This is a genomic window from Kibdelosporangium aridum (assembly GCF_900176515.1).
Taxonomy (GTDB): Bacteria; Actinomycetota; Actinomycetes; order Mycobacteriales; family Pseudonocardiaceae; genus Kibdelosporangium; species Kibdelosporangium aridum.
On record NZ_FWXV01000022.1, the window covers coordinates 1 to 57,671 of the forward strand.

General features: G+C 65.8%; 56 protein-coding genes (1 of these 56 running past the window's edge). 35 read left to right on the plus strand and 21 right to left on the minus strand.

Annotated features, from left to right (window positions below; genetic code table 11):
• The first annotated feature begins 253 nt into the window (after positions 1–253).
• From B9C43_RS53215 to B9C43_RS59330, 4 genes are all read left to right on the plus strand, one after another.
• Positions 254–1,912, plus strand: a complete 1,659-nt coding sequence (locus B9C43_RS53215; protein WP_084434817.1) for a hypothetical protein — start codon at positions 254–256, stop codon at positions 1,910–1,912.
• 496 nt (positions 1,913–2,408) lie between these two features.
• Positions 2,409–2,588 (plus strand): hypothetical protein, encoded by a 180-nt coding sequence (locus B9C43_RS53225; protein ID WP_084434819.1) that lies wholly within the window; start codon positions 2,409–2,411, stop codon positions 2,586–2,588.
• 16 nt (positions 2,589–2,604) lie between these two features.
• Complete coding sequence (locus tag B9C43_RS53230) at positions 2,605–4,080, plus strand: alkaline phosphatase D family protein (RefSeq protein ID WP_084434820.1); 1,476 nt, start codon at positions 2,605–2,607, stop codon at positions 4,078–4,080.
• Positions 4,081–4,346: 266 nt separating this feature from the next.
• Positions 4,347–4,568 carry a hypothetical protein gene (locus tag B9C43_RS59330; protein WP_456077604.1) on the plus strand — a complete coding sequence of 74 codons (222 nt, stop codon included), beginning with the start codon at positions 4,347–4,349 and terminating at the stop codon, positions 4,566–4,568.
• Between the two features lie 37 nt (positions 4,569–4,605).
• Here B9C43_RS59330 and B9C43_RS59335 read toward each other — a convergent pair whose 3' ends face one another.
• Positions 4,606–5,643, minus strand: a complete 1,038-nt coding sequence (locus B9C43_RS59335) for an integrase core domain-containing protein (protein ID WP_235039389.1) — start codon at positions 5,641–5,643, stop codon at positions 4,606–4,608.
• Between the two features lie 766 nt (positions 5,644–6,409).
• On the opposite strand from B9C43_RS59335, the gene B9C43_RS53250 reads away from it, so the two are divergent.
• Positions 6,410–7,381: an ABC transporter substrate-binding protein gene (locus B9C43_RS53250; RefSeq protein WP_084434823.1), complete on the plus strand. Its 972-nt coding sequence runs from the start codon at positions 6,410–6,412 to the stop codon at positions 7,379–7,381.
• Between the two features lie 439 nt (positions 7,382–7,820).
• Positions 7,821–8,417, plus strand: a complete 597-nt coding sequence (locus B9C43_RS53255) for an ATP-dependent DNA ligase (protein ID WP_235039390.1) — start codon at positions 7,821–7,823, stop codon at positions 8,415–8,417.
• Between the two features lie 131 nt (positions 8,418–8,548).
• Here the strand turns inward: B9C43_RS53255 and B9C43_RS59340 are convergent, their stop codons facing one another.
• The 3 genes from B9C43_RS59340 to B9C43_RS56385 form a co-directional block, all read right to left on the minus strand.
• Positions 8,549–9,619 (minus strand): integrase core domain-containing protein, encoded by a 1,071-nt coding sequence (locus tag B9C43_RS59340; protein ID WP_084434824.1) that lies wholly within the window; start codon positions 9,617–9,619, stop codon positions 8,549–8,551.
• Between the two features lie 76 nt (positions 9,620–9,695).
• On the minus strand, positions 9,696–9,899 hold the full coding sequence (locus B9C43_RS56380; protein ID WP_143447250.1) for a hypothetical protein: 204 nt from the start codon (positions 9,897–9,899) through the stop codon (positions 9,696–9,698).
• Between the two features lie 496 nt (positions 9,900–10,395).
• Positions 10,396–11,478, minus strand: coding sequence for a hypothetical protein (locus B9C43_RS56385; protein ID WP_143447251.1), 1,083 nt, complete (start codon positions 11,476–11,478; stop codon positions 10,396–10,398).
• 261 nt (positions 11,479–11,739) lie between these two features.
• Between B9C43_RS56385 and B9C43_RS53275 the strand changes: the two genes are divergently transcribed.
• The 3 genes from B9C43_RS53275 (at position 11,740) to B9C43_RS58100 (ending at position 13,167) form a co-directional block, all read left to right on the plus strand.
• Positions 11,740–12,588 (plus strand): SAM-dependent methyltransferase, encoded by an 849-nt coding sequence (locus tag B9C43_RS53275; RefSeq protein ID WP_084434827.1) that lies wholly within the window; start codon positions 11,740–11,742, stop codon positions 12,586–12,588.
• Between the two features lie 166 nt (positions 12,589–12,754).
• On the plus strand, positions 12,755–12,904 hold the full coding sequence (locus B9C43_RS58095) for a hypothetical protein (protein ID WP_200826122.1): 150 nt from the start codon (positions 12,755–12,757) through the stop codon (positions 12,902–12,904).
• Positions 12,905–12,909: 5 nt separating this feature from the next.
• Positions 12,910–13,167 (plus strand): AMP-binding protein, encoded by a 258-nt coding sequence (locus B9C43_RS58100; RefSeq protein ID WP_200826123.1) that lies wholly within the window; start codon positions 12,910–12,912, stop codon positions 13,165–13,167.
• A gap of 262 nt (positions 13,168–13,429) precedes the next feature.
• Here the strand turns inward: B9C43_RS58100 and B9C43_RS60375 are convergent, their stop codons facing one another.
• A complete protein-coding gene (locus B9C43_RS60375; RefSeq protein ID WP_407657194.1) occupies positions 13,430–13,642 on the minus strand; it encodes a hypothetical protein in 213 nt (70 codons plus the stop codon).
• 45 nt (positions 13,643–13,687) lie between these two features.
• On the opposite strand from B9C43_RS60375, the gene B9C43_RS58105 reads away from it, so the two are divergent.
• The 4 genes from B9C43_RS58105 to B9C43_RS53310 all read left to right on the plus strand — a co-directional run bounded on the left by B9C43_RS58105 (position 13,688) and on the right by B9C43_RS53310 (position 17,535).
• On the plus strand, positions 13,688–13,945 hold the full coding sequence (locus B9C43_RS58105) for a hypothetical protein (protein ID WP_200826124.1): 258 nt from the start codon (positions 13,688–13,690) through the stop codon (positions 13,943–13,945).
• Between the two features lie 1,261 nt (positions 13,946–15,206).
• Positions 15,207–15,578 (plus strand): hypothetical protein, encoded by a 372-nt coding sequence (locus B9C43_RS53295; protein WP_084434828.1) that lies wholly within the window; start codon positions 15,207–15,209, stop codon positions 15,576–15,578.
• On the plus strand, positions 15,575–16,207 hold the full coding sequence (locus B9C43_RS53300; protein ID WP_084434829.1) for a roadblock/LC7 domain-containing protein: 633 nt from the start codon (positions 15,575–15,577) through the stop codon (positions 16,205–16,207). The genes B9C43_RS53295 and B9C43_RS53300 overlap by 4 nt, the downstream gene beginning before the upstream one ends.
• A 1,109-nt stretch (positions 16,208–17,316) precedes the next feature.
• Entirely contained in the window at positions 17,317–17,535 is a 219-nt protein-coding gene (locus B9C43_RS53310) for a hypothetical protein (RefSeq protein WP_084434831.1), read from the plus strand.
• Between the two features lie 213 nt (positions 17,536–17,748).
• Here B9C43_RS53310 and B9C43_RS60025 read toward each other — a convergent pair whose 3' ends face one another.
• Both B9C43_RS60025 and B9C43_RS53320 read right to left on the minus strand, forming a co-directional pair.
• Entirely contained in the window at positions 17,749–18,357 is a 609-nt protein-coding gene (locus tag B9C43_RS60025) for an integrase core domain-containing protein (RefSeq protein WP_084434832.1), read from the minus strand.
• Between the two features lie 399 nt (positions 18,358–18,756).
• On the minus strand, positions 18,757–19,743 hold the full coding sequence (locus B9C43_RS53320) for a glycoside hydrolase family 5 protein (protein WP_084434833.1): 987 nt from the start codon (positions 19,741–19,743) through the stop codon (positions 18,757–18,759).
• A 534-nt stretch (positions 19,744–20,277) separates the two neighbouring features.
• Between B9C43_RS53320 and B9C43_RS53325 the strand changes: the two genes are divergently transcribed.
• A complete protein-coding gene (locus tag B9C43_RS53325) occupies positions 20,278–21,159 on the plus strand; it encodes an alpha/beta hydrolase family protein (protein WP_200826126.1) in 882 nt (293 codons plus the stop codon).
• A gap of 39 nt (positions 21,160–21,198) precedes the next feature.
• On the opposite strand, the gene B9C43_RS53330 is transcribed toward B9C43_RS53325, so the two are convergent.
• Positions 21,199–23,934 carry a helix-turn-helix transcriptional regulator gene (locus B9C43_RS53330; protein ID WP_143447252.1) on the minus strand — a complete coding sequence of 912 codons (2,736 nt, stop codon included), beginning with the start codon at positions 23,932–23,934 and terminating at the stop codon, positions 21,199–21,201.
• Positions 23,935–23,977: 43 nt separating this feature from the next.
• Positions 23,978–24,430, minus strand: a complete 453-nt coding sequence (locus B9C43_RS60380; RefSeq protein ID WP_407657195.1) for a DJ-1/PfpI family protein — start codon at positions 24,428–24,430, stop codon at positions 23,978–23,980.
• On the opposite strand from B9C43_RS60380, the gene B9C43_RS59350 reads away from it, so the two are divergent.
• Positions 24,317–24,616, plus strand: a complete 300-nt coding sequence (locus B9C43_RS59350; RefSeq protein ID WP_235039372.1) for a hypothetical protein — start codon at positions 24,317–24,319, stop codon at positions 24,614–24,616. The genes B9C43_RS60380 and B9C43_RS59350 overlap by 114 nt on opposite strands.
• Before the next feature lie 382 nt (positions 24,617–24,998).
• Here the strand turns inward: B9C43_RS59350 and B9C43_RS53340 are convergent, their stop codons facing one another.
• From B9C43_RS53340 to B9C43_RS53355, 4 genes are all read right to left on the minus strand, one after another.
• Positions 24,999–25,724, minus strand: a complete 726-nt coding sequence (locus B9C43_RS53340) for a hypothetical protein (protein WP_200826128.1) — start codon at positions 25,722–25,724, stop codon at positions 24,999–25,001.
• On the minus strand, positions 25,684–25,977 hold the full coding sequence (locus B9C43_RS59355; RefSeq protein WP_235039373.1) for a P27 family phage terminase small subunit: 294 nt from the start codon (positions 25,975–25,977) through the stop codon (positions 25,684–25,686). Before B9C43_RS59355 ends, B9C43_RS53340 begins: the two co-directional genes overlap by 41 nt.
• Complete coding sequence (locus tag B9C43_RS59360; RefSeq protein ID WP_235039374.1) at positions 25,974–26,126, minus strand: hypothetical protein; 153 nt, start codon at positions 26,124–26,126, stop codon at positions 25,974–25,976. Before B9C43_RS59360 ends, B9C43_RS59355 begins: the two co-directional genes overlap by 4 nt.
• Before the next feature lie 631 nt (positions 26,127–26,757).
• Positions 26,758–27,561: an alpha/beta hydrolase gene (locus B9C43_RS53355; RefSeq protein ID WP_235039375.1), complete on the minus strand. Its 804-nt coding sequence runs from the start codon at positions 27,559–27,561 to the stop codon at positions 26,758–26,760.
• Between the two features lie 638 nt (positions 27,562–28,199).
• On the opposite strand from B9C43_RS53355, the gene B9C43_RS53365 reads away from it, so the two are divergent.
• Entirely contained in the window at positions 28,200–28,382 is a 183-nt protein-coding gene (locus B9C43_RS53365; RefSeq protein ID WP_084434838.1) for a hypothetical protein, read from the plus strand.
• Positions 28,383–28,574: 192 nt separating this feature from the next.
• Here the strand turns inward: B9C43_RS53365 and B9C43_RS53370 are convergent, their stop codons facing one another.
• The 6 genes from B9C43_RS53370 to B9C43_RS53395 are packed head-to-tail and all read right to left on the minus strand — an operon-like array spanning position 28,575 to position 40,745.
• On the minus strand, positions 28,575–31,208 hold the full coding sequence (locus B9C43_RS53370; RefSeq protein ID WP_084434839.1) for a family 78 glycoside hydrolase catalytic domain: 2,634 nt from the start codon (positions 31,206–31,208) through the stop codon (positions 28,575–28,577).
• The gene (locus B9C43_RS53375) at positions 31,180–33,630 is read right to left on the minus strand and encodes a glycoside hydrolase family 2 TIM barrel-domain containing protein (protein WP_084434840.1); all 2,451 of its coding nucleotides are present in this window, start codon (positions 33,628–33,630) and stop codon (positions 31,180–31,182) included. The genes B9C43_RS53370 and B9C43_RS53375 overlap by 29 nt, the downstream gene beginning before the upstream one ends.
• Positions 33,627–35,951, minus strand: coding sequence for a glycoside hydrolase family 3 N-terminal domain-containing protein (locus tag B9C43_RS53380; RefSeq protein WP_084434841.1), 2,325 nt, complete (start codon positions 35,949–35,951; stop codon positions 33,627–33,629). Before B9C43_RS53380 ends, B9C43_RS53375 begins: the two co-directional genes overlap by 4 nt.
• Positions 35,948–38,176, minus strand: coding sequence for a beta-glucosidase (locus B9C43_RS53385; RefSeq protein WP_235039376.1), 2,229 nt, complete (start codon positions 38,174–38,176; stop codon positions 35,948–35,950). The genes B9C43_RS53380 and B9C43_RS53385 overlap by 4 nt, the downstream gene beginning before the upstream one ends.
• A 41-nt stretch (positions 38,177–38,217) precedes the next feature.
• Positions 38,218–39,384: a glycoside hydrolase family 1 protein gene (locus tag B9C43_RS53390; protein ID WP_235039377.1), complete on the minus strand. Its 1,167-nt coding sequence runs from the start codon at positions 39,382–39,384 to the stop codon at positions 38,218–38,220.
• A gap of 47 nt (positions 39,385–39,431) precedes the next feature.
• Positions 39,432–40,745 (minus strand): MFS transporter, encoded by a 1,314-nt coding sequence (locus tag B9C43_RS53395; RefSeq protein ID WP_084434843.1) that lies wholly within the window; start codon positions 40,743–40,745, stop codon positions 39,432–39,434.
• Positions 40,746–40,942: 197 nt separating this feature from the next.
• Here B9C43_RS53395 and B9C43_RS53400 point away from each other — a divergent pair, with 197 nt between their 5' ends.
• The 8 genes from B9C43_RS53400 (at position 40,943) to B9C43_RS53425 (ending at position 46,165) form a co-directional block, all read left to right on the plus strand.
• Entirely contained in the window at positions 40,943–41,335 is a 393-nt protein-coding gene (locus tag B9C43_RS53400; protein WP_235039378.1) for a VOC family protein, read from the plus strand.
• On the plus strand, positions 41,328–42,074 hold the full coding sequence (locus B9C43_RS53405) for an SDR family NAD(P)-dependent oxidoreductase (RefSeq protein ID WP_084434844.1): 747 nt from the start codon (positions 41,328–41,330) through the stop codon (positions 42,072–42,074). The genes B9C43_RS53400 and B9C43_RS53405 overlap by 8 nt, the downstream gene beginning before the upstream one ends.
• Before the next feature lie 9 nt (positions 42,075–42,083).
• Complete coding sequence (locus tag B9C43_RS53410) at positions 42,084–42,773, plus strand: GntR family transcriptional regulator (protein WP_084434845.1); 690 nt, start codon at positions 42,084–42,086, stop codon at positions 42,771–42,773.
• A gap of 85 nt (positions 42,774–42,858) precedes the next feature.
• Positions 42,859–43,791 carry an acyl-CoA dehydrogenase family protein gene (locus tag B9C43_RS53415; protein WP_235039379.1) on the plus strand — a complete coding sequence of 311 codons (933 nt, stop codon included), beginning with the start codon at positions 42,859–42,861 and terminating at the stop codon, positions 43,789–43,791.
• The gene (locus B9C43_RS59365; RefSeq protein ID WP_327225517.1) at positions 43,788–43,988 is read left to right on the plus strand and encodes a hypothetical protein; all 201 of its coding nucleotides are present in this window, start codon (positions 43,788–43,790) and stop codon (positions 43,986–43,988) included. Before B9C43_RS53415 ends, B9C43_RS59365 begins: the two co-directional genes overlap by 4 nt.
• Positions 43,985–44,977, plus strand: a complete 993-nt coding sequence (locus B9C43_RS53420) for an acyl-CoA dehydrogenase family protein (RefSeq protein ID WP_084434846.1) — start codon at positions 43,985–43,987, stop codon at positions 44,975–44,977. Before B9C43_RS59365 ends, B9C43_RS53420 begins: the two co-directional genes overlap by 4 nt.
• Complete coding sequence (locus B9C43_RS59865; protein WP_268811643.1) at positions 44,974–45,399, plus strand: CoA transferase; 426 nt, start codon at positions 44,974–44,976, stop codon at positions 45,397–45,399. The genes B9C43_RS53420 and B9C43_RS59865 overlap by 4 nt, the downstream gene beginning before the upstream one ends.
• The gene (locus tag B9C43_RS53425) at positions 45,386–46,165 is read left to right on the plus strand and encodes a CaiB/BaiF CoA transferase family protein (protein WP_268811644.1); all 780 of its coding nucleotides are present in this window, start codon (positions 45,386–45,388) and stop codon (positions 46,163–46,165) included. The genes B9C43_RS59865 and B9C43_RS53425 overlap by 14 nt, the downstream gene beginning before the upstream one ends.
• Here the strand turns inward: B9C43_RS53425 and B9C43_RS53430 are convergent.
• On the minus strand, positions 46,162–46,788 hold the full coding sequence (locus B9C43_RS53430) for a TetR/AcrR family transcriptional regulator (protein ID WP_235039381.1): 627 nt from the start codon (positions 46,786–46,788) through the stop codon (positions 46,162–46,164). The two genes, B9C43_RS53425 and B9C43_RS53430, sit on opposite strands and share 4 nt — an antisense overlap.
• Positions 46,789–46,935: 147 nt before the next feature.
• Here B9C43_RS53430 and B9C43_RS53435 point away from each other — a divergent pair, with 147 nt between their 5' ends.
• Together B9C43_RS53435 and B9C43_RS53440 are read left to right on the plus strand one after the other, a co-directional pair.
• Positions 46,936–47,745 carry an IclR family transcriptional regulator gene (locus tag B9C43_RS53435; protein WP_235039382.1) on the plus strand — a complete coding sequence of 270 codons (810 nt, stop codon included), beginning with the start codon at positions 46,936–46,938 and terminating at the stop codon, positions 47,743–47,745.
• A 3-nt stretch (positions 47,746–47,748) separates the two neighbouring features.
• Positions 47,749–49,692 (plus strand): flavin-containing monooxygenase, encoded by a 1,944-nt coding sequence (locus B9C43_RS53440; protein WP_084434848.1) that lies wholly within the window; start codon positions 47,749–47,751, stop codon positions 49,690–49,692.
• 47 nt (positions 49,693–49,739) lie between these two features.
• Here B9C43_RS53440 and B9C43_RS53445 read toward each other — a convergent pair whose 3' ends face one another.
• The gene (locus tag B9C43_RS53445) at positions 49,740–50,504 is read right to left on the minus strand and encodes an enoyl-CoA hydratase/isomerase family protein (protein WP_084434879.1); all 765 of its coding nucleotides are present in this window, start codon (positions 50,502–50,504) and stop codon (positions 49,740–49,742) included.
• Positions 50,505–50,604: 100 nt separating this feature from the next.
• On the opposite strand from B9C43_RS53445, the gene B9C43_RS53450 reads away from it, so the two are divergent.
• From B9C43_RS53450 to B9C43_RS53490, 9 genes are all read left to right on the plus strand, one after another.
• Complete coding sequence (locus B9C43_RS53450) at positions 50,605–50,976, plus strand: nuclear transport factor 2 family protein (RefSeq protein ID WP_084434849.1); 372 nt, start codon at positions 50,605–50,607, stop codon at positions 50,974–50,976.
• Positions 50,977–51,071: 95 nt separating this feature from the next.
• The gene (locus B9C43_RS53455) at positions 51,072–52,217 is read left to right on the plus strand and encodes a serine hydrolase domain-containing protein (protein WP_084434850.1); all 1,146 of its coding nucleotides are present in this window, start codon (positions 51,072–51,074) and stop codon (positions 52,215–52,217) included.
• Positions 52,214–53,077 (plus strand): SDR family NAD(P)-dependent oxidoreductase, encoded by an 864-nt coding sequence (locus B9C43_RS53460; protein ID WP_084434851.1) that lies wholly within the window; start codon positions 52,214–52,216, stop codon positions 53,075–53,077. Before B9C43_RS53455 ends, B9C43_RS53460 begins: the two co-directional genes overlap by 4 nt.
• A 15-nt stretch (positions 53,078–53,092) precedes the next feature.
• The gene (locus B9C43_RS53465) at positions 53,093–54,043 is read left to right on the plus strand and encodes an alpha/beta hydrolase (protein ID WP_084434880.1); all 951 of its coding nucleotides are present in this window, start codon (positions 53,093–53,095) and stop codon (positions 54,041–54,043) included.
• Positions 54,040–54,960 carry an SMP-30/gluconolactonase/LRE family protein gene (locus tag B9C43_RS53470; RefSeq protein ID WP_084434852.1) on the plus strand — a complete coding sequence of 307 codons (921 nt, stop codon included), beginning with the start codon at positions 54,040–54,042 and terminating at the stop codon, positions 54,958–54,960. The genes B9C43_RS53465 and B9C43_RS53470 overlap by 4 nt, the downstream gene beginning before the upstream one ends.
• Before the next feature lie 15 nt (positions 54,961–54,975).
• Positions 54,976–55,881: an SDR family NAD(P)-dependent oxidoreductase gene (locus tag B9C43_RS53475; RefSeq protein ID WP_200826129.1), complete on the plus strand. Its 906-nt coding sequence runs from the start codon at positions 54,976–54,978 to the stop codon at positions 55,879–55,881.
• Between the two features lie 13 nt (positions 55,882–55,894).
• The gene (locus tag B9C43_RS53480) at positions 55,895–57,115 is read left to right on the plus strand and encodes a cytochrome P450 (protein ID WP_084434854.1); all 1,221 of its coding nucleotides are present in this window, start codon (positions 55,895–55,897) and stop codon (positions 57,113–57,115) included.
• A gap of 5 nt (positions 57,116–57,120) precedes the next feature.
• The gene (locus B9C43_RS53485) at positions 57,121–57,435 is read left to right on the plus strand and encodes a 2Fe-2S iron-sulfur cluster-binding protein (RefSeq protein ID WP_084434881.1); all 315 of its coding nucleotides are present in this window, start codon (positions 57,121–57,123) and stop codon (positions 57,433–57,435) included.
• A protein-coding gene (locus tag B9C43_RS53490; RefSeq protein WP_084434855.1) for an NAD(P)/FAD-dependent oxidoreductase crosses the window boundary here: on the plus strand, positions 57,432–57,671 show its 5' portion. 1,020 nt of this gene lie beyond the right edge of the window; 240 of the gene's 1,260 nt are visible here — the first part of the coding sequence; its start codon is at positions 57,432–57,434; its stop codon lies beyond the right edge, outside the window. The genes B9C43_RS53485 and B9C43_RS53490 overlap by 4 nt, the downstream gene beginning before the upstream one ends.

A 57,671-nucleotide genomic window follows, 5' to 3' on the forward strand; every position in this document is an offset into this window, starting at 1 on the left:
GGTCTCAAATCTGGTGTCGTAGTCTCATGGCCAATGTCGTATGGATGTCCTATACGACATCGCCGTGAGATTGCTCCTCGGCGTCTGGCCGATTCTCGCCATGCTTTGTCGTTCGCTGCCCATCGTCGGTTTAGCTAGGGGCCCCGACAATGGCCCTTTGCGTTCGTCGGGGTTGTCAGCAAAGACTGCGGTTTGTGGGCGTGGACTGGATTTCATGATCTTGAGGCGGCGGTGACGGCGGAGGGATTGGGGCATGATCTCGAGACGTCTGGCGACCTTCACCAAGGTGGGTGCCGTAACACTGTTGCTCGGCGCTCTTTCGTTTTCCTCAACGGCATCCGCGGTGCCTTCAGCAGTGGCGCTTTCGCTTCCGGAGAAGGTGCAGCGGATGCTTTCGCAGGGTGCGCTGGCCCGCTGGTATGCCCAGCATCCGGAGCAGGTCTCGGCCGGCATGCGGGCGAGGCCGGACTGGATCGCGGCGCTGGGCGCTCGTGTCAACGCGGTGCCCCGGGCGCTTGCGCCGGGCGACTTTCCGATGCGCCGGGCGCTGTTTAATCGTGACGATCTCGGCCTGCCGCAGAACGAGGAGTCGGTCGATCGCTGCTCGTCGAACGGCAACCTGGTGTTGGCGGGGACGAACGACTACCGGGGTCTGCTCAACCCGCTCGGCAACTTCACCGGCTGGCACTTCTCCGACAATGGTGCGACCCTGACCAGGGAGGGGCTGCTGCCAGCCGTCACCTTCGCTGACGGTGTTGCGGTGCCGTCGAGTGGCGATCCGGTGGTGGCCTTCGACGCGGCCTGCAACGCGTACATGGCCACCCTCAACCTGGTCTTCGTCGACGGGGTGCCGACACATAGCGGCATTGGCGTCTACCGCACGACGGCCGGCACGCTGGGGTCGTGCCCCGGCGGTGACGACCCCACCTGCTGGCCGACCCGTACGCTGGCAGATCAGGTGATCTCTCCCGATCCGGCACACTTCCACCTCCTCGACAAGCCGTGGATGGCCGTCGGGCACAGCGCCGGGCAGACCGTGATCTGGGTGACCTACACCGACTTCGCGGTCGACTTCCCCAATGTCACCACCACGATCAAGGCGGTGCGCTGCGAGGCCAACCTGACCAGCTGCGGCAAACCGATCAATCTCAGTGCCGGTGGCAGCGATGTCCAGTTCAGCGATGTGACCGTCGGGCCCGATGGCCGGACCTACGTGACCTGGGTCGAGGATCGGATCACACCGAACGACGGGGAGACCTTCGTCATCAAACTGCGGGTGGCCGAGGCCGGCAGCAGCGAGTTCAGTCCGGAGGGGGTGGTCACCACCGAGCTCGAGCCGATCGGTTTCGGCGGTGTCCTGCACGCCAACGACTTCCGCGTCGCCACGTACCCCAAGCACGACGTGAAGATCGTGAACGGGATACCGCGGATATTCGTGATCTGGGAGTCGTGCCAGTCCCGTCCGCTCAACGTCATCTGCGAGTTCTCACGCATGCGGATGACCTTCTCCGACAGCTTCGGCGCGGGGTGGAGCAACCCGACAACGCTGTCGGCGGGCGGGGACAACTACTTCGGCACGTTGTCCGCCAATCCGGGTGGTGCGAACCTCGCGGTGGCGTACTGGACCAGCCGGTTCGATCCGGTGTTCGGCAACCGGCAGGACCTCGAACTGGTCACTGTCGGGCCCCAGGGCACCGTGGTCAACCGGCAGCGGCTGACAACCCCGTCGAACGAGCCCGAAGCCGACCCGTTCCTCCGTGGCTTCTTCATCGGTGACTACATCGAGGTCACCGCACGCGCTGACAACGCGTTGGTGGCATTCAACGCCAACTATCGAAAGCAGGCTCTCGGTCTGGACGCCAGCCTACCCACCGCCCAACAGGACAACTACCTAGCCCAAGCCCCGCTCTAACCAACCAGATGGTGGCGTCGCCGAAGCACGCAGGGCCGCCACCCTCACAAGAACCCGAAGACGAGAAGCGTCGGAATCAAAGCACGGAAACGCGCGCTGGTCGCCGCGATCCGCCGGGACGCGGACGTCCGACTTATCCGGACGGACGCCATCTTCCCGCCGAGACCACGAGTTTTGTGGATCGCCGACGGGAGATCTGGTGGCCGGCCGGTGCAATGGCGGCCGTAGCCGAGGAGACTCCGCAGATGGTGCTCGATCGGAGCGGACGAATGAGCTGGGCGTTGGTCGATATGCTGTCGCAGCTGAACCTGGTCCACAGAACCACGCTCCTGGCCGCGGCTCTGATGCTGGCGGTGGCAACTCGGCGGCGGCCGACAGTGAACGCTGCTCGGTCCGCCCGTCCTGCGCCGGCCGGGGCACGTTCGCGTCCTATGGCGAGGTCTTCACCGTCTACGACCACAAGGCAGACGGGCACTCCGCGGTCCTGCTCTACTAGTTGCCCGACGGCTACGGCCCGCGCCTGGTGTGGAATCCCAACGGCAACGGCACGAGAGTCACAGCAGACCTCGAGCTGCCGGAGGGCAGTTGGGTCACCTACCGAGTGTGCCTGGGCAAGTACGGAGCCAAGGACGTGCTCGAGAAAACCTGTGGTGCCACCATAACCGACTTCGCATGAGCATGAAGGGGCCAGCATGTCAAAGCTGAACCGTCGTACTCTCCTCGTTGCGGCGGGAATCACCGCCGCGGTTCCTCGGGCGGTCAGGGCGGCCTCGGACCCGTTCCAGTTGGGTGTCGCGTCCGGCGATCCGAGGCCGGACGGAATGGTGTTGTGGACAAGGCTCGCCGCCGCCCCGCTCGATGCCGACGGCGGCATGGGCACCCGGACCGTCCGTGTCGACTGGGAGATCGCCACCGACGCGAGATTCGTCAACATTGTCCAGACCGGACGCGAGAATGCTGTGCCCGCCGACGGTCACAGCGTGCACGTCGAGCCACGAGGCTTGGCGCCCAACGCCTGGTATTTCTATCGCTTCAAAGCCGACCGCCATATCTCGCCGGTCGGCCGCACCCGCACCGCGCCCGCGCGCGGCGCCAGCGTAGCCTCGCTGGAGTTCGCGTTCGCGTCCTGCCAGCACTTCGAGGTCGGCTGGTATCACGCCCACCGTTACATCACGGCCGACAACCCCGACGTCGTGTTGTTCCTCGGCGACTACATGTACGAGAAGCCAAGCCGTCAGGCCCACAAGGTCCGCCGGTATGTCGCCCTCAACAACGAGGCGAACACATTGTCGGAGTACCGAATCCGCTATGCCCAGCACCATCTCGACCCGGATCTCAAGGCGTGCCACGCGGCCGCCCCCTGGCTAGTGGTCTTCGACGACCACGAGGTGAAGAACAACTGGTACGGCGTGCGGTCAGCCATCCCCGAGCAGCGACGCAAAGACGCCTTCCGAGCGTTCTGGGAGAACATGCCGCTGCCGAAGGCGATGAAACCGACGAGTGCCGCGATCAAGCTGTATCGCCGCATCGAATGGGGAACCCTGGCCCGCTTCCACATGATGGACACGCGCCAGCACCGCAACAAGCAGGCGCCGGCGAGAGACTGCGGCAAGGTCAACAGCACGACCCGCACGCTCACCGGCCCGGCGCAGGAGCAGTGGCTGCTCGACGGCCTGACGGCACGCGGCTCAGGCTGGGATTTCCTGGGCCAGCAAGTGTTCTTCGCGCACCGCGACTACGACGGCGATCCCCGCACCTGCGACGGAAACAACGATTCCTGGGACGGCTACCGAGCCAACCGCGCGCGGATCATCCAAGGTTGGATCGACCGCACGGTCCGCAATCCCGTTGTCCTGACGGGTGATGTGCACACCCACTGGGCGAACGACCTGCGCCTCAACCGAACCGGCCCAATCGTCGGCACCGAGCTCGTGACGAGCTCCATCACCTCGAAGGGCAGGAACAAGCCCGGTGGCGCGAGGAACAATCCGGGCTTGAACTTCATCGGCAACCACCGCGGCTACGTCCGGGTGACCGTGAACGCGCAGCAGCTCACGGCCGAATGGACCCGGCTGAGCTCGATCCAGGAACGAGACCCGGCCAAGGTCACCATGTCCGTGTCCCGGAGATACGTCGTGCTGGACGGCCAGCCGGGCCTGACCATCTAACGACCTCGTGCATGGTTGCTGATCTTGGCTGAGGCAGGGAATTGTGCGGGTTGTCAGCAATGATCTGTCCAACCTCGGCTGGGCGCGTGGCATGACGAGGCCGGTGCGCGCGAGGTGGTGGGCGGCGCTCTGGTCGCAGTAGACGAGGCCCGTCGATGAACAAGTCGGGTTCGCAGCTGGTTGTGTCCGTCATTTGCGACCGCGTTTCTCCGTGCCGTGCCAACCGACCACACCCTGTTCGGTGCGGAGGCTTGTGTCCGACACCAATGGGGAAGGACGGGACGGCCGACCTCAGCGCGGTCGACGCGGTCGTAAATGAGGTACGCGGCGAGCTGCCGCTGGGCTGCGTGGTTGTCAATAAGTCCACCGTTCCCCAAGGAACCGCAATGAGGATGCAAGAGCTACTTGCGCGGCCAGACGTCGCGGTGGTGTCAAATCCCGGGTTCCTCCGCGCCTGTGGGGTGCCAAAAGTCAGCCGTGTGGTCTGACCTGCGCGTTAAGCTGCATCGGGTTCGTACTCGTTGATCAGGCCGCCGAGAACTGATCGGCGGCGTACCGACGTGCGGCTAGGCTGCGGAATCGATGATCCGGTCGTGGTGGCAGGAGATCGTGGGCTCGGTGCGGGCGGCGGTGGTTGTAGTGGGCCACATAGCTGTCCAGCACTGATCTCAGGTGGTGCTCGTTAATGATGAGCAGCCGGTCGGTGGCCTCGTGTCTGACGGTGCCGACGAACCGTTCGGCGTAGCAGTTTGCCTGCGGGCATCGTGGCGGAATCTTCACGACCTCAATGCCGGAGCCGGTGAGGACGGCGTCGAACGAGACGGTGAATTGCTCGGCACGGTCCCGGATGAGGAACCGGAAGTCGTCAGCCCGGTCACCCAAGTCCATGAGTAGGTTGCGGGCTTGTTGGGTGGTCCATGGTCCGTTGGGGTTGGTGGTGGTGCCGAGGATGTGGACGTAGCGGGTGGCGACTTCGAGTACGAAGAATACGTAGACGCGCTTGAGGGTGACGGCGTAGTCGATGTGAAAGAAGTCGCAGGCCAGCATGTTCGCGGCCTGGGCACGCAGGAACCGTCGCCAGGAGGTGTCGATGTCACGTTTGGGTGCGGGTGGTATGCGCAGGCGCTTGAGCACGCGGCGGATGGTCGACGCGGTTACCCGGTGGCCGAGCTTAAGCAGTTCGCCCTGGATCCTGCGGTAGCCCCAACCGCTGTTGTCCTGTGCCATGCGCTCGATCAACACCACCACGGCATCATCGACTGGTGGGCGCCCTGCCCGACTCGGGTACGTCCACTTCTTCGCGACCAAGCGCCGATGCCATCGCAGGACGGTGCCCGGTGTCACCACCCGGTGCTCGCGAAGCAGTCGCGGGAGCCAGCGTACCAACGCGGCAAGCACCGCGCGATCGGCCCATTCCCGCCGCGGGCGAGGATTGGTCCGGCGCGGCACGGCGACCTCGTGCCGGAGCACCAGCAGTTCGACGTCCTTGGCCGCCGATGACCGGCCGAGCAGAACCAACCAGCCGACGAGGCGGACGAAGATCAGGTACAGCAGTCGTAACATCACGTCTCACGATCATGCCCCTACGGCCCGTGGTGCACGATCACCGCAGCTCAGCAGCCGAGTACAGAGTTCTGGCACCCCACACGTAGCAGGAGTACCTTTCGGGTCAGGCGGTATCCCCTGGCGTCCGCCAAACATTGTCAGCCTGACCATCCTGTCGATCGTTTGGAACGATGAGCAGTGGCGCATGCTGGCCAATTTCGCCTATTCGCCAGCACGGACGAACTAGCGAGTGACACCAAAATTCGGGCCGCCGAGCATGCACTGATCCACACGGATGGCCTTTCCGGCACGCGCAATGTCGAAGTGGCGAGAGACCCGGTCGGAGAGCCTCCTTTCAGCACCTCGGAAACGTGGCACACGGAGGTCTGGTACAGCACAACAATTGATTAACCCTGACCATTCAAGGTCTGTAACCCACCCACAGATAGAGCGGAAGAGCCATGACGGCGGTGGCGATCACGCTGCTCACGGCCACTGAGGACCCGAGACTTGCCCCCAGCCCGATGCGCCGCTCGTCGTCGGAAATGCGCCCCCGCTACGGATCTCCGTTGCCGCCGAACAAGTCCCGTCGCGGGAAATGTTCCAACATATCGCGCATGGGAGCAACCGTTCGCATGACGCGATTAATACGACGGGTCAACAAATGACGGCGAGTTCGAAACATAGTTCGCAGAAAGTTACCGACCCGGGTGGCGGCACGCCGAACGGCTGTGATCTCATCCCCGTCGACCATTCCTGCTTCTGTTCCCAGGAGAACCCTGCCATGCGGCGCATAGCCTTGTCTTGCGTACTTGCCTTCGCTCTGGCCAGTTGTTCGGCGCTGGCCGACTCCAACGAGTCCGGCCAATCCGCGCCATCCGGTGGACTGGAACAGGCCAAGGTCACCGTCGGCACGTTGCCTATTGTGGATACCGTTACAGTGGCGATCGCCCAGCAGAAGGGCTACTTCAAGCAGGAGGGCCTCGAGGTCGAGCTCAAGACGCTCACCGGCGGCGCGGCCGCCGTGCCCGGCCTGGTGAACGGCGAACTGCACTTCGCATTCGGCAACTTCGTCTCGTTCTTCAGCGCACAGGCCAAAGGCGTGGCGGACCTCAAGCTGGTCGCCGACGGCTACCAGGCCACCCCGGGCATGTTCCTGATCATGCGCGGCAAGAACTCCGCGATTGGCAAGCCGCAGGACCTGACCGGCAAGAAGGTCGCCATCAACACCAAGAACAACATCGCCGAGCTGACCGCCCGCTCCGCCCTCGAGGCCAACGGGGTCGACCCGAAGACCGTGCAGTTCGTCGAGATCCCGTTCCCAGACATGCAGGCCGCGGTCGAGCGCAAGAACGTCGACGCGGCGTTCATGGTCGAGCCCTACATCACGCAGTCGCAGCGTTCCGCCGGCATGACCCCGGTCGTCGACGTCGCGACCGGCGCGACGCAGGACGTGCCGATCGCCGGCTGGGCCACCAGCTCGAAGTTCGCCGGGACCAACCCGAAGACCGTCGCGGCGTTCCAGCGCGCGATCGTCAAGGCCCAGCAGGACGCCGCCGACCGGCGCAACGTCGAGGAGGCCATCCCCACCTACGCCAAGGTGGACAAGGACACCGCGAGCCTGCTGCACCTGGGCACCTGGCCGACCACGCTCAACGCGGTCCGGCTGCAGCGCGTCATCGACCTGATGCGCAAGCATGGCGTGCTGGACAAGGACGTCAACGTCGAGGCGATGATCGTCACGCAGAAGTCCTAACCGGACTCGGCGCCAAGCTTCGGCGATGACAGGGCGCCGCAGAGCCGAGTGACCACAGTGGCAGAAGCGGACGTTTAGGGTGATCTATCTGGGTTGACCGAGATTACGCAAACTGCCTGTACCGCTCGAAAAGGTCATCGCTGCACGTCAAGCGGCGTAACTATGCTCCTTGCTGAGGCCCTGAGGATGCTGATGCGGAGCAGTTCTGCGAGCCCTGGGGCAGGTATCGGACCTGCCGGTGATCTGGCTGCGTAGGACGTCGTTTGTGGTGGCGGGGCTCGAGCGGTGCTTGCGGTCTCGTAGGTATTGCGCGCCCATACCCTGGCCGTCGGCGGCGTGATCCAGGAGGACCGACACGTTGTTTGACGTGCAGCGATGACTTTTCGAGCGGTACAGGATTGCCAGCGACGGCACCACCGTCCTGACCAGCCGCAACGGCATCGACTTCACCCAGGAATTTACTTCCCTGGTCGGCGTGTTGGATGACGCCCTCGACGGTCGTGCGGCGGTTCTCGACGGTGAGATCGTTGTCTACAACCAGGCCGCGCATGTCGACTTCGGACTGTTGCAAGACCGGCGGGGCCGCTACCAGAGACACCGGAAGTCCGACCGTGCCGACCAGCCGTTCGACGATCTGCCCGTCCGGTATCTCGCCTTCGACCTGCTCCAGCTCGGCGATGCCGTGCTGCTCAATCAGCCTTACGACCAGCGGCGCGCGCTGCTCAGACAGATTCTGATGCCCAACCCGTACCTCCTCTCGATCGTCCCAGCGGTCACCTTCGAGGAGCTCACCGCCGACCGGCTCACCCCGCAGAATCTCCTGGAGCGCATCGCCGCCGAGGGACACGAGGGACTCATCGCCAAAATCGTGGCTCCACCTATGTCCCGGGCTGACGAGCGGACTCCTGGCTCAAGCATGCCAATCGCGACAGCGCGCCCGTGTACGCGCCGGCGGCAAGGACGAACAGGTCAGCAGGCAGGTCGTCGCCCCCGGCAGGATTCGAACCTGCGCTCCCGCCTCCGGAGAGACCGTTGACCTGCTAAGACGCAGCCCATGGCGTCAGCGCGTTGCCGACTTTGGCACGCATTTGCCACAGATTCAGCCCTGCTTGGCTTGGTGTGCCCTGTGGGGTTTCATAAGGCGGCTTTGTGACTGTGACCTGCGCGTTAAGCCGCGGCGGGTTCGTACTCGTTGATCAGGCCGCCGAGGATGGGCTGGCGGCGAACCTGGGTGGAACTTTCGTGGAGGATAGGGCGGTCTCGTCGTGGCGGGACGAGATACAGAGCTCGGTGCGGGCGGCGTGTGTTGTAGTGAGTGACGTACTGCGCAAGAACGGTGCGCAGGTGACGTTCGCCGATGATCAGAAGTCGGTCGGTGAGTTCGCGTCGTACTGTGCCGATGAACCGCTCGGCGTAACAGTTCGCTCTCGGGCAGCCGGGCGGGATCTTGACGACCTCGATGCCGGCGCTGGCGAAGGCGGTGTCGAACGTGGCGGTGAATTGGCCGGCGCGGTCGCGGATCAGGAATCGGAAGTCGTCAGCTCGGTCGCTGAGGTTCATGAGCAGGTTGCGGGCTTGTTGGGTGGTCCATGGTCCGTCGGGGTGGGGTGTGGTGCCGAGGATGTGGACGTAGCGGGTGGCCACCTCGAGTACGAAGAACACGTAGACGCGTTTGAGGGTGACTGCGCAGTCGACGTGGAAGAAGTCGCAGGCCAATAGCGTCGTGGCTTGGGTGCGCAGGAACCGCCGCCATGAGGTGTCGGAGTCTCGCTGCGGCGCTGGTCGAATTCGTGAACGTTTGAGCACGCGTCGGACGGTCGAGGCGGCTACCCGATGGCCGAGTTTGAGCAGCTCGCCTTGAATCCTGCGGTATCCCCAACTGGTGTTCTCGCGTGCCATTCGTTCGATCAACGTGACGACGGCGCGGTCGATGGGTGGACGTCCTGTTCTGTTGGGATAAGTCCACTTGTGGGCTACCAGTCGTCGGTGCCAGCGCAGGATCGTGCCGGGCGTGACCAGTCGATGTCTGCGTAGCATGCTGGGAAGACGCTGCACCAAAGCTGCGAGCACCGCGCGGTCAGCCCAGTCGAGTCGGGGGCGAGGGTTCGCCCGGCGCAGTACAGCTATCTCGTGGCGTAGCACCAGCAATTCGACGTCCTTGGACGTCGTGGACCGGCCAAGCAGAACGAGCCATCCACCAAGCCGAACGAAGATCAGGTACAACAGTCGTAGCCACACGACTCGCGATCATGCCTTGCCTGGCGACTGGCGTGATCATGACAGGTCAAGCCCGATAGCGCAGGGTTTTGGAACCCTACAGGGGAAGCATTCGGGCAGGCGTGGCGAGGATCGCGCGATCTGACCAGGAGAAACGAGGCTTCGGGTTGTTGCGTCGCAGCACGGCGGGCTCGTGGCGCAAGGCGAGTATTTCGGCGTCCTTTGACGCTGACGATCGAGCGAACAGGGCAAGCCAGGACAGCACCTGACCAAAGAGCCGATAGACCAGACGAACAGACACGATCGCAGATCGTCGGACGTCACGATCGCCCAGGTCAAACCAGATGGCCGCATTCTCGACCAGGACAGCCAGAAGGCGTGCACCTGCTGGTGATCGAGCGGCTATCTGCCCAGTGGGACGCGGTGCCAGGCCAAGACGGGACGACCATGTGGGCAGACGTGCTCGTGGTCCTGCCCCGGCAGGCCGCGAACCCGAAACAGATAGATCGAGAGGCTCCCGGGCGTTGCGATCAGCCCTCCAGATGCCTCAGCACGACTGCGTCGGGGGCGCGCCGCAGCGTCGCCGCCGGTTCACCCTCGATGCCAGCAGCAGTCCCACCACCCGACGCGTTCCCGCGCCCGCAACCGGGGAGGTGGAAGACGTCGCAAGTGGCATCGCGGACGCCAGGGCCCGCAGGAACCGTCGCCACGACGTGTCCGTGTCCTGAGGTCGGGGCCGATGGTATCCGCAAGCGCTTTTGGCACAGCCGACACGCCACCTGATTGTGAGCTGATCTCTACGAGCTCAGGGTGGTTTGCGTGGTCTGGAGGGTGCGGGTGAGCCGGGAGTACAGGCCTGCGCCTTTATCGGTGGTGATGGGCTTGTCGATCCCGCTGGAGATGGTGACCAGCCCGGCGTCGACGGCCTTGCGCACGGCCAGTTCACACGCCAGCCGATCGCGGCCGGTCCACTGCGAGAGGGTGTGCAGGACGCTCTGCTGCGTCTTGGTGTCCGAGGCGGCGATGACGACCACCTCCGGCGAGAGGGCGACCAGTTCGGTGCCCGGCCCGTCCCGCCAGTCCACCACGGTCACGCCCGGTGCCCGGCGGGCGGCGAGTGCGGCGATCAGGGCCTGCCCGCCGTAGCTCCACCCGGCCGGGGTGGCGTGGTTCTGTTGCCGCCGCCGGGTCAGCGCCGCCCAGTGCTCGGCCTCCGCGCGTCGGCCCGTCAGGTAGGGCTGCCCGGGGATGGCCGGCAGGTCGGCCGCCCGGTCGGCGGTCACGGTGATCCAGTGCGCGGTCTCCTTCTGCCCTGTTGCCGCCGGGGTCCGCTGCCGCATCCTGGCCAGCAGTTGCCCGGCCTCGGTGAGCCGACCGGCGACAAGCCGTCGGTTGCCCCCATCGGCTAACGGTCGCAGGTCGTTGACTCGCGCCTGCAGTCGCCGGGTCCAGAACCGCAGCTCGTCCGCGCCGGTCGGGAAGGGCGGGGAGCTGGGCGCGTGGTGGTTGACCGGTCGCCCTCGGCCGTCCACTGCGGGCCTCGGCGGATCGGTCAGTCGCTTGGCCAACTCCCGGACTACGGCCATGGTCAGCGCGACCCGCTGGTCCTGGTCGAGCTGGTCGAACGGTGGCCTCGTGTCGCGGTTGGTGTCCCACCCGGCCCGGGCGTGGCCGACCAGGTCGTCGGGGAGAAACCCGGTCGACGGACCGCAGATCGCGGCGATCAGCTGTCGGTCCTGCTCGCGGCTGACCAGGGCTACGGGGTCAGCGGGGCGCAGCCCAGCGACATCGGAATGGTACCCCGCGGTCTCGCTCTGTGAGCGTAAAGCGGATCGGGAGTGCTTGCCGGGCTTGGGTTTGCGCCCCGTCGACTTCGGCACGACCACCATGCTGACCGCCTCTCCACGGTGGGCTGGTCACCGACACCCCGCGCCGCGCGAAGTTCGCCCGAGTAGCCCAACCCGGACGGTCGGCGGGCCGGCGTGAGTTGCCCATGCCGCCATGGTTGTGCAACAGCGGAAGACCGGCAACCTTCGAAGGCGATGTCCCTCTGCTGCTGCAAATGGCCGGGCATACACTGTGGGTCGCCGTCAGTAGGATCAGCGGCGAGGCGGCAAGCGCCGACCGCGTGAAAGTGGGCCATGGCTGAGAACTCGAGGGGTGGGAACGGCCCCACTGACGAGCTGGTGCTGGCGGGCGTCGACACCACCAAACCAAGCGTTGCCCGCGTGTACGACATGATGCTCGGCGGCAAGGACCACTACGAGGTGGACCGCGAGTTCTACCGGCGCACGATGGAGATCGAGCCGAACGCGCCGCTGCTGGCCCAGGTGTTGCGCCGATGGCTGATCAGGGTGGTGCGCTACCTGACCACGACCGCGAAGGTCGACCAGTTCCTGGACTGCGGGTCCGGGCTGCCCACGGCGGAGAACACCCACCAGGTCGCCCAGCGCATCAACCCCGAGGCCACGGTCGTCTACGTGGACAACGACCCGATGGTGATCGCGCACGGCCGCGCGCTGCTCGAGGAGAACGACCACACCCATGTGGTAGCCGCCGACCTGCGCTACCCGGATGACCTGTTCGCCCACCCGGTGGTGTCCCGGTCGTTGGACTTCGACCGCCCGATCGCGCTCATGCAGTGCGCCACCATCCATCACGTCGAGGACGACGAGAACCCGCGTGAGCTGATGGCCCGGTACATCGAACTGCTGCCGTCGGGCTCGTACGTCTTGTTGAGCCACTTCTGCGACCCGGACGACGGCAGCGAGGTCAGCGCGCTGGCCAAAGCCATGGAAGCCAATCTCCGCAGCGCTATCGGCAGGGGCCGATGCCGTACTCCTGCCGAGATCGAGTCCTATCTGACCGGCCTCGAGATCCTCGAACCCGGCCTGGTCCCGGTCGGTGACTGGTGGCCCGAGGGCCCTCGCCTCACTCCGGTCATGCCGATCGACTTCATCGGCTGGGGAGCCGTCGGCCGCAAGCCCTGACTCCATGCCGTGCGGGCACAGCCGCCTTCGGTGTGCCGGGTCGAACGTGGTTTACGTAATTTGTCGCGGTCCCCATGCGGTCGCCTGCTGGAAGACTGTTCGGTCATCGGCCGGTGTCTGCGGTCTCCGCTGCTACCTGTACAACGGTGCCGCCTACCTCGAGACGGTGTTCGCCGCTCTCAAGATCGGTGCCGCATCGGTCAACGCGAACTATCGCTACACGCAGGACGAGCTGCCCGCACTGCTCACCGACGCCGCGGCCCTGGTCTTCAGCGGGAACTCGCCGCGAACGTCACGCACGCCACGCGACACGTAACAGCGTTGCGCCTGCTGGTCCGGGTCGGTCCCGCCGTGGACAACCCCGGGCCGGTGGTGCCCGAACTGGAGGATCTGCTCGCCGCGACCGAACCCCGTCCTGGCGAGCCGCGCGCCGGTTCGGATCAGCTCATGATGTACACGGGTGGCACCACCGGCAGACCCAAAGGTGTGATCTGGCGGCAGACCGACCTGCTGCACGCACTGGTGGTACCGATCTTCCGGCCATTGGGCGTGTCCGCTCTGCCCTCAACACTCGACTAAGCAGTCGAGCTGGCGGTGACCGCACGAGCCGAGGGCCACGCGCCGGCGACAATGCCGGTCGCCCCACTCATGCACGCGACCGGACTGTTCAACTCCATGGGCGCCTTGCTGACCGGCGGCCGGGTGATCATCGCGCGCCGCGATCGGCTGGACGCCCGGCACGTGTGGGAAACCGTTACCCAGCAACAGGTCGGCGTGATCATCGTGGCGGGCAACGGCGATCTGCCAACCACTGACCGACGAACTGGTAGCCGCAGAGAACTCAGGGCGTCCACACGATCTGCGTTCGCTCACATCGGTTCTCAGCTCGGGAACCGCGCTGAGCGACCGGCCCAAACGAGCCCTGCACCAGCGAACCGACGTCACGATCGTCGACGCCCTCGCCGCGAGCGAAGGAGGCCCGTTCGCCTTCGCGGTCACCTCGTCCGTCAACGCGCACCACGTCGGCGAGGTCGTACGCCTCGATGAGCGCCACGACATCCTGAACGTGCGTGCTCAGTCCCACCGAGGGGTTGAGCAGGTGGGCACGGTCGCCGCGAAGATGCTCTTCCTGGACGGCGGCGTGGTGCTTTCCGGTGTGGCCATGGTGTGCGCACTCCTTCGTCTGGTGAACCGAAATCTAGGCCAGCCGACGATGGAGGTCCTTGGTCTTCTGTGGCAGCCCGGCTACGTCATCTGTCTCGACTCGAGATGTGGCGGGAAGCAGCCGTCGTCCACCACGGTATTGTGTCGCGTTTGGACGATCATGTCGGCCATGCACGTGTTCGTCACCCGCTGATCCCCAGTGGGCGGATAACCCAGCCGACAAACAGATCGTCCGCTGATCGGACGCACCCGGCAGGAATCCCCGGCACCGACCGTTCGGCGAACTGAGGGTTTGAATGTGTGGGGTTCCAAAAAGTGTGCTCCGGGCCCCGTGACCAGGGCCCTACGCCGCTGTGGGTTCGTACTCGTTGATCAAGCCGCCCAGGATGGGCTGGCGGCGAATCTGCGTGGAACTTTCGCGGGGGACGGGGCGTGACCAATCGATGGCTACGCAGCAGGTTGGGTAGTCGGCGTACCAGTGCGGCGAGTACGGCGCGGTCGGCCCAGTCGAGTCGTGGGCGAGGGTTGATGCGGCGCAGTGCAGCGACCTCGTGCCGTAACACCAGCAACTCCACGTCCTTGGACGCCGAAGACCGGCCAAACAAGACAAGCCACTGACCGAGCCGAACGAAGATCAGATACACCAGTCGTAGCCACACGACCTACGATCATGCCGTCCCCGTCGACCCGCGTGGCCATTGCAGTCCAGGGCTGCAGTGCAGCGTTTTGAAACCTCACAGGCCGCACACCCGCATGGCCGCGCTGAACCTGCGCCCGACTGCTCAATCTTGGACTGGTCCGCCACAGTGCAGCCTGGGCATTGGCCTGACAGATCCGTTCACGCCAACCCAGCCGGACTTGAACCGCCACAGCCACGCGACCACACCGGCTACCGGCGGAAAGAACGACCACATTGTCGATCCTTGAGGTCCGATCTAACTACCGCACAGACGGCCCTTGTCGGCGTTCTTCCCGCCCTAATCCGCCTTATTCAGCACACTCCTAGACCGAATTAGGCCGAGGCGTTGGCCAGCTTCGGCATTCGACGTCGGAGTTTTGGCGAGGGCACGTCATTGACTGATGTGCGCCACGTGGAATTCCGAGCGCGCGGCTATCGGGAGGAATCGGAAAAACCGAACTTCTTCACGTCGAGCCGTTAGGCCCACCCGGGTTCGGTTGGGCGGTAATCGGGGCAGTCCATGGCAGTTCGCAGAGCCGTGTGGGTCGCGCACGTCGCGACTACTCCGCGGCTTATGCAAGATCGTTTGATACCAACACGCAAGCAATATCGTTCATTACCGACGGGTATCGATGTTGCTCCACAAGGGTATTTACTCGTCGGCCACCGCGGCATAAGGTGATCCGCCGAGCGGTCCTTGGGCCCCTATAGTGGCCGGGAGTATCAGGCGCTCCGTCGGTTGCGTGCCATATCGACATGAGGAGAAACGTTCGTGATGAATATCGACACGGCGCTGAAAGAGGCGATGTCCATTACCGGCGCGGTGGGTGCGGCGCTGGTCGACTACGAAAGCGGGATGTCGCTGGGCACACTGGGTGGTGGTGACTGGCTGGACCTGGAGGTGGCCGCGGCCGGCAATACTGAGGTGGTGCGGTCGAAACTGCGGGTGATGTCCGCCCTCGGGCTCACCGACAGCATCGAGGACATCCTGATCACCCTGCACCGCCAGTATCACCTGATCCGGTTGCTGCACCCGGCCAAGGGCACCTCGACGCTGTTTCTGTACCTGGTCCTAGACCGGGAACGAGCGAACCTCGCGCTGGCCCGGCACCAGCTCAAGCGCATCGAAACCGATTTGGTGGTATGAGCCAGATGCAGACCACAGCGGCCACGGATGCTCCGGATTCCGCCGTGCTGCCCACGCGCAGGTCCGCCTCCGCGAGGCGGGATCCTGCGCCGGCCGGGCCGACGGTGACGCCGCCGTCGGGCGACGCCGAGGCGGGCACGCTGGCCGAGGCGGCGATGACCGCGGCGCTGGGAAAGATCCGCGGTCGTGTCGAGCGTGTCACCGGGCTGCTGGTGGCCACCCCGGACGGGCTGGTGTTGTACAGCGACACCCGTGGCATCGAGGAGGGCAGCGTCGAGGATCATAGTGTTGCGGCGATGGCCGCCGCGGCCATCGGGCTGGCCACCCAGTTCACCGGGCAGGCCAAGGTCGGCGCGCCGCGCGCGGCGATGTTCGAAGGCGTGTCCGGCTACGTCGGCGTTTTTCCCGTCGAGGGCTCCTTCCTGCTGGTGGTGTTTGGCGAGCCGGACATCACCATGGGTCTGTTCACCGTGGCCGCCCGGCAGGCGCTGTCCCTGTTCCAGCAGGCCATCCTCCGCCTGCGGGTGCACACCGTCCGGGCGGTCCGGCGTGCCTACTTCGAGCAGCCGGCGTCCACCGACGCCGGGCACGTGCAGGACCACAGCCCGGGTCTGGTGCGTGAGGAGTAACGGTGGCAGGGTGTTCCGATCGTCCACTCAGGATCTGTTCTGGGGCAACGACCTCTGGTTCGAAACTGTCGAACTGCCGGTTGATCGGTTGACTTCTAGCGGTGTCAGCCATGCCGAGCCGACGCGGTCAGGCTCGTCCGAACCGGATAGTGCGATCAGGGGTGGCTTGTGCTGACGGTGGCCGTCACGGCGTTTGGCTGTGCAAGGGCCATCCTCAGCTCACACTTGTCCAGGAACGGCGGACAAGTGTGATGTCGAGAGAAGTGATCATGTGATCGGAAGGGGCCGGCGACCGCGATCTGGTCGTGCTGTCACTGATCGACGTCCCAGCCAACATGGCAGGTTCGCGACCACATACCTGGAGCAGCGCAACGGCAGGCACAACGAGATCTACTGGTCGCAGTTCGTCAGCCGGTCGCCGACCGTCGACCAAACCCTGAACAGTGACAACCCTGTTGGTGCCGAAACTCCGTCCGTGCTGGTCACACCGCCCGGTGGTACTGGTGGAGGATGCCGCCAGAGCCCTTTCCGTGTCGGCGGCAGGTGAGGCGGGGCAGCGGTGATTCAGGTAGCTGAAGGCGCTAGATCGTTGTCCCGGCCACGGCCAACGGTCCAGAGTGGGCCGTTCGACCGCGTCGAGGGCGAGCGCAGGTGCCCAGTCACGTGGCCTCGTGAAAGTGGGGCTGCGAGTCGGTAGTCTGCGTGGATGGTTTCTCGCCAGGTTCGGTCCTGAGCGCTCTGCCGCGTGACCGGGAGGGACCGGGTTTTCCGTGGAGGGTGGCAGATGGCCGAGCAGACCCAGCGGTACGGTGGTTGGCGGCACGCACGACTGCTGGCTGGTGGCCGTGCACGTGGTTTCCGCACAACGATGCCCACTCAGCTCCTAGAGCCACGAGTGGAATCTTCGTCACCATCAGCGCCGCAGACTGGCACGCCGGCGAGCCGGGCGTCGCGCAGATGCGCCCTAATTGGGTGGTCCAGGCGGCCCTGTCTCGTCCGTACTGACGCGCCGGACTCCCTTAGAGCAGTAAGCGCCTTCGCCGGGAGCGGGCGTCGTTTCTCGAGCACCGCAGGGAACCCAGCGAAGTATCGATAGCGAGAGGTGGGAGATGGGCACCAGGCGACAGCGCAGTGCCCGCCGGTTGGCCACCCTGTTGTCCGCGGCGGCCGGCACCTGGGTGATGGTGCGCTATGACCGCACCGCCCGCGGCTACCGAGTCGTCTGGACCGGCGGCCCGACCAACCAGGCTATGCATGCTCTTGCCGAACGGCATGCCGCCAGCATTCCAGAGCTGGACCTCGGCGAGCTTGATTGGGATCGCGGCTGACACTCATCAGGTCATCTGGACGCGGCTACTGGGGCAAGAATTGGCCCTTACGCGGGTCACGCGCCGTGCCCGCCGAACTGTGACTGGTTCGTGCGCGATCCGTGCTTTGTGGACAGTGGTGCTGTCCTGGTCGCGTCCGGCCGCGACGGGGCATCGTGGTCTCCCACCTGCTGGCGGTAATTGTGCATGTCGTCGCTGCCTGAGCCGCCACCACTACCCTGTGCCGCTCGAAAAGTCGTCGTTGCACGTCAGGCGGGCGTATCGGTACTCGTTGATGAGTCCATTAAGGACGCGGGTACGTAGTAGTGTGCGGGTGGTGGCCGGAGGTGCTGTGTCTTGCTGTTGGTGGGTCTCGGGTGGTCGTTGTTGCCGGGATTGGTGAGGCCGGTGCTGGTTGTAGTGCCGTTGGTATTCGGCGAGAACCTGGCGGGCGTGCGTCTCGTTGAGGATTAGAATGTGGTCACAGAGCTCGGTGCGGAGGGTTCTGATGACACGTTCGCAGTGGGCGTTCATCCGCGGCGCACGGGGTGCGCTGGTCAAGATATCCATCTCTTCGGCTCGGAAGACGGCATCGAATGCTATGGAGTACTTCCCGTCCCGGTCGCGAAGCAGGAACCGGAATGAGTGTGTGCCGAACCGGCGGGCCTGACTGGCGAGGAACTGCTTCCAGGTGGGACCGGTTCGACGTGGAGCGGGATCGATGCCTGCTGAGTTCAGGATCTTCCAGACGGTGGATGCGGCGATCCGATGCCCGAGCCGGGCCAATTCGCCGTGGATTCTCCGGTGACCCCAACGCGGGTTGTCCTGGGCCAACAGGATCATGATCCCAACGGCGTCACTGTGGTGCCCTGACCAGCTGCGACGGCTTTTCGAGCGGTACAGGTGTCGCGGCGCAGCAACACCGCGGGGACGGACAGCAGTCGTCGGGTCAATTGGTACAGCAGTGACACGATCACTGGACCATGATCCCAACGGCTTACTTGGTGTTCTGACCAGGCGCTACGACCTTTTCGAGCGGTACAGCATTCCAGCCGCGATCCCGTTGCTTCACTTCAAGCAACCTGACCACATATCGACCCCGTCCGTCCAAACGGGACAAAGTCACTGTAACTGTGGAGTCGCCGGCAGGTCCGAAGACACTCCACCGAGTAGGCCCACGGGCAAATCTGTCCGATTCGGACAACGCCCTGACGTCGGATTGTCGTGTGGGACCACATCACCTCAGCCGTAGATGATGGCCTGCTTCGACGTCTGCCGCACTCCGTTGGTGCCGTTGAGGAAGCGCTCGCCCCACGGAGTGAGATCCGCTGGGTTGAACGAACGGACCAGATCGAGGTACTCGACACCGCCGCCGTTGCCGCTCCACGACCAGCCGAGATAGCCGATGCCACGCGCCTGGGACTGCGCCATGATCGTGTCCTCGTCTGGGTCGCCGTCGCTGTGCTTGTTCCCGAACTCGCCCACCACCAGCGGCAGCCCCGCCGAACGGAACGCGTCGAAGTACGCGTTGATCTTCGCTGCCGTGTTGTACACGCCATACATGTGGACGGAGAACACCGTGTTGCGTTGCGGGTCGGCGTTGAACACCGAGGCAGCGTTGTTGCGCATGATGTTCAGCCAGTCCTGGCCCCACATCGGCGCGTCCGCCATCAGCAGGTGCTGCAGCCCGGCTCCGCGCAACCGCTTGATCGCGTTCTTCGTCGCGCTCGCCCACGCCGGGCTCACCAGCAGATTGGTACCGAACGGCTCGTTGCCCAGGTTGATCACAACGTAGTTCTCCTGGCCCTTGAGCGCATCGGCGACGCCGATCCAGTAGCTCGCCGCCTGGTCCAGGGTCACCGCTCCGATCTGATCGCCGTACCCGGTGGTGTCATGGGCCTCCAGCACGCAGATCAACCGGTTCTGCTTGCACAGCGAGATGACGTTGGTGACGTCAGCGGCCGAGCTCGGTCCCCACCGCTTGCCGGTGCCCAGCACCACGCGAACCGTGTTGGCACCAAAGGACTTGATGTCCGCGAACGAACCAGTCTGACCGGGGAACCAGACGTGCGGGTGGTTCACGCCCCGCATGACGAAGGCGCTTCCGTTCCCCTCGACGACTCGCGTGCCGCTGACGTGCAGGCCGGTCGCGGCCGCGGCGGGTTGCACGCCGAACAGAATCGACGCCACCAGCGCGAGCACACTCGCGACACTCAGCCTTTTGACCACAGACCCTCCATCGATCCCAGGTGGTGCCGAACGCACACAACCTGCCGCGCGCGGATTGCCCAGATGGAACCGTACGCACGAGATCTTGGCAAGAATCACATATTAACTGTTGTGCAGGTGCACAAGCGTTGCAGGAACGCGCACGTCGTATTCGACGACGTGCTCGCGCGCATTCGACTGGACCGTCCACTCGGACTAGCCCGAAGCCGACCGTCTTGATTAGGCCATCTTGGTCAACAAGAACCGCGAAGAAGAGAAGCAACGCGACACCGTCCTCACTCAGCAGCGTGGCTTGCGGGGCGCCATTGAGAACGACTCAAGGCTGAAAGCTGAGGAGCAGGCAGATCTGGACGGCGTCGAGGCCCGGGAGAAGTCCCGCGAATGCCTGACGGCTGTGCGATCAAGGTTGACGCCGAGGCTGGTGATTTTGCCGATGACGGTGGCCGTGATCGCGATCATCATTCCGCACGAAGGTCCAAGGAACCGTCGAGCTGATGTGCCTACACGGTTCTTCCCTGCGTGGAAGGAGTTCGAGTGCGGTCACAGATCACCACTCCTATCAGCGGACAGTTGCGGCGCCGGTGGGCGTTGCGACTGACCAGGGCGGCCACGGCGTTGGCGGCCGCGTTGGCGTTGGTCACCGGCACGGCGCCCGCCTTCGCCGATGAGGTCGGCCAGGCTCCCACTGCCGCGAACATCGTCGGCGATGGCAGTTTCGCCACCACGTCGAGCGCCATCACCGGCCAGTCCGGCTTCGGTGGCGGAACCGTCTACTATCCGACGACCGCGGGCAGGTATCCCGTCGTGGCTGTCGCTCCTGGCTTTCTCTCCGACTGGAACAGTCTCAACTGGCTCGGCTCGCGGGTGGCTTCGTGGGGCTTCGTCGTGGTGGGCGTGAACACCAACAGTGGCTTCGACTTTCCGCCTTCTCGTGGGGACCAGTTGCTCGCGGCGTTGAACTGGGCAGTCGGCTCGGCCCCGGTGGCGGTGCGCGACAAGGTGGACGGCACGAGACGTGGCGTGGCCGGATGGTCGATGGGTGGCGGCGGTACGTTGGAGGCTCTTGCCAAGGACACGACCGGCACCGTGAAGGCTGGTGTCCCGCTCGCTCCGTGGCACTCCGACAAGACGTGGGAGCAGGTCTCCGAGCCGGTGTTCCTCGTCGGCGGGCAGAACGATACCGTCGCGGCGCCCAGCTCGCACGCGATTCCCTTCTACAACTCACTGGGTGGGCAGAAGTCCTACCTGGAGCTCGCCGGGCAGGCGCACTTCTTCCCCACCACGAGCAATCCCACGGTCTCCCGGGCGATCGTGTCCTGGTTCAAGCGCTTTGTCAGCTCCGACAACCGGTTCACTCCCTTCACGTGCGGCTACACCGGTAGTGCTGTCTCGAACTTCCGCAGCAGCGCTTGCTGATACGGGTTTCCGGCCGGGGCGCCTCGCCCCGGCCGTCGGTCAGGTCATCAGTTTCGCCAGTTCGACGCGGGAGCGCACGCCCAGTTTGGCGAATATGTTGCGCATGTGGTGGTCTACCGTTCGCGTACTGATGAGCATCCGCGCGGCCACCTCACGATTTGTCGCGCCTTCCGCGACCAGGTGGGCGATCTGGCTTTGATGGGGTGTCAGTGTTTCGGTGATGCTACCGGCGCGAGACGGTACCGGTTGTCCGGCGGCGCGCAGTTCGGCTGCGGCTTGGTCAGCCCACGGCCGAGCGTCGAATCGCTCAAATGTGGACAGCGCGTTGTGCAGGAACTCCCGCGCTGCCTTGGGTTTTCGTCGACGACGCAAGTGCCTGCCGAACAGCAGTCCGGTACGGGCGTGCTCGAACTCGTTGGTGCTGAGCGTATGGTGTGCCATCGCATCGACGAAATGCGTTTCTGCATCGTCCATGTTGTCAGCGAGCAACGCATGGCATCGGGCTGACAGAGCGAGCCAGTGCGGACTGCCAGTGCTCGTGGCCCATGAGTCGTACACCCGGAGCGCGTCGATCGCGATCGCGCGGCGTTCGCATCGCGCGGCGGCTTCCACAAGATGGGGGGTGGCCCCGACTTGAACGATCAGATGCCCGTTGCCGCTGCCGTTGGTGATGATTCTGCATAGGTGCGTGACCACGTCGGCGTACTTGCCGTCGGCCAGATCGAGCACGGCCAGCGCCCAGTGGCCGATTGCCGTCGCCCGGCCGCTGCCTGGGCCACGCGGATGGGTGGCGGCCTGCCGCAACCGCAGCAGACAGGTGTGCCGGTCACCGGTCATGGCGGCGAGTCCCGCGAGCAGGGCCAAGTAGTTGCCGGCCAGGTTGTCCTGCCCGCTCTGGCGCGCCAGCCGGAGCCCTTCCAGCCCGGTTGCCGGGTTGTCGCAGCGGCCGAGGAGGAATTCCGCCAGCGCGGCGATCTCCATGGCCTGCGGCACAGCCGGCACATCGCCGTCTGTCTGGGCGATTCGTGCTGCCTTGGAGGCCAGCGCGTACGCCTGTGCTTCGTCACCCCGGAAGATAGCTGCCATGCTTGTGCGAGTGAGGGTGCCGACGTCGTTGAGGGATGCAGCTCTGGCGAACATCCGGCGCGACAGGCTGATCGCCCGGCGGTGTTCGCCGCGGAAGGTTGCCGACAGGGTTGCGAAGTGGTCGAACATCGACTCGACGTCGGGTGGCTCTTCCGGACGGCGCAGCGCCAGGGCACGCTGTGCGATGTCCGGATAGCGGGCATGACCGCCGGACAGGCAAAGCGCCTCGCCTGCCCGGATGAACGCACCGAGGGCGAGGTATCGGTTGTGGTCTGCCAGATCGCCGGCCGCGGTCAGGAGCATGTGCTGGGCCGTGCGGGCCGCGCCGGCTCTCAGCTCGATCTCACCGGTCAGAATCCGTGACTGTGCCTGGATCACATCGGACACCGGTGTCGCAGCAACCTGGCGTAGCAGTGTCCGTGCCCGGTTCGGCTCACCCGCCTGCCATGCGTGATGCGCCGCCGCGACCAGCCGGCCCGCAGCCGTGACAGGGTCGGTAGTGAGATCAGCAGCGCGTTCCAGCGCTCGTGACGACATGGCGTGACATTGGGTTGGCTCCGCCGCGGTTTGCTCCAGCTCCGCGGCCAGCTCGTCGTCTGGGCTATCCGCGGTTGCGGCCCGGTGCAGAGCATGCCGCAACGGATCTGTTCGGCGATCCACAGCTTGCGCCAGGCAACGGTGCGCGGCCCTGCGTTGGGCGAGAGTCGCCTCGTTGTAGGCGACTGAGCTGAGCAGTGGCTGTGGGAACGACAGGGTTGTGCCCTCGACACGAATGATCCCGGCCTTCTCCGCGGGCTCCAGAGCCGCGATGTCCACAGCGCTCGCTGCTGCCGCGCGCGCGAGGGTGTTCACGTCTGCCTGGTCGTCGGCGGCTGCCAGCAACACCAGCCACCGCGCCTGGGCCGGTAACCGGCCCAGTCTGTCCCGATACGAGCCGCGCAGGCCGCTCTCCGAGGGAAGGGTTCCCGGCGCAGGCTGGTCACCCCGGATCTGGTCAGGTGTCAGCGACGTGGCCAGGTCGATGAGCGCGCGCGGGTTGCCTTTCGCCGATTCAACCAGGACTGCGCACACGCCGACAGCGGCTCCGGTCGTCTGCAGGACCTCTCGGCTGGCTTGCTCGTCGAGCGGCCCGAGCCGGTGAGCCGGAACGCCGGAGATGGCCTTGCCGCCGCGGCCCTCATCGCAATAGGCGAACAGCAGGCCGATACGGTCGCTGCGCACTCGTCGAGCTACGAAGACCAACACTTCGAGTGACGGTTCGTCGAGCCAGTGCGCGTCGTCCACAGCAAACAACAGCGGACTGTCTCGCGCCGCCTGGCGGAACAGGCGAAGCACAGTGGCGCGCAAGGCCAGCCCGCCAACTGTTCCCTGTTCCAAAGCCTGGGCCAGCTCTCGAGCCGGCTCGGACAGTTGCCCTGGCACGTGCTCGGTGAGCAGATGAAGTATCTGATGAAGCGCGGCGAACGACACGCCTGCCTCCGCCTCGTGCCCGTCGAATGCGACCACAGTGAAACCGATCGCCTCAGCGACGCCGAACCGGACAAGCGCGCTCTTGCCGACACCCGCGTCGCCGTGGAAAACCAATGCTCCGCCCGATCCCGCGGCGATATCGGACATCAGTGCGGTGAGCCGTTCGCATTCCAGGCGACGGCCAGGCAGCGGAATCCCCTGCGGCGGCGCAGACAACACGAAAGCGAGCGTATCGGCGACGACCAAACACGGGAAGTGCTTGTCAGCAACATGCGCGATTGCCGATCCCGATTTGAACCAACACAACAAAAAAGAAGGCCGCCGCGCTTGGCGAACGGGAAACGCGACAATCTGCGCCGCAGCTGATGGGAATCGCCGCCTCGAACGTCCTCAGTGGACGTACGTCAGGCCGGGACGCTCGCCCTGTCCAGCACCTGCATGAACGCGCGCGACCACTCGGGCAGGTCGGGCCGCCGCGGCAGGACACCATGGCGCCGTCCACGAATGTGGCGCCGGCGTTCCTTACGTCGGCTTTCAGGGGCGGGTATGCGGCCGTGGTGCGGCCGCGTAGCAGCCCCAGTGCGGCCGGGACCTGTGGGCTGTGGCAGATCGTGCCGACCGGGAGTGCTCGGTCGAAGAAGTGCTTGACGATGTGCGCCACGTCCGGGTCGGTTCGGATGTGTTCCGGCGCTCGGCCGCCGGGGATCACGAGCACGTCGTAGTCCTCGGGATTCACGTCGCCGATTGCCAGCCGGACGAGTTCGCCGTGGATCCTGCGGTGTCCCCATTTGCTGTCCTCGGTGGCAAGCCGCGTCGCCGGTGTGATGGGAAGATCGACGCCCGTCGGTGGCGAAGGATGAGCCTGGACAGGGCGCTGAGCCAGAGCCGGTCCGCGGGTTGATAGCGCAGGCGTTTTGCCGAGTGGGCGGTGCAGGATCGTGTTCTCGTGTCTCAGGACTAGGAGCTCGGCGTCCCTGCTGGTCTCACGGCGTACAGTACTCCGGGAATCGAGAGCAGATGCCGGGTCACGCCGTACAGCAGCGAGACGATCGTGCAAGGATTGTCTCAACCTGACTGGCAGGCCCGTTGACCTACAGCGATGAGTATTTGAGCGTCACACGGGGTTGGAGACGTACCAGTTGGCCTCGTCCCACGGGTCCGCGTCGTCCGGCACGTTACGGAGGTACACGAATCGGTGCGGTGCCGGCTGGGGTCGTTGGCGATCCGGACGCATTCGTCGTGTTCGGACTTGGCGAAGCTGGCCAGGTCGTTGCCCGCGATCATCAACGGTTGCATCCGGGTACCCATGCCGGTACGCATCGCGCCGACCACAGATCCCCGTTCGGCTGGTTCAGCACCTCGTCGAAGATCACCGCAGAGGGGTTGTGACCGAGGTTGCCCATGCTGTCGGCGGCGACCACTTCGTAGTAGGACCCGGTTTTCTCATCGACGATGCGGGCCTGGTGCTCGATCGCCCGCAGGCGACGGGAGAGCACCGGGGACAGCTTGACCATCCGGGCGGCGACCTCGAAGACCTTGTGCGCCTGGGGCTTGTCCATCGCGCAGCCGTAGATCTCCGTACCCTCCACCCCGGTCGGCCACGAGCATGTAGAGCGCGACGAACGCCAACAGCTCGGACTTGCCGTTCTTGCGCGCCAGCTCGATCCAGGCGATGCGGTAGCGCCGGACGTAGCGCCCCACGCCTCATCCCAGCGCACCTCACCGAACAGCGGTCTGACGATGTCGTCGCGCTGCCAGGGCGCGAGGATGAACGAGGTCCTGGCCCACCGGTCTTTGGTGTGGACGCAGATCTCCTGCTCTCCTGCGCGCTCCTGCGCGAACGCGATCGCGTGATCCGCACGCGGCTTGCACAGGTGGTCGCCGCGCTTGCGGTAGGTGCGGCCGTCGACGTGCGGCCACAGACACGAAGCCGCAGGGCCTTCATGGGTGGCCTGCTGGTGGTGGGGTTTACGAGAGGAGCCGCTCCGCACCGCCCACCGAGTCGCCATCGCCGCCCACCTCGGCCTTGATCGCCTGACGATCCGACGGCGTCAAACCGAACCGGGCCGCGTTGGTGAGAAACACCCGCTCCGCATCCGCCTGCACCTTCAACGCCGGATTCGGCACCAACACACCCGGCCCCGGCACCAGCAGCGCCGAGCCGTTCACCAGTTGGGGCGCTGCGGCGTACCGGGCCAGCGCCTCACACAACACCGCGAACGCGTCCGCATCCCAGGAGATCAGGACCTTGCGTGCGGTCATGTCGGGGCCAGCCGCTCCCAGATCGCCCGGGCCTTGTCCGACAACCAGTCAGAGGGAGTCACAGCCTCGGCTGGTGGGACCGGTTCATGAGTGTTGATGCGGTCTTTCCGGTCGCCGTGCAGGATGCGCAGGCCGGTTGACTTCGACACGGGGCCACGTTTTCCCATGGCCTCCTCCAACCGTCAAGCGAGACCGGCCACCCGCTACGTCAGAGGTGTGGCAAAATTCCGACTTTGACCAAATTGGTCAAACATGATGCAGGTTCCGAGACTACCCTTGCCCCGTGGTCGACGCATAGCTCATCCAGGAGCAAATTTTCCATACTGCAAATATTATGCAGGAGATCTACCGTAATGCCGCAGACAGACAGACCACAGGCACCCGACTGTCTTACGCACCTGACGGGGCCGCATGAATGGCCGCCTTGCCCTTACTTGCCCGTCGACCGTGCGTTCATCACAGGTCAAACCCGCAGTGCAGCGTTTTGGAACCTCACAGGCAAACCTGGCCAGGCGGCCGAACTCTATGGACACGTGCTGAAAACCGAACCGCTGTCGCGCCGAGACCGCGGGTACTTCATGGCACGGATGGCATCATCTCTCGCGCTGTCAGGCGAACCGGACGAAGCCTCGCTCGTCGGCATCCAAGCAGTCGAGTTGGCGTCGGCGACCTCTTCGCTGCGTACGAAGCGCGAACTCCGTCGGACACTTCAGGTACTGACGCCGTGGAGCGGTCGGCCGGGCCCGGTCGAGCTGCGCTCTGCGCTCTCTGATTGGAACGTCACTGCTCCTCAGTGAGCCAGTCTGTGACGGTTCGGATCGTAAATGCTTGCCATTCTTGGCTTTGCGGGTTCACGTACTGCGGGTCATCGTGGACGGCGAAGCCGTGTTGCGCACCATCGATCTCCACCAACTTGTGCTCGACGCGAAGCTGCTGGGCTGCGGCCCGTGAGGCTTCGATCGAGACGAACGTGTCCTTCGTGCCGTGGACGATCAGCGTCGGCGCCTGGATCTCGCCCAGCACCAGGTTCGGCCTGATCCAGAACACCTCATTCAGCATCGCTCGACCGTGTTTCACGGTCGGTGAATGGTCGATGTACCGGTGTTGCTCGAGCTGGTGCGCTGCCTTGTCACTGAGGTGGTCGTCAGTCCAGTGTGGCTTCTGGTTGATGTACCGGTCTTTGTAGTTCAGCTGGGGGTTCAGCAGGACCAAGCGCGTCAGTTCGTCGGGTCGCTTGGCGGCGTAGTAGGCGCACAGGCCGCCGCCGAAGCTCGCGCCCAGCAGGCTGATCGCAGTCGCGCCAGTGGTTTCGCGCAGGTACGCCAATGCCACGCGGATGTCGTTCAGATGGGCAGCCAACGTCGCCTCGTGCTGCACCCCGCCGCTGCGGCCATGGCCTCGCAAGTCGTAGCGCAATGACGCGACGCCAGCCTCTCCCAGTCCAGTGGCCAGCCGGGTGAAGAACCCGCCTTCCTCGCGGGTGACCCCGCCCCCGTGGACGAAGGCAACAGCTCGACTGGCGCGGTCACTTGGCGAGACGAGCGTTCCGTCGATGTGCAAGCCGTCAAGGGTTCGCAAGGTCACTTGACTGCTGTGAAGAGGCAATGTCGCTCCATGCCGTCGTGGATCGGACCAACCCGATTCTCGCCTGTTGAAGGCAGACTCGCGAAGTTGGCGACCATCATGTCGGCTATGGCGGTAGACGGACAGTTGGCACTGCGTATGGCGAAGGCGTTGTCCAACGAGATCGACGCCGCATCCAATCTCTTGCGGCGGTCACTGATTCTGGTGCACGTCTCCGCCACCCGCCTGGACTCGCAACCCGAGGTTGAGCGCGATGCGCTCAACCTTCTCAACAGCACTCAAAAATCGGCGAACGTACGGCGCTGGAGGCGCTCGATTGGCGTGACTCGCGATGTAGTCGCGGCATCGCCGGTCGAGGGTCACAACATCCGGACCGTCGTGGACTCGCATAGACTGCAGACTGGCCAACGCCCTTCCTTCTCAACCGCGGCAAGGCCAACCGTCAGCTTGGTGACCTTGTCCATGTCGATTGCCAGACAGGCGAAAGGGGGATCCGCGTCGAGACTGGCGATACGGAAGAAGGACGTGGCAGTGGTTCCGCTGAGGAGCACTGGGACTTCGATGGTGCGCGTCGTCGTACCCCGCTGTCGTCTAGCAAGGCCTCCAGTCCGAACAGGCGATGATCCACGATTCCCTGCGTGAGCCAAGGCATTCTCTTATTCGGGCAGTCCGCGTCGGATTCTCTCGGCTTCATCGTCCTCGCGGCGAGCGTCGTGCTCATAGCGCTCGGCGACCAGGGTAGCCCGGTCAGCCAAGTCGGCTGGCGGCAGCACCGTGGCGGTATGTACAGCAGCGCGTACGCGCTCGATGATGGATACTGACCGGCCTGCGACGAACCACCCTGCCGGTTCGACTGCTCTGCTGAAGCCAGCGGCCAGAGTCAGCCCCATTCGGCCCCAAGCCCACAGTTCGTGCCGTCACGACCACGATCGTCCTAGAATCTCGCTGCTGCCGGGACCCGCCTGTCGCCTTGGACATCGATGCCACGATGGTTCGACGGGAATCCGGCTGACCTACGCGTCGCAACTGTCCATGTGCGTGCCCGGGCCTACGGGGAAGCTTCGCCTGTCCGGCAACGTCACGGTGGCTGTCGTTCCTGGCGGAACGGTGACCGACAAGTGGAACCGACCGTCCTCGATACGCCACTTCGTCGCGATGCGGCCATACACGGAGTCGAGTTCGGCCTCAGCCCAGGTGATCCCGCCACCCGGCTCGGGACGTACGTCGAAGTGCCGGTATCCCGGTGCATCGTCGCGTAGCCGTATTCCCGCGGTGTGGCGGTGCAGGAATGACACGACGGCGCCCTTGCTGTAGTGGTTGAGCGAGGCGTGTGGGGTACCGTGCTCGTCGATGCCGTCCCAGTGCTCCCAGATCGTGGTCGCGCCGCGGTTGATCATGGTGAGCCACGACGGCTGGGTGTCCTGGAACAACAAGTCGTAGGCCACGTTCAAGTGCCCGGTGTCCGCAAGCACGGGCAGCAGGTACGGCGTTGCCAGGAACCCGGTGCCCAGGTGGGTGCCCGCCGCGCGGATCAGGGTGACGAGTCGTTCCGCCGTGGCGGCGCACATGTCCGCCGGTACCAAGTCGAAGGCCAGTGCTCGCACATACGTGGCCTGCGTGTCCGGGGTGAGTGTGCCGTCGTCGGCGATGAACTCTTTGCGCCAGGCGTTGAGGGCATTCGCCGCAAGGAGTTCGTACCGGTCGGCATCATCCCGGTGACCGGTCATGGTTGAGATCTGGGACAGCAGTGACGCCGAGCGGTACAGATACGCGGTCGCCACCGCGCCGTGATCCGCGGTCCGGAAAGCCTCGTCTTCGGCGTCTGGTTCGCACCACTCGCCCCAGTGGAAGCCACCGTCCCAGAGGAATTCTTCATGTGGCGCGGGTTCCGGGCGGCGGGTCGCACGGTCCGGGTGCCTACGGGTGCGGGCCCGTTCCGCGGCGAAGTCCACCCACCGGGTCATCATCGGCCGGAATTCCTTGAGGACGTCGAGATCGCCGTAGACCCGGTACAGCTCCCACGGCACGATCACCGACGCGTCGCCCCACCCGGAGGAACCGGCGAACAGTTCCATCACCGGCAGATGCTGGATGGCGCGACCGCCGGGGTCGGGCGCGAAGTTGGTCAGGCAGCCGTTGTCCCATTGGTCCACGGCGAGGTCTCGCAGCCATTTCACGGAGAATCCCGCTACGTCGTAAAGGAATGCGGCCGTCGGCACGTAGAGCATCCAGTCGCCGGTCCAGCCCGCGCGTTCGCGTTGTGGACAGTCGGTGGGGATGTCGCAGGCGTTGGCGCGGAAGCTCCACACTGCGGCCTCGTGCAGTTTGTTGATCCGTTCGTCACTACAGCGGAACCACCCGGTGCGGCGCAGGTCGGTGTGCACGACGATGCCGCGCACGTCGTCTGTCGTGATCTGACGGGACGCGCCTTCCACACTGACGTACTGGAAACCGTGCGTGGTGTGCCGAGGTTCGAACACTTCGTCCGGTCGGCCACCGGAGATCACCCGGTCGACTTGACCGGCCGGCAGCGCTTCGCCGGTCTGCCAGTGGATGGTACGCAGGTGCTCGACGGTGACGTCACCGTCCGGGCCGAGTGCTTCGCCATGGGTGAGAACGAGGTGATCTCCCTGCGGCACCTTCAGCCGGAGCCAGCCGTTGATGTTCTGGCCGAGGTTGATGACCTGCCGCCCGGATGACAACCGGGCCACCGAAACGGGCGTCAGTTCCTCGATACGCCGCACGGGTGGCGCGGGTGACGTGGTGAGCCGGTCGAAATCGTCATAGCGCCCACCGCTGACGACTGCGGCTTTCGACCAGGAAGCATCGTCGAAACTGGGAGCCGACCAGCCGGGCGTTTCGCGGCTCATGTCCACATTCTGGCCGTCCATGAGGTCCGCCGTGATCCATGCCGGTGTAGTCGTCCACGCGGAGTCGGTCCCCAGCACAGTGGTCGAGCCGTCCTCGTGCACTACGTGCAACTGGCACAACAAGGCTGTGTGGTCGCCGAACGAGTTCGGGATGCGCATCGCGCCGGTTCGGCCGCGAAACCAGCCGTCGGACACAATGGCGCCCAAGCTGTTTTCGCCCGTGCGGAGCTGGTCGGTGACGTCGTAGGTCTGGACGTGCAACACATCCCGGTAAGCGGTGTAGCCGGGTGTCAGTTCCAGGTCGCCGACGCGCTGTCCGTTCAGGAAGGTCTCGTGGACGCCATGCGCTGTGGCGTACAGCCGGGCACTCGTGACGGCTTCCGACAACGTGAAGTCCCGCCGGAACAGGTGCGCGGACCGGCTTCCGGCTTCCGGCAGGTTCCGCTCGTGGGGTTCGATCCACGTGGCTGTCCAGTCCTTGGCGCCGAGCCCGGTTTCCCAGAACGCGGGCTCGGACCAGGCGCTTTCGCCGAGATCGGTCCACACTTTGACCTGCCAGGTCACTCGCTGGCCGGAACCGGGCACGGGACCGGAGTAACGGACCAGCACGTGCTCGTCGGTGTCTACTCGCCCGGAATCCCAATCAGGGGTACGAATCTGGTATGCCGACTGTGCGGCGGAACCGGCAGGGAGCCACCACGACAGTCGTGGTTGGGCGACGTTCGTCCCCAAGGGGTTGTGCAGATGCTCAGCACGCAGGCGAGTAGGCGCCGTCATCGGTGCGTCCTTTCGTCTGTTCGGCGATCACCACTACGTCGGTGGTCAGGTTGGTGTCGTCCGTGATCGTGACGTGGATTTCGCCGGGCCCGGTGGGGCGGATGACGGCCAGTGCCCGCCCGTTGAACGTGCGGTGGCCGTGACCGGTGAACGTTTCCTCGTTCGTGGGATCGGCGCTGCCGAGGCCCTGGAGAATGCCGGGACCGTTGACGGCCACAGTGATGCGGCGATCGGTGCCGGTGAACACGACGCCGTGCGAATCGACGAGGGTGATGTCGACGAACGCGAGGTCGTCCACGTCTGCCTTGATGAATGAGCGATCCACGGCCGCTGATAGGCGGACGTCGCCGATGGCCGTGGCCAGCTCGCTGCGCTCGGTTTTCCGACCGTCGCAATAGGACACTGCGGTGACGGTGCCTGGGATGAAGGTGGTCTCGAACTCGGTGCGGTAGCGGTGATGTTCACCGACAGGTTTGCGGCCGAGCGAGTTTCCGTTGACGAGCAGTTCGACTTCGTCGGCGTCGCTGTAGACCTCGACGACCAGGGGCTTGCCTTCGTGTCCGGGCCATGTCCAGGTCGCGAGGCTGTCGGTCCAGGCCCAGGGTGACGACATGGCTTGGCGGCCATAGGTTTCCGGGTTTTGGACGGCGATGTACGGAGCGGACCGGAGACCGAAGACGATCTCGCGGTAGTACGAGGCGGGGCGGCGTACACCGGTGATGTCGATGTCGCCGCACCACGCGGTGAGCCATGGGTAGTTGCCGAGGAAGCTTCCCGGCTCGCCGGCGTATTGCGGCCTGCCGACGCCTGCTTCGCCGAGGTAGTCCCACCCGGTCCAGGTGAAGTCGCCGATGACGTGCGGGTGTTGCTTGACCAGTCCCCACAGGCGGTCGATCTGGGTGGGGAACGTCTCGGAGCCGACGATGACCCGGTTCGGGAACAGCTTGCGGTCGATTTCATAGCGACTGTCGAGGTAGTTCATGCCCGCGATGTCGAGCGTCGCGAACACCTCGGCGGTGCGGTCGGTGACGGGGTCTGACATGCCGACCCGGTCGAGGACTTCACCCCAGTCCGCCATCACGGTGTTGATGCCGGTCCCGTCGGTCGTCTGTGCCTTGAGGTCGTCGAGCACAGTGAGCAGGCCGTTGACGCCGCTGGTGACGAACCGGGTGCTGTCGAGGGCGCGCACGTGCTCGGCGAGCCGACGGGCCCAGACCGCTCCGTGCGGCGTGCCCACTTCGGGAATTTCGTTGCCGATGGAGTAGGCGAAGACGCTGGGGTGGTTCTGATCCTTGCGCACCATTGCGTTGAGATCGCGTTCCCACCAGTCGGCGAAGTCGAGCGCGTAGTCGAAGTCGCTCTTGCTCCTGGTCCACATGTCGAAGGCTTCGTCCATGACGAGCACGCCGAGCCGGTCGCAGGCGTCGAGCATTGCCCGGCTCATCGGATTGTGCGCGCTACGGATGGCGTTGAAGCCAGCCTGTTTGAGCAGCTCGACGCGTCGGTGTTCGGCCCTGGTGACGGCGGCGGCGCCGAGAATCCCGTTGTCGTGGTGGATGCACGCGCCGCGCAGAGTGACGACCTCGCCGTTGATCCGGAATCCACGTTCTGCGTCGAGCTGGAGGGTACGGATGCCAAACGTGGTCTCGGCTTCGTCGACGAGGTCATCCCCAGCCTGCACGGTGACGGCCGCACGGTAGAGGTGTGGCGTTTCAGGGCTCCACAGTGCCGGATCAAGCACGACCACGCGCTGGCGCAGCACGGCATCCTCGCCGGGAAGCACAGTCACCGGTGCGCGGTCCACCGCGACAGTTCGGTTCTGGCCGTCGAGCATTGTGGTCTCGACGGTGACGGTGGCGATCCGGGTGGCCTCGTTCTCGATTGTCGTGGCGATCTCGACGACGGCGCGCTGCGCGTCGATGTCAGGGGTTACGACACGCACACCGTGGAGTCCGATGTGGACGGGTTCGGCGACGATCAGGTGGACGGGGCGGTGGATGCCCGCACCCGAGTACCACCGTGAATCCTGGTGTGCCCGGGCCTCGACTCGCAGGACGTTCTCTTCGCCGTAGCGGAGGAAGTCGTCTGCCTTGATCGAGAACTCGGCGTATCCGGACGCCCAGCGGCCGGCGAGGTCGCCGTTGAGGTAGATCAGCGCGGACCGGTACACACCCTCGAACTCGATTCGGACCCGCTTCGAGGCGTACTCGTCGGGAACGAAGAACTTCTTCGTGTACTCCCACGTTCCGCCGCGGAAGAATCCCGTCGCCGCGCCGTCGCTCCACTCGGCATCACGCGGCGTGCTGATCACGGCGTCGTGCGGCAGGATTATGGGCTCTTCGGGAGGCGAAACGCCCAGTTCGGCGAACTCGTTCACCTTCGGTCGGACGGTCCATCCCTCGGAGAATGGCTGACGGATCACGCGCTCACCGCCGGCAGCAGCACCGATCCGGTGCCGCGGACGTCGTCGCTTGCGAACGCGGCCAGCACAGTGACCTCACCGGGTTCGACGCCTCGCGTGCCGTCCGGCTGGGTGTAGGCCAGGCGTGCGGCGGGGACGTCGAAGGTGAGTCCACGGCGTTCCCCAGGGGCGAGTTTCACCCTCTGGAAGGCGAGTAATTGGCGGACAGGACGCACCACCGTGGCGGCTTCGTCCCGGCCGTAGAGCTGAACGACGGTAGCTCCGGCGCGAGTTCCGGTGTTGGCCACGGTGCACGTGGCCTGGATCGCGGTCCGCTCGGCATCGAACCCCACGTGCTCGAGTTCAAGGGAGAAGGTGGTGTAGCTCAGTCCGTGTCCGAAGGCGAACAACGGACCGTTGTCGGCCAGATCACCATAGCCGTGCCGCATCCCGGTGGGGTGCTCATACCCACTGCCGTAGTGATGGCCGTGGTACAGCGGAAGTTGCCCGGTCGTACGCGGGAACGTGGAGGGGAGCTTGCCGCTCGGGTTGACCTTGCCGGTGAGCACCCGGGCGATGGCGTCGCCGGCGTACTGCCCCAGCAGGGGAGCCAACAGCATGGCCGACGAGACGGCTGCCGCGTCCGCCAGCAACAGAGGGCGTCCCGACACGACCACGGTCACAACCGCGCGACCGGTACGCGCCAGCGCGGCGAGCAATGCGTCCTGGTTGCCGGGCAACCGGAGTTGAGCGCTGCTTTGGCCCTCGCCCGCGGTGTTGTTGCCGACCCATCCGGTGCGCTCACCGACAACCGCGATGACGACATCCGCTTCGCCGACCGCATCCCGGACGGCGTCGACGTCTACTGGTTTGGAGTCGTCCAATGAACCGAGGCTCTCGTAACGAACGTGCGGGTGTCGCGCCCGCAGAGCATCGAGGACCGTGCGTGCTTCGGGGTACAGCTGCCGGGCGTGTGCCTCGAACGCCGGCTCGATTCCGGGGAACCGGACCTGGAACAGATCGGTGAAGACCTGCTCGGGAACCCGTCCGGACATGATCTCCGCGATGCCGAGCGGTACCTCCCGGTTGGCGACCGCGGTGTAAGCGCCGAAGTGGATGCGGATCTCGTCCGCAGCGGGACCGACCACAACGACGTCCCGACCGGTGACATCGAGCGGGAGGCCTCCGTCGTTTTGCAGCAGCACGATCGCCTGTTCGGCGACGTCCTGCCCGAGATGCTGGTTCGGTTCCTTCCCCGACGGGGCAGCGGGCTTCGTGGGCGGTGCCAGCTCAGGGATCAGGCCGAGGCGTTGCTTCACCCGCAGGACTCGGGTCACCGCGCGATCGAGATCCGCTTCTTGGATCAAACCCTCCTTGAGGGCTTCGCCGAGCGAGGAGAAGATCTCGTTGTTCGGCAGTTCGACGTCCAGACCGGCGTGCAGCGCCTGCGCGGCGGCCTCGGCCGGGCTGGTGGCGGTGTGGTAGGTCTTGAGCAGCATGCTGATCGAGTCGTAGTCGCTGACCACCGCGCCGGGCAGACCCAGTTCGCCGCGCAGCAGATCGCTGAGCAGCCACGGATCGGCGGCCGCGGGAATGCCGTCGATCTCGTTGTAGGAGTTCATCACCGAATCGAGGCCTGCCTCGGCGATCGCCCGCCGGAACGGCTCGGCGTACACATCCCGCACAGCGCGCCGGCCGAGTTGTGCGGCCGCCTGGTTCAGCCCACCTTCCGACGCGCCGTACCCCGTGAAGTGCTTGGCCACCGCCGTGACCCCGGTGTCGCCGTGCACGCCGTTGATCCCCTGGACGAACGCGACGCCCATCTGCGAGATCAGCTCGGGATCCTCACCGTAGGTCTCGTGGACCCGGCCCCAGCGCGGATCCCGCGCCACATCCAGCACGGGAGAGAAACACAGGTGCACGTTCGCCTGTCGCATCTCGGCACTGGTGATCGCGGCGCACGCCTTGGTCAGCTCAGGCGCGAAGGTCGCGGCCTGTGCCCACGCGGTGGGGAACTGGGTGCCTGATTCGTGCAGGAAGCCGTTGACTCCCTCCCCGTGCACGAGCGCGCCGATTCCGAACGGGCTGATCTCGCGGGACTGTTCCTGGAGTTCACCCAGCAACCGCTGGAAGACCGACAGATCCGCGTCGAGCAGCCAGACCATCGACAGGTGCCCGACGCCATGCGGACGCAGCTCGGGCAGCCGGGTGAAATCCCAGCCACCACCGGACCCGGCTTGGGTGACGAAACCCAGCTCGTAGACGGACAAACCTTGCAACTGGGCGATCTTCTGGTCGATGTCCAGACGGCGGACAAGGGCGTGGATGTCGCGTGAGGTCACGGTTCGCGGCTCTCTTTCTCTCGCGACACGGGGACTGTGCGGCTGATCTTCATGAGCTGTTCGAGGATGTCGTCGGAGAACAGCGCCGGTGCCGCGCGGGTGAACTGGCGCATCGGGAGGTGGGCGGCCATGGCGAGTCCCTCGTGGTTGGCCTGTTCGAAGGTCTTCGCTTGGTCTGTGGGCAGGTTGCGGGTCATGCTCTGCCGGAACTCCGGGCCGACGACTGGATGGGCCGACCACTCGCTGAAGGTGGACTCCATGGTCAGCTCGCGGATGATCGGGTCGCCGACCAGATCGATCTCGGTTTCGGCCACGATCGTGGCGGAGTCCGCACCGATCTGGATCCGGTACGCGCCGGGCGACACGACCCAGTCCCAGGTGGTGGCGTCCCAGTAGGCGAAGGCGCGGTGATCCAGCTCCAGTGTGATCTCACTGGTTTGACCCGGTTCGAGGAACACCTTGCGGAAGGCCCGCAGTTCACGCGCCGGTCGGCGCACGTTACCCGCGGTGGTCGCGACGTATAGCTGCACCACGTGTTTTCCGGCGCGTGATCCGATGTTGGTGACTCGCACGGTCGCCGTGGCGGTCGTGTCCCCCGTCGCCGTGACGGTGAGGTCGTCGACGTGGAAACGGGTGTAGCTCAGCCCATGTCCGAAGGGATAGCGCACTGATCGGCCGACTGTCTGGTAGTACCGGTAGCCGACCATGACCCCTTCGCCGTACCGGACGTGCCCCGCTTCGCCGGGAAAGTTCAGGTAGCTCGGGTTGTCCTCGAGCCGCAGCGGGATGCTCTCGGCGAGGCGGCCGGACGGGTTCACCACGCCGAACAGCACATCCGCCAGCGCGCCGCCACTGGCCTGGCCGAGCAGCCAGCCCTCGACGATCGCGTCGACCTCGTCGTGCCATCCCTCCAACGAGACCACGCCGCCGTTGCTGAGCACGACGACGGTGCGTTTGGCGACCGCGGCCACTGCCCGGATCAGTTCGACCTGGTCGGCTGGAAGGTCGATCGATTCCCGATCGTATCCCTCGGCCTCCGTCGCCGTGCCCGCGAACACAATCGCCACTTCGGCCTGACGGGCCACCTCCACCGCGTCCGAACTCAACGCATGGACGACCGCGGCGCCGCGTTCCGTAGCCAGTGTGGTGATCTCCTGAAGCGGAACGTCCACAGTGGTCGAATTGACGCGGGAACTGCCGTCACCCTGGTACCGCGGATTCACCGCAAGCTCGCCGATCACCGCGATCGTGCCGGGGCCCTCCAGAGGCAGCACAGCGTTGTCGTTCTTCAGCAGCACCACGCACTCAGCGGCGAGTTCCCGCGCGAGCGCATGGTGCGCCTGCACATCGAACGTCTCGTCATCGGTCGCGGAACTGAACCTGCTCAACTGAGCCACCCGCGCCACAGCTTGGTCCACTATGATCTCGTCAAGAGTGCCGGATCGCACTGCCTCGACGATCTTGCGTGCGCTGAGTCCGGAGGTGCCAGGCATCTCGAGGTCCAGCCCGGCCGCGAGCGCGGCGACCCGATCCACGACGGCGCCCCAGTCGGAGATCACCGTGCCGGAGAATCTCCATTCGGCGCGCAGTAGGTCAGTGAGCAGCCACCGGTTCTGCGACGCGTAGACGCCGTTGACCCGGTTGTAGGAGCACATGACGGTCGCGGGGTGGGCCTCGGTGACGACCCGCTCGAAGGCAGGGAGGTAGATCTCGCGCAAGGTGCGCTCGTCGATGTCCGCGCTGATGCGCATCCGGTCGGTTTCCTGGTTGTTGGCAGCGAAGTGCTTCACCGACGCGCCCACGCCTTCCGCCTGCAGGGCTTGGACGTATGCGCTGGCCAGTACCCCGGAGACGAGCGGGTCTTCGGAGAAGTACTCGAAGTTCCGCCCGCACAATGGTGAGCGTTTGATGTTCACGCCCGGACCGAGGACCACACCGACACCGGCCGCGCGGGCTTCCCGCCCGAGCGCGGCACCGAGCCGGGCGGCCACCTCGGGATCCCAGCTCGAGCCGACCGCGACAGCGGGCGGAAAGCAGGTCGCGGGCAGGCTCTCGGGTATGCCTTGGGAGTAGTCCTCCACCACCTCGCGACGAATCCCGTGTGGACCGTCGCACAGGAAGACCGATTCGATTCCGGCTTCCGGGCAGGCGTGCGTCCGCCACTGCCCCTGGCCGGTGAGCAGTTCCGCCTTCTGCTCAAGGGTCAACTCGGCGATGTCCATCATGGAATGCTCTTCCTGTGGTGGTCGGTCTGGTTTCTCCGGGATCACAGCGCGTTCGCGCGGGCGACGGATCCCAGCCACGCGAGGCTTGGCTTTGCGCGACGCTCGAAGGTCCCGCGGTCGACGGCGACGAGGCCGAACGTGGGCTCCCACCGTCCCCATTCGACGTTGTCGAGCAGGCTCCAGTGCAGATAGCCACGTACGTCGATGCCGTCGTCGATGGCGGCGTGGAGTCCCTGCAGGGCGGTGGTCGTGTAGGCGATGCGGCGTTCGTCGTCGGTGGTGGCGATGCCGTTCTCGGTGACCACGATCGGGACATCGCCGACGACGTTACGCGTGTGGCGGACTGCGATGGCGAGTGCGTCGGGGCGGTATGCCCATCCCATGAGGGTGTTGCCGGGGCGCTCGGGATGCGGGACGATGCCGTTCTCGTCGACGAGTTGGCTCGTGTAGGACTGGACCCCGACGAAGTCGTCGTCGCGGGACGCTTCGAGGTACATGTCCTCCCAGATATGCTGCACTTCGGCGTGCTTGGCTTCCCCTCCGGGAGCGGGCACGAGGGCCTGGTTCGCAACCGTCCACCCGACTTTCGCGCCGGTGGCCTGCCGTACGAGCGGAGCCGCGGCCCGGTGGGCTTCGATCAGGACTGTGCCGATCTTGGTGTCGGGAAGGGCATTGAACGGATACGGCCGACCGGCGGCGACCTCCGCCAGAGCGCCATGGTTGACCGCCAGCACGTTGGGTTCGTTGATGGTGCAGATCCACTCGACGCCATCGAGAATGGTGCAGGCTTGCTCAACGTACCGGGCGAAGAGGTCGACAGCGTCATCACGAAGCCACGCGTCATGCGCGCCGAGCCACACGGGATGAGTGAAGTGGTGCAATGTCACTACCGGGGTGAGCCCCAACCGCTGGGCAGTGTCGATCATCCGCCGATAGTGTGCGAGTTCCGCGCGGGAGAACGTTCCCGGGACAGGTTCGATGCGTGCCCACTCGATGCTGAACCGGTAGGCGTTGAAGCCCGCGTCTGCGAGCAGCCGCATGTCCTGTTCGTACCGGTGGTAGCTGTCCACCGCGTCGCCGCTGGGCTGGATGGGCCCGGCCATGTCCTGTTCGAGCTTCCACCAGTCGCTGTTGAGGTTGTTGCCCTCGGTCTGGTGGGCCGAGGTGGCCGCTCCCCAGAGGAATCCGTCAGGGAATGGGCGGGTCACAGGTCTCCTTAACATTCTACAGTGGACTGTTGTGGTGCTTTTGCGGATTACCGGACGCTGCGAATCCACCACGCGGTGAGGCCCGCGGCGGTCGCCAGGACGGCTGCCGTGAGGAACAGGGCGGTGTAGTTGCTGCCACCGCCGATGGCGAGGACGAGTGGCGCGAGGATCGGGGCGATCGCGCCGGGTGGGCCGCTGGCGATGCTGTTGTAGATGCTCATGTACTTGCCGGCCTGCGTGTCCCTGTCCGGCATCGCATCGCTGACCAGCGCCAGGTCGACCGTGGCGAACATGCCCACGCCGGCCACCAGCAGTGTCGTCCCCACGCCGTAGAGCACGATGCTGGTCGCGAAGGCGGCGAGGAGCAGACCACATGCCATCAGTGCGGCCGCCGCGTAGATGAACGGCTTGCGGCGCCTGACTCGGTCGGAGACCACGCCGCTGACGATGGCGGACGCGGTGGTCACCAGAACCCCGATTCCGCCGAGGAGTGCGAGTTTCTGACCCGCGTCGGCCGGCGTCAGCCGCAGGCGGTCCAGCAGGAAGTACAGCTGGTAGGTCGAGAAGAAGTTGATCCCCAGTGTAATCAGGAACTTGCCGATCAGCACGAGAGTGAAATCCCGGTGCTGGAAGGGGTTGAAGGCGAGATCCTTGAAGAACCGGAACACCGACGTCGGCGGCACGTCCGGACGAGCGGGGCGATCGGGGACCGTGACGAGGAACAAGGCCGAGGTCACCGCGAGAACAAGCACCGGCAACAGGAACAACAACACCTGATGCTCGATCAGCAGGCTGCCGACCAGGCTCGCTGCCACCCCGGCCAGTTGTGCGGCGACCCCGCCGAACGCTCCGAGCTTGCCTCGTTGAGATTCCGGCACCCACTCCGCGATCACCGGTGTCACCGCAGTGGCCGCACAGGACACGCCGATACCCGCGATCGTCCAGCCGAGCAGGATCAGACCGATCGACGACGCGTTGGCGATCAGTAGCGCGCTTGCGGCATAGACGCCGATTCCGATGATCAGGTACGGTCGCCGGCGTCCCCAGGCCAAGCGTGTCCGATCACTCAGCGCCCCGATGACCGGACCGGCGATGATCGGCACGATCGCGCCGATGCCGATGACCAGCCCGAGACTGCTCTCCTTCGAGGCAGGATCGACGATCTGGACCTTGTAGGCCAGGCTGAACAGCAGCGGCATCAGGATCACGAGCGACACGCCGAAGCTGGCCAGGGTGTAGACGATCATGAACCACGCGCTGACAGGCCGGAGACGCGGCTCGTCCGGTTCGGTGCCCCTCGCTTCTGCTACCTGTTCGGCGGCACCCGTCGCCGTCGGTACACCGATGGGTTCATTACTCATCCGTGACTCCATTGTCTGGGGACGTCATGGGGTGTCGAGCGCAAGCGTCGTCGGCCGCGAGTCCTCTGCTGTGGACAGTCCGATCAGGTTGCCGGATGGGGTCATCATGACTTGGCCAGATGAGCTGCTGAGGCTGGTTCTCCCGCTCACTGGAACACATGTCTGTGGAAGTGCCGTGCAACCGCTGTACTGCCACGGTGTCAGCGCGTTTGATGTTCACGAAGATCGTGGTCGAGGATCTCGACGCCCAGTCGGCCTTCTATGCGAATGTGCTTGGCCTCGAGCCGAAGCACAGGTTCTCCGGTGGTGCCGGTGATGCGGCGTTCGAAGAGATCGTGATGGGTGACGGGCCTTCGTTGTTGCTGCTCCACTATCCGCACCGCGAGCCGCCCCGACGTGGTGGGACTGTGCTCGGATTCGCCGTGGCCGACGTGGACCAGGTGGTGCGGGCTGCCGAACACGCGGGCGGTGCGGTGCGGTCGGAACCGAAAACTCTTGCACAGCCTGCGATACGTGTCGCAGAGCTCGCCGACCCCGAGGGACATCTGCTGGAGATCATCCAGCACATGGGAGAGGAGACCGATGTTTGACCTGTCAGGCCGTACCGCGCTCGTGACGGGAGCCGGCCAGAACGCCGGGGCGGGGATCGCCCGGGCACTGGCCGCGCAGGGCGCCGCGGTGGCGGTGAACGACCTGGTGCCCGAGCGGGCCGAGGCGGTCAGCAAGGAGATCACCGCCGGGGGCGGGACCGCCGTGCCGATCGCGTTCGACGTCACGGATCTGGCCGCCGTGCGTGACGGAGTCGGCCGGGCTCGTGCGGAATTCGATCGGCACATCGACATCCTCGTCCACAACGCGGGGATTCCCGCTGACTTCGGCCAGGGGCAGTTCCGCACGCTCGATCCGAGCCGGTGGCGGGCGCCGGTGGAGATCAACTTGTTCGGTGCCATGAACTGCCTCTCGACGGTCATCGACGAGATGTGCGACGCGGGCTGGGGACGTATCGTGCAGATCTCCTCGGGCTCCGCGCGCACAGGTTCCGACCAGGGCCTGTCGCTGTACGGCGCGGCCAAGAGCGGAGTCGAGGGCTTCATCCGGCACGTCTCCCAGGAGGTCGCGCCGTTCGGTGTCACGGCCAACACGCTCGCGCTCGGGCTACAGACCAACGCTGCCGGAGAGCACACCGCCGCGATCGCCGCCAGGATCCCGACCCGGCGGCTGGGCACGCCTGAGGACGTCGGAGCGGCGGCGGTCTACCTCGCGTCGCCCGAGGCGTCGTGGATGACCGGGCAGACGCTCAATCTCAACGGCGGGAGCGTGACCACATAGGGTGAGCCGATGCCACCCAGCAAGACGCGTGCCCAGGCAGCCGACCAAGCGGTGTTCCGCGTGGTCGACGGCATCAAGCAGATGATCGTGTCGGGCGAGCTGCTGCCCGGGCAGCAGCTCCGGCAGGAACAGATGGCGGCCACCCTGGGGGTGAGCCGGCTGCCGGTCCGGGAAGGGCTACGCCAGCTCGTGTCGGACGGATTGGTGACCCACCAGCACAACGTCGGGTTCGCCGTCACACGGCTGAGCCGCTCGGAGTTCGACCAGATCTACCTCATGCGGCGGCTGTTGGAGACCGAAGTGATCCGCAGCCTGCCACCGCCCACATCCAGCCAGCTGACCGAGATCAGCTCGCTGGCCGAGGAGGTCGAGCGTGCCGCGGCCGATCTCGACCTGGCCCGGATGCGTACCCGCAACAGCGACTTCCACTTCGCGATCTTCCGGCTCAGTCCGTTGACCCTGGTGGTGAAGGAGATCGCGCGGATCTGGACCTGGGCGCTGCCGTACCACTCGGTCTATCTGCATGACCAATCAGGACGGGAACGCATTCTCACCGAACACAGGCAGATGGTCGCCGCGCTCACCGACGGGGACCTGGATGGTCTGGTCGCCCTGATGGATACTCACCGCGCGGGGGCGGAGACGCAGCTGAACCTGATGCTGCAGGCCGGTGCGATCGCCCGCCCGTCCGCGGGCTGACCCGGCCGTCCACTCACCGGAACTTCCGCATACGGGGTCGGAACAATTGGCTTAGCGTGAGCCGGAACCCGAAGAAGGAGTCCGGTTGACGATCGAGCTCTCGGCTTATCGCCTTGGCACCGATGCGCAGCAGCTTCGCGACGAGGCCCGGGACTTTCTGGAAAGCTGCGCGTTCGCCCCACGGTGTGACGCCTGGATGACCGCGGCGGACCCTGAGTTCAGCAGGCTACTGGGTGCGCGTGGCTGGCTGGGAATGACGCTGCCACGCCGGTACGGCGGCCACGACCGGTCGCCGTTGGACCGGTTCGTCGTCAACGAAGAACTGTTGGCGGCGGGAGCTCCTGTGGCGGCGCACTGGATCGCCGACCGTCAGATGGGCCCGTCGATCCTGCGCAACGGAACGGAAGCGCAGCGGCAGCGCTATTTGCCCGCGATCGCCCGCGGCGAGTGCTTCTTCGCGATCGGGATGAGCGAACCGGATGCCGGATCCGACCTGGCATCGGTGCGTACCCGGGCGCGACAGGTCCCGGACGGGTGGGAGATCACCGGCACGAAGCTGTGGACCACCGGAGCTCATGTCGCCGATGCGATGATGCTGCTCGCCCGTACGGACGGCTCGCCGGAGGACCGGCACACTGGCCTGTCGCAGTTCATTGTGGGCCTGCCGAATCCGCGCGTGGAGATCCGGCCGATCGTGACTGTGGACGGTGAGCACCACTTCAACGAGGTGGTGTTCGACGCCGCCGTGGTTCCGCACGACAGTCTGCTCGGCGAACGTGGTGCGGGCTGGCGTCAGGTCACTGCTGAACTCGCGCACGAACGATCCGGTCCCGAGCGATGGATGAGCACAGTGCCGTTGCTCCGGGCATGGGCTGATCAACAGGCCGGTGATCCCGTCGCAGCAAGGGAATTGGGCAGACTCACCGCGCGCGCGCGTGGACGCTGCGCCAAATGTCCTTGTCGGTGGCTGCCGCCCTGGCCGACGGGCGTTCCCCCGATGTGGCAGCGGCTCTGGTGAAGGATCTCGGGTCGCGCTTCGAAGGGGATGTGGTGGAGACCGTGCGGCGGTTGGCAGGTGTAGAGCCGCGCAGCGGCGAACCGGGTTTGGCTGGGCTGCTCGCCGAGGGGGTTCTGCATTCGCCGGCGTTCACGTTACGCGGCGGCGCGAACGAGATTCTGCGTTCGGTGGTGGCCCGCGGGCTGGGGGTGCGGTGAACGACGACCACGTAGCGGAGATTCTCGCCACGGTCAGCGCGATCCTGAAGGACAACCATCCGGGCCCCGCGGATTTCGATCGTCCACTGTGGAAGACCTTGGGTCAGGCCGGGTTTCACCTGCTCGGTGTTCCCGAGCAGATCGGCGGCAGCGGCGGAAGTCTGCGGGATCTCGCCGTGGTGGTGGATCTGACGGCCTTCCACGGTGCGCGGATCCCAATCGTGGAGACGGCGTTTCTGGCCGGTTGGCTGCTGTCCCGGGCAGGCATTGCCGTGCCCGATGGGCTGATGGTCAGCTCACTTGATGAAGCGAGCGGACGGTCCCGCTTGTCTGGCCGGTTGCGAACACCGTGGGCTCGGTATGCCGACTACGTCGTCACGACAGTTCGTGATGGCACCGATGTTCTCGTCGCCGTCGTACCCACCGAGGGGCTGGATATCGAGTACGCCGAGAACCTCGCCGGTGAACCACGCGACACGCTCGTGCTCAACGACGTCGAACCTGTGGCCGTGGCGCCGTCGGACGTCGACGCGATGGACTTGTTGCGGCGCGGCGCACTGGCCCGGTCCATCCAGCTCGCGGCTGCGGCTCGCGCTGTGCTCGAGTCAACCCGGCGCCATGTCACCGAGCGGGAGCAGTTCGGGCGTCCGCTCGCTCGGTTCCAGGCTGTGCAGCAGCATCTCGCCGCGCTTGCGGCGGAGGCCACCGCAATGCGGGTCAGTGCGGACGCCGCTGTGCTGGCGGATGACGACGTCGCGGTTGCGGCGGCGAAAGCGACGAACTCCGCGAGCGCGCATGTCGTCGCTGCGATCGGGCACCAGTTGCACGGAGCGCTTGGCTACTCACAGGAACATCGCCTGGGAGCGGCGACCACCCGGTTGTGGGCCTGGCGCGAGGAATTCGGCAGTGAGAGCTATTGGCAGGATCAACTGGCTGCGATGCACACAGCGGGTTCGTGGTGGCCGCTTCTGACGGACGGTGCCAGGTGATCGGAGCGTTGCGGGGTCTGCGTGTCCTCGACCTGAGCCGGATCCTCGCTGGACCGTTCTGCGCACAGATGCTCGCCGACCACGGCGCGGAAGTGATCAAAGTCGAGGCGCCGTCGGGAGACGAGACGCGCCGCTGGGGGCCGCCGTTCGCCGACGAGGCCGAGACGACGAGCGCCTACTACCAGGGGCTCAACCGCACCAAGGCGAACATCGTGCTGGACCTGCGACTGCCGCGAGCTCGAGATGTGCTGCACGACCTCATTTCCCGTGCGGACGTCGTCGTGGAGAATTTCAAGGTCGGCACCATGCAACGATGGGGACTCGGATATGAGTCCCGGCTGGCGGAGGAGTTCCCAGGGCGTTTACTGCCGGATCACTGGTTACGGCGTCGACGGGCCGCTTGGCGGCATGCCGGGGTATGACGCGGTGCTACAGGCGTACGGCGGCCTGATGAGTGTCAACGGTGAGCGCGACGGCGACCCGCTACGGGTAGGTGTGCCCATTGTGGACATCACGGCGGCGCATCAGGCGTTCGCGGGCATTCTGCTTGCATTGCTGGAACGGTCGGTCAGCGGTCGTGGTCAGTTGGTCGACGTGACGCTGTTCGATGCGGTTGTGTCGCTGATGCACCCGCACACCGCTGCTTATCTGCAGTCCGGTGTGGTGCCCGAGCGCACTGGGGCGGCGCATCCGACAGTGGCACCGTACCAAGTGTTCCGCACCGCTGGGGAGGGGCGGTTGTTCGTCGCGGCCGCCAGTGACGCTCAGTTCGCCGCGCTCGCGGACACTCTTGGCCGGCCCTCGCTGGCCGAGGATCCCCGGTTCCGGTTCAATCGAGACCGGATCGGAAACCTGGGACAGTTGCTGGCCGAGCTGCAACCCTTGTTCCTCGCACGAAACGCGGACGAACTGGCGGCCAAGTTGGCGGCGCGTGGTGTTCCGGCGAGTCCGGTCAACGACGTAGCCCAAGCCTTGTCCGCGCCGCAAGTACGGCACCGCCGCATGGTCGTGAGCGATGGCGCGTACCGCGGCATCGGTGTGCCGATCAAGCTGAGCCGGTCGGCGTCAGTACCGCCGCGCGCGCCCACACGGTCCGGGGCAGATACCTCGCGTGTTCTCGCGGAGTGCGGGTACTCGGTCGACGACATCGACGAACTCCGCCGGACCGGCGTCCTGGGACCCGATTAGCCACCGTCGCCCGTGGGGACGGGGCGGGTGGCCTCGACCCCGGCGAGCACGGTCCGGAAGACGTCTCGGAGCAGATCCGCGATGTCCTCGCTCGAGTCGGACAGGATCCAGTAGTCGAAGACGTGCCGGGTGGCGTGGACCACGAGATAGGCGGGCAGACTCCGGTGCAGCGGGTGGTCGCCCAGCGCGACGCGTTCTCGCAGGAACTCGGCCATGGCTTCGGACAGTTCGTCGTCGACCTCCATCCAGCGCAACCGGTACTGCGGGGTCGACGCCATGAGCTTGAGGAACTGACGCTCGCCGTCGCTCAGCGTGCCCTCGTGAAGTTGTGACACCCACGCCGCGACCAGCGTCTCCACCACGTCACCGGTTGTCGGGGCGTTCCGCAGGGCTGTGATCACCTGTGTCGAGCTGAGCCGGAATATCGGGCGGACGACATCCTCCTTGGCCGGGAAGTGCCGGTGGAACGTGCGCGGCGAGACCCCCGCGGCCTCCGCGATGCGATCGACGGTCACGGACGTGTCGCCGTCGGCGACGAAGATCTCGACCGCCTTGCGCGCGATCTCCAGCCGCAACTCCTCCGCCCGCCGCTCGGTCAACGTCGGCCGATCCCGCTTCACCACGACCACACCTCCTGAACGTATCCACGATCGTATGCGGAAAGTGGACACGATTTGTTTACACAATCGACGTCCACGGCTAGGCTCAAACCTGTCAGTTTCTGCCACATCGGCAGAAAGTGTAGCAAGGCATCGGTGCCGGAGGTGACCGTGACCACGACGGAGACAACGGCGCGGAGCCAGGACACACCCACCGCCATGATCGACCGAGTGGCTTCACTGCTGGAGGTTTTCGACGGCCATCACCGGCTCACGCTGGCACAGATCTCCCGGCGGGCGCATCTGCCCCGGTCCTCGGCGCACCGGATCCTGCAGCGGCTGGTCGAGCTGGGCTGGGTCGAGCGCCAGGGCTTCCAGTACACGCTGGGAATCCGGATGTTCGAACTCGGCTCGCAGGTCGTCCGGCGGGATCGCGTGCATCAGGCGGCGTTGCCCTTCATGCACGGCCTGCACCACTCGACCGGGCTCACCGCCCACCTGAGCGTGCTCGTCTCCTCGGACGTGCTGCACCTTGAACGGATCGGCCACTGGCCCGAGCAGGAGCAGGGATGGCGCCTCGGGGCCAGGCAACCCGCGGTGCACTCAGCGGCCGGCCGCGCCCTGCTCGCCCAGTCAGAGGAGTGGCCCGAGCTGGCGTTTCCGTCGCCCGCGACGGCGTACGGGATTCGCACCCGCACGCAGCTGAGCCGAGACCTTGAGCGGGTCCGCGACCGCGGCGGCGTCGCTGTCGACGATCAAGGCTGCACCGTGGGGATCGCAGCCGTCGCCGCGCCTATCGGGCCGTCGGAGAGCAACCTCCGTGCGGCGCTGTCGTTGTGCGGGCCCGCCGACGCGATGCCGACTGACAAGGCCGTCGCCGCAGTGCGCATGGCTGCCATGGACATCTGGTACGCGGCTTCAGGAGTGACCAGGTTGCGCGGTCGCCCCGTCCGCCTCATAGCGACCACAAGGAACCAGTAACCGATGAGCCTGATCTCCCCGGACCAACCGACATATGTCGTTCCGCCCGTCACCGACGTCGACCAGGCAGCCCTGTCGCAGGCCATCGATGTCGCCGAGCCGGGTGCCCTGCTCATGGCCCTGGTGCATCTCACCGGCGACACGGACCTTGTGGACGAGTTCAAGGCCAAGCTCGACGCGGCACCCACGACGACCATGGGGGAGTATCCGGAAAGCGTCGCTGATGAGATCCGTGAGCGAGCGCGGACGTTGCTGGGTAGTGCGTTGATTCCGCGGATCACCGTTCCGGACGAGGTTCTGTTCCGGCGGATGGCCGAAGTGTGCGTGAACGACGCTATCGGCGACGAGTACGTTGCCCACCTGCGAGAGCAGGGCGGATTCGAACCCGCACAGCCGGTCGTCCCACGTAACCGCACTCCCCCGGAGAACTTCACGGTCGCCGTCATCGGCGCCGGCATGATCGGGCTCAACGCCGCGATCAAGCTCGGTGAGGCCGGTTTCCGGTACCAGGTCTTCGAAGAACGTGACGAGCTTGGCGGAACGTGGTCGCGCAACGTCTATCCAGGCGCTGCGGTCGACACACCGAGCCACTTCTACTCCTACTCGTTCGAACTGAACCCGCGGTGGTCGATGTATTACCCGACCGGGCCGGAGTATCTGGACTACCTGCATGGCGTGGCCCGCAAGTACGACCTCTACCCGCGCATCTCCTTCGGCACCAAGGTTCTTGGCTGTGAATGGGTCGAGGACCAGCAGGCGTGGAACGTCACTGCCCGGCACTCCGACGGCACCCTGCGGACCCATCGGGCCAACGCGGTCGTCACGGCCACTGGCGTGCTCAACGGCGCGTCCATCCCCGAGATCCCGGGTGCGGACACCTTTACCGGGGAGATGATGCACACCGCCGAGTGGCGGTCCGATGTGGACCTGGACGGCAAGCGCGTGGTCATCCTCGGTACCGGTTGCACATCAGTCCAGGTTGTCGCCAGCATCGCCGATCGGGTCGAGTCCCTCGCCGTGATGATGCGCCAGCCGCACTGGGTCGTCCCGGAAGGCAGCGTCAGCGAAGACGTACCCGACGGTGTGCGGTGGGCGCTGGCGAACATTCCCTATTTCCACCAATGGTTCCGGGTCAAGACCTACTGGTGGGCCGCGGACAAGGGCTGGGCTGTCCCACGCATCGACGAGGAGTGGAACGCCACCCACGTCTCGGCCTCGCCGGCCAACGACATGCTGATGCAGGTCTGCCTGGACTACCTGGACCGGGCGTTCGCCGACCGCCCCGACCTGAAGGCGAAGCTGACGCCGGACTTCCCGCCGTTCGCCAAGCGGATCGTGAAGGACCCCGGCTTCTTCGAAGCGGTCAAGCGGGCCAACGTGACGGTGCATTCGGCTTCGTTCTCCGAGATCCGCCCGGACGGCGTCGTGACGACCGAAGGCGACTTCCTGCCTGCCGACGTCATCATCTGGGCCACCGGCTTCAAACTCGAATACCTCAGTTTCATGGACGTCGTCGGCCGCGACGGGATCAAGCTGGCTGACGAGTGGGCAGAGAACAACCCACGGGCATACTTGGGCATCACCGTGCCCGGCTTCCCCAACTTGTTCGTCACCGCAGGCCCGAACGCCGCTCCCAACCACGGCGGCGGGCACAACGTCACCAGCGAGGAACACGTCCACTACGTCGTGGAGAGCCTGCAATACCTGGTGGAGAACGGGTTCACCGCAATGGAGCCGACCCGCGAGGCGACGGACGAGTACAACCGGCGAGTCGACGACGAACTGGACAAGACCGTCTGGAAACACGGTGGCACCGCGAACGGCTACTACCGCAACAAGTCCGGGCGGGCGTGGGTCAGCTGCCCGTGGCGCCTGGTCGACTACTGGACGATGCTGCGCGAACCGGCGCCGCAGGACTATCTCTTCACCACGGCGAAGAAGGACTGACCACCGCGGCTGCCGCCTGATCCACGTGGACCAGGCGGCAGCCGCCGTCATTCGCCGACGAACACTGGAGACCGCCGCTCAAGGCTGGCCGCGATGCCCTCGGCACAGTCGCGTGTCGCCCACAGGCGAGCTTGCTCGGCTAGTTCGTGGTCCAAGGCCGCCCGGACGCGCTGTGGCAGGTCTGCGCGCAGGGTCGCGCGGATCGATCGCACCGCGAGCGGTGCCGCGGCGGCGATGGAGCGTGCCAACGCCAATGCGGTCTCGCGTTGACGACCGGGTTCGGACAGCCGGTCAGCAAGTCCGATGTGGACGGCTTCCTCGCCGCCGACCTTCCGTCCGGTCATCAGCATGTCGGCGGCGACCCGCCTGCCGACCAGATCGGGCAGGGTGACGCTCAGCCCGAACCCATGGTGGAAGCCGAGCAGCGAGAAGTTGGCGACGAAGCGAGTCGAGGCGTCCACGACACGGAAGTCAGCCGCACATGCCAGACCGAGACCGCCGCCGATGGCCGCGCCCTGCACGGCCGCGATGATCGGAGTCTTGACCTCGAACAGCTGGATTGCCCGCCGGTACAACCGTTCCGACACAGCGACGCGGTCCTCGAAACCACCGCCCGTGCCGAAGTTCGCGCCGGCGCAGAAGTGTTTGCCCTCGGATGCCAGGACCAGAGCCCGGCAGCGAGGGTCCTCCTCGAGCTCCAGCGCGGCCCCGACGATCTGGCTGATGAGCTGTTCGTCGAAGTAGTTGGCCGGTGGGCGGCGCATCTCCAGCAGCCCGACACCGTCCTCGACCACCACCGCAAGGTCCGTCATGACACCAAGGTGGCGGAACAGCGCGCACACCGAAACAAAATCGTCCGGTCAGTGGACACCTCCCACTCCCGAGCTTGCCGACGGGGTGCACATTCGGCGAGTGGAGATCACCAACGTCCTGTACGCGTTCGCCCGCCTAGCCGACGAAGGCACGATCGACGAGATCGGCGGCCTGCTCGCCGACGACGTCGAATGGGCGATGACGGGCACGACCTGGCGTGGCCGGGCAGGGGTTCTCGCGGGACTCCAGTCGATGCGAGACCTCGGGTATGCCGGACCGGCCTCGGGCCACCGCCACGTGATCACCAATATGGAAGTGCACGTCGACGGCGACCACACGATCGCGAGGTCCTATTTCCTGCTCGTGTCCCGCGATACACCGGCCACGATCCTCGCCGTCGGCGCCTACCGCGACGAGTTGCGACGCACGGGGGACGGCTGGCTCATCACAAAACGCGAAATCACCACCTGACAACACACGGAAGTCGTCCATTCACCGGAACATCGCCCGACCGACGCCCGATCTCCGCCTAGCGTCAGGAAAACCAGCCGCCACGAGGAGAGCCGATGATCGCAGATCCACGCATTCGCAAGGCTCTTGACCGTGCGGTGGAACTGGGCGAGACCGGTATCGCCGTCGCCGCCTACCATCGTGGCGAACTGATTGTCGACGCAGTCGCCGGTGTCGCGGATGCCAGGACCGGCAGGCTGGTCGACGACCGCACACTCTTTCCGGTCTTCTCGGTCACCAAGGGCATCACCGCGACCGCCGTACACCTGCAGGCAGAGCGTGGACTGGTCGACCTGCAGGCGCCGATCACGCATTACTGGCCCGAATTCGGTGTGAACGGCAAGGAGACCGTCACCGTCGAACACGCACTCTCACATCGGGCCGGGATCCCGCAGATGCCAGAAGGAGTCACACCGGAACTTCTGGCCGACTGGGACTGGATGACCGAGCGCATCGCCGAGTTCACCCCTATCTACGAGCCCGGTACCGCGAGCGCGTACCACATCCTTGTGTGGGGCTGGATTATTGGCGAGGTGGTGCGCCGCACCGATCCGGCCCGCCGATCCTTCGACACCTTCATCGCCGAGGAAATCTGCAAGCCCCTGGGGGTGACCGACTTCCATCTCGGGGTGCCCGACGGCGATCTGCCCCGGGTGGCGAAACTCTATGGGGGCAATGAGTTCGCGATGGTCGATGAGCACAACATCAGTCCACGGGCCGTCTTCCCCGGATCCGACGTGCACAACTTGCCGACCGTACAGCAGGCAGTCGATCCCGGTGCGGGCGCGATCGCTACGGCGGGTGCTGTGGCGCGGATCTTCGCGATGCTCGCCGAGGGCGGTGAACTCGACGGCGTCCGGCTGCTCTCTCCAGACAGGGTGGCCACCTTCACCCGGCCGCGGCAAGGCGCACACGATCCGGACAAGGTGCTTACCATCCCGGTGTGGTTCGGCGCCAACGGGTTCTGGCTCGGCGGCGAGCCGGGCGCGTCCGACCCACTGGTGGGCGACCATCGAGCCATCGTCTACAGCCCCGGCGCGGGCGGCTCGGTCGCCTGGGCCGATCTGCGCGACCAGTTGGCCGTGGCGATCTGCCACAACAACATGGACACCCCGGCAGTAGTGAGTCCTGAACGGACATTCGAACCGATTGTCCGGGTGATCCGCGAGATCGTCGCCGAGCGCGAGGAGAACCGTCGATGAGTTCGGCCAAGGAACTGTTCGGTGGCGGCGTCGCCGTGATCACGGGAGCCGGGGCGGGCATCGGCGCCGGTCTGGCCCGCTGCGCGGCCCGAGAGCTCGGCATGACCGTTGTGCTGGCCGACGTCGACACGGCGGCGATTGCTGCTCTGCGGGCCGAACTGGAGGAGATCGGCACCCGCGCTATCGACATCGCGTGCGATGTACGCGACCCCGCAGCGCTGGAACGGCTGGCAGAACGGACCATCACCGAGGCAGGCCCGGTGAGGCTGTTGGTGAACAACGCCGGTGTGGAGCAGTTCGGTTACCTGTGGGACACGCCCGTCGCCAACTGGAACCGTCTTGTCGAGATCAATATCAATGGCGTTTTCCATGGCATCAAAGCTTTCCTGCCACGGATGCTGGCCGACCAGGGCCAGTCGTGGGTGTGGAACCTTTCGTCCATCGGAGGAGTCAGCGCCAGTCCACTGCAGGCGCCGTACATCATGAGCAAGCACGCCGTACTGGCGATCACCGAGTGCCTCTATCAGGAAGTCGAACTCGCCGGGCACGCCCATCACGTCCACGTTCAAGCAGTCCTGCCGGGCGCGGTGGCCTCGAACATCTTCGAATCCGCCGGCGCAGTCGAGCACGGTGATGTGGCGGCGGCGGAGGAACACCGCACCGCCATGCTGAGGATCAAGGCGCAGGCGATGGACCCGGTCGAGGCGGCCCGCACTTTCTTCCACCAAGCAGCCGCAGGCGAGTTCTACCTGACGTCCCAACGCTTTGTCGGTGACGCCATGGCGACGCGGGCAGACATCTTGGCGCACCGCCGCGCCCCCGTCCTGCTGTCTGACGAGTTCGCCGTTCCCGCTGAATGACCGTTGGAGATCGTGATGTCCCTGCTGGATCCCGACGCCGCAGCGATCGCGTCGGCGACCGCCGAACTGCCTCCGATGCGGGTACGCGGCATCGCAGCGATACGCGAGGCCCTTGAATCCGTGCCGCACCCGCCTGGACTGCCGGTCATGGCGGAGACAGAGGATCGAGTGATCTCCGGTCCGCACGGCGACATCCCGCTACGCGTCTACCGCCCGGCTTTGGGTGGTCCGGCGCCCGTGCTCGTGTACTTCCACGGCGGCGGGATGTGCATGGGCTCGATCCACTCCTTCGAGCCGCTCGCCCGCAACCTGGCCGCTTCGAGCGCTGCCACCGTCGTATCGGTTGGATACCACCTTGCTCCAGAGGTCCCGCCACCCGCACAGTTCGACGATGCGTATATCGCAACGTCGTGGGTCGCCAAGCACGCCGACGAGCTTCGCGTCGACGTGGACCGGCTTGTCGTCATCGGGGACAGTGCCGGGGGAACCCTGGCCGCCGCAGTGGCACTCGCCGCACGGGACCGCGGTGGTCCCGCCATCGCTTGCCAGGTGCTCATGTATCCGGGACTCGACCGGGACATGGCCGCCCGGTCGATCTTCCAGAACGCCGACGCCCCGATCCTGAGCCGGGACGATGTCCTCTACTTGAACGAGACCGCCGACAGCGGGCAAGGCTACCCGGACAGTCCGTATCGCATTCCCGCATATGCGGCAGACCTTGGCGGTCTGCCACCGGCCATTGTGGTCACTGCTGAATGCGATCCGCTCCGCGACTGGGGCGAGCGCTATGCCGACCGGCTGCGAGAGGCCAGGGTACAGACCACGCTGACCCGATATCCGGGCTCGTACCACGGGTTCGTAATGCAGTCCGCCTACCTCGCCAGGGGCAGGCTCGCCATCGCGGAGATCGGCGCGTTGCTGCGCGCCAAGTTCGCCCACCCGCTCCCTTTTAGGAGGACTCCGTGACTGACACCACCCTCGGCCCCTTCGCCAACGCCATCGCGCCACGTGAGCTGTCGCGGGGTTACACCTGGGCCGAATGTCCACGATGGCACGAGGGGGCGTTGTGGTTCAGCGACATGTATGCCCACCGGATTCTGCGACTGGACGCCGACGGCGTGCCGGAGACCATCGTCGACTGCTCGACACGAACCTCCGTGAACGGCACCGAGGTCATCCCGGGGGGATTCGGCTGGCTGCCGGACGGCAGGCTGATCGTGACCTCGATGCACGAGCGGCTTGTGCTGGCTTTTGACGGGGCGGGGCTGAGCGAGTACGCCGACCTGCGGGATCTGGCCACCGGTCCGATCAACGACATGGTTGTCGACGCCGAGGGCCGCGCCTACGTCACCCAGCTCGGTTTCGAGCTGTTCGCCGGGGAAGCACCGAAAGACTCTGCCTTGCTGGTCGTCGAACCCGACGGCACCGTCGGCGCGCTGAAGGAGCTGGGCGGTTTCGCCGGTGCCAACGGAATCGCCGTCAGCGGTGATGGGAGCCGGGTGGTGACCGCGGAGGCGTTCGCGAACCGGATCACCGTGCTGGACCGTGACAAGAACGGTCGTTTGAGCGGTCGACGGGTCTTCGCGGACACACCCTCGCTGCCCGACGGTATCTGCCTCGACGACGACGGCGGGGTCTGGGCCGGGATGCCGTCGGTGCCGGCCGTAGCACGGTTCGTCGAAGGCGGCGCGATCACCGACATCGTGCGCTTCAGCCTCGAGCAGGCGCTACCACCTGCTTGTGTTCTCGGCGGCACCGACCGGCGCACCTTGTTCATCTGTGCGGGCTTGGACGTCATGGACTGGGAAGAGTCCCGTCGCAACCGGAACGGCACCGTTTGGACCGCCTCTGTCCGCGTTGGCGGCGGCGCCAACCGCCCCTGATCGATGGGAATAGTTGTGGACACTCTCTCCTTCGCCGGCCGCGTCGTGGTCGTCACCGGCGCGGGCCGCGGCATCGGCCGAGCCCACGCGCTCTTACTGGCCTCCCGCGGCGCGAGCGTCGTCGTCGCCGACCTCGGTGCCCACGTCGACGGGTCCGGAGTGGATGGCGACGACCCTGCGGCCGATGTCGTCGCCGAGATCCGCGCAGCCGGTGGCCAGGCCGTGGGATCCCGGGCCGACGTGTCCGCCGAGCACGGCGCCGCCAAGATCATCGGCACCGCCATCGATACGTTCGGGCGGCTCGACGCCGTCGTGAACAACGCCGGAATTGTCCACACAGGACACTTCGATGAGATTGACATCGAGGAGTACCAACGCAACCTCGATGTCCACTTCTTCGGCTCACTGTACCTGTGCCGGGCGGCGTGGCCGCACCTCATCGCCTCGGGCAGCGGCCGGGTGGTCAACACCATCTCCGCCGCGATGCTGGGCAACCCGCTGATGGCCCACTACGGCAGCTCCAAGGGCGCGGTGTTCGCGCTCACCCGAAACCTCGCCATCGAAGGCGCCGAGCACGGCATCCTTGTCAACGCCCTGGCGCCTGGCGCGGGCACCCGCATGGCCGAGAACTCCGCCGACTCACTGTCCCAGGAAGTCCTGGCCTATCTACGTACCCAACTGCTGCCCGAACACGTCGCCCCGGTCGCCGCGTACCTCACTCATCCCGCCTGCAAGGTGACCGGCGAGGTGTTCAACGCCGCGGGTGGCGCCGTCAGCCGCATGGCTGTTGTGAACACAGCCGGGATCCACGATCCCGCCCTGACCATCGAGACCGTGGCCGAGCGGTTCGACGAAGTCATGGCCCTCACGCCGGAAGCACAGCCGGCGGTCGTGGCCGTGCCCGAGCCCCACACGACCTGATCCTGGAGGGACGATGACCGAGACCACCACCATCGACTACCCGTTCGCGCCACTGCCCGCACCCGAGGCGGTCGAGCATTATCGGCGCCTGCTGGCCGACCGCCCGATGACCAAAGTGATCATGCCCTACGGCGGCGATGTCTGGGTGGTGCACCGCAACCGCGCGGCCAAACAGGTCCTCAGCGACCGCCGGTTCGTCCGTGAACCGTTCCGTACCGGCGAGCGCGTGGTGCCGTTCTTCGTGCCGTTCCCCGATTTCCTGCGCACCACACTGCAGTTCGAGGATCCACCCCAGCACACGAAACTGCGCAAGCTGGTGCAGAAGGCCATCTCTCCCCGGCGAGTGCGTGACATACGCGCGTCAGCCGTCGCGTTCGCCAACGAACTGATCGACGGCATGCTCGCCCGCGGCGGAGTGCGTAACTTCATCTCCGAATACGCCGTGCCACTGCCCGTGGAGATGCTCAGCTCTCTGCTGGGCGTGCCGTCCTCCGACCGGGAGAAGTTCGAACGGTGGAGCTCCTCCACGATGGCCGTGGCAGGCAAGACCGAGCAGGAAGTCGCCGCCGACCTGGCGGAACTCGCGGCCTACATGACCGACCTGATCGTGCAGCGGCGGGAGGAACCGCGCGATGACCTACTCAGTGCACTCGCGCACGCGCGTGACAAGGACGAGACCCTTACCGATGAAGAGATCCTGCCCATCGCGTTGATCCTGATCGTCGGCGGATTCGACAACACGGCCAACTTCCTGACCACCGGCGTCATGTCGCTGCTGCACTGCGACGAGCAGCGCACGCTGTTCCTGACCGACCCCGACGGGCTGGCGCCCACCGCGGCTGAAGAGGTCTTGCGCCACGGTGCGTTCGCGCTGGGCAACCCCATTGGCGGCGGCGGGGGACTGGTCCCGTTCGTCGCGACCGAGGACATCGTCGTGGACGGGCAGTTGATCGCGGCGGGGGAGGCGATCTGCATCGACCCGAATGCCACCAACCACGACCCGGCCGTGATGGCCGACCCGGGTCGCTTCGACATCACCAGAAAAGACAACCCGCACCTGATGCTCAGCCACGGTCTGCACCACTGTCTCGGTGCGCCGCTGGCCCGGATGGAACTGCAGGTCGGCATGGCCGAGATCTTCAAGCGCATCCCGAACCTGCGCCTGGCCGGTGAACCCGAGGTTCGCCGGGACGTGCTGACTCAGCCCATGACCAACGTGCCGGTCGCGTGGTGATCCGCGTGCCCAAGGTTTTCTACACACAGCCGGACGGCACCGAGCGGGTCGTGGAGGCGGTCGCGGGCGACTCCGTCATGCAGACCGCCGTCCGCAACGGCGTCACCGGTATCCTCGGACAGTGCGGTGGCGAGCTGTCCTGCGCGACCTGCCACGTCTTCCTCGACGGGGGGTACGACTTCCCACCGGTCAGCGAGGACGAGGACGACATGCTCGACGTCGCTGCCACCGACCGCGCGGACAACTCCCGGCTGTCCTGCCAACTCGTGCTGTCCGATGGCCAGGAAGTCCACGTGACCATCCCGGAAGCCCAGCTGTGACAGGACATCTCCTGGTCGTGGGTGCGGGCCAGGCAGGCGTGCAGCTCGCGAGCAGCGCCCGCGAGCTTGGCTGGCAAGGCCCCATCACTGTTGTAGGAGCCGAACCGCACGCGCCTTATGCTCGGCCACCGTTGTCCAAGGCGTTCCCGCGCAGAACGGCGGACTCCTTGTCGTTACGCAGCGACGGCTTCTACAGCGAGAACACCATCGGCCTGGTGCTGGACGAACACGTTGAG

What these genes read in the sequence shown, in the direction of transcription:
- B9C43_RS59335 (WP_235039389.1), bottom strand. Translation starts at nt 5,643, where the DNA reads ATGTTACGACTGCTGTACCTGATCTTCGTCCGCCTCGTCGGCTGGTTG.
- B9C43_RS53340 (WP_200826128.1), bottom strand. Translation starts at nt 25,724, where the DNA reads ATGGCGACTCGGTGGGCGGTGCGGAGCGGCTCCTCTCGTAAACCCCAC.
- B9C43_RS53215 (WP_084434817.1), top strand. Translation starts at nt 254, where the DNA reads ATGATCTCGAGACGTCTGGCGACCTTCACCAAGGTGGGTGCCGTAACA.
- B9C43_RS59330 (WP_456077604.1), top strand. Translation starts at nt 4,347, where the DNA reads ATGGGGAAGGACGGGACGGCCGACCTCAGCGCGGTCGACGCGGTCGTA.
- B9C43_RS53250 (WP_084434823.1), top strand. Translation starts at nt 6,410, where the DNA reads ATGCGGCGCATAGCCTTGTCTTGCGTACTTGCCTTCGCTCTGGCCAGT.
- B9C43_RS53425 (WP_268811644.1), top strand. Translation starts at nt 45,386, where the DNA reads ATGCCGGGGTATGACGCGGTGCTACAGGCGTACGGCGGCCTGATGAGT.
- B9C43_RS53370 (WP_084434839.1), bottom strand. Translation starts at nt 31,208, where the DNA reads ATGACGGCGCCTACTCGCCTGCGTGCTGAGCATCTGCACAACCCCTTG.
- B9C43_RS53440 (WP_084434848.1), top strand. Translation starts at nt 47,749, where the DNA reads ATGAGCCTGATCTCCCCGGACCAACCGACATATGTCGTTCCGCCCGTC.
- B9C43_RS53460 (WP_084434851.1), top strand. Translation starts at nt 52,214, where the DNA reads ATGAGTTCGGCCAAGGAACTGTTCGGTGGCGGCGTCGCCGTGATCACG.
- B9C43_RS53395 (WP_084434843.1), bottom strand. Translation starts at nt 40,745, where the DNA reads ATGAGTAATGAACCCATCGGTGTACCGACGGCGACGGGTGCCGCCGAA.
- B9C43_RS53310 (WP_084434831.1), top strand. Translation starts at nt 17,317, where the DNA reads ATGGGCACCAGGCGACAGCGCAGTGCCCGCCGGTTGGCCACCCTGTTG.
- B9C43_RS53300 (WP_084434829.1), top strand. Translation starts at nt 15,575, where the DNA reads ATGAGCCAGATGCAGACCACAGCGGCCACGGATGCTCCGGATTCCGCC.
- B9C43_RS53275 (WP_084434827.1), top strand. Translation starts at nt 11,740, where the DNA reads ATGGCTGAGAACTCGAGGGGTGGGAACGGCCCCACTGACGAGCTGGTG.
- B9C43_RS59355 (WP_235039373.1), bottom strand. Translation starts at nt 25,977, where the DNA reads ATGACCGCACGCAAGGTCCTGATCTCCTGGGATGCGGACGCGTTCGCG.
- B9C43_RS53405 (WP_084434844.1), top strand. Translation starts at nt 41,328, where the DNA reads ATGTTTGACCTGTCAGGCCGTACCGCGCTCGTGACGGGAGCCGGCCAG.
- B9C43_RS53230 (WP_084434820.1), top strand. Translation starts at nt 2,605, where the DNA reads ATGTCAAAGCTGAACCGTCGTACTCTCCTCGTTGCGGCGGGAATCACC.
- B9C43_RS53455 (WP_084434850.1), top strand. Translation starts at nt 51,072, where the DNA reads ATGATCGCAGATCCACGCATTCGCAAGGCTCTTGACCGTGCGGTGGAA.
- B9C43_RS53445 (WP_084434879.1), bottom strand. Translation starts at nt 50,504, where the DNA reads ATGACGGACCTTGCGGTGGTGGTCGAGGACGGTGTCGGGCTGCTGGAG.
- B9C43_RS53465 (WP_084434880.1), top strand. Translation starts at nt 53,093, where the DNA reads ATGTCCCTGCTGGATCCCGACGCCGCAGCGATCGCGTCGGCGACCGCC.
- B9C43_RS53295 (WP_084434828.1), top strand. Translation starts at nt 15,207, where the DNA reads ATGAATATCGACACGGCGCTGAAAGAGGCGATGTCCATTACCGGCGCG.
- B9C43_RS53385 (WP_235039376.1), bottom strand. Translation starts at nt 38,176, where the DNA reads ATGATGGACATCGCCGAGTTGACCCTTGAGCAGAAGGCGGAACTGCTC.
- B9C43_RS60025 (WP_084434832.1), bottom strand. Translation starts at nt 18,357, where the DNA reads ATGATCCTGTTGGCCCAGGACAACCCGCGTTGGGGTCACCGGAGAATC.
- B9C43_RS53480 (WP_084434854.1), top strand. Translation starts at nt 55,895, where the DNA reads ATGACCGAGACCACCACCATCGACTACCCGTTCGCGCCACTGCCCGCA.
- B9C43_RS53410 (WP_084434845.1), top strand. Translation starts at nt 42,084, where the DNA reads ATGCCACCCAGCAAGACGCGTGCCCAGGCAGCCGACCAAGCGGTGTTC.